This window comes from Streptomyces sp. NPDC048484 (assembly GCF_040651415.1).
Taxonomy (GTDB): Bacteria; Actinomycetota; Actinomycetes; order Streptomycetales; family Streptomycetaceae; genus Streptomyces.
Map to the genome: position 1 here is coordinate 1 of NZ_JBEZJY010000049.1, position 56,751 is coordinate 56,751.

51 protein-coding genes and 1 pseudogene (1 of these 52 only partly in view) are annotated in these 56,751 nt (G+C 69.6%); 20 read left to right on the forward strand and 32 right to left on the reverse strand.

What is annotated here, in order from left to right; genetic code table 11:
* Positions 1–184 precede the first annotated feature (184 nt).
* Positions 185–1,465 (forward strand): MFS transporter, encoded by a 1,281-nt coding sequence (locus AB0D14_RS36310; RefSeq protein ID WP_362787379.1) that lies wholly within the window; start codon positions 185–187, stop codon positions 1,463–1,465.
* A 66-nt stretch (positions 1,466–1,531) separates the two neighbouring features.
* Here the strand turns inward: AB0D14_RS36310 and AB0D14_RS36315 are convergent, their stop codons facing one another.
* Complete coding sequence (locus AB0D14_RS36315) at positions 1,532–2,701, reverse strand: hypothetical protein (protein WP_362787380.1); 1,170 nt, start codon at positions 2,699–2,701, stop codon at positions 1,532–1,534.
* Complete coding sequence (locus AB0D14_RS36320) at positions 2,698–3,639, reverse strand: 5-dehydro-4-deoxyglucarate dehydratase (RefSeq protein WP_362787381.1); 942 nt, start codon at positions 3,637–3,639, stop codon at positions 2,698–2,700. The genes AB0D14_RS36315 and AB0D14_RS36320 overlap by 4 nt, the downstream gene beginning before the upstream one ends.
* A gap of 285 nt (positions 3,640–3,924) precedes the next feature.
* Between AB0D14_RS36320 and AB0D14_RS36325 the strand changes: the two genes are divergently transcribed.
* The 8 genes from AB0D14_RS36325 (at position 3,925) to AB0D14_RS36360 (ending at position 11,750) form a co-directional block, all read left to right on the forward strand.
* Positions 3,925–4,755, forward strand: coding sequence for an NAD(P)-dependent oxidoreductase (locus AB0D14_RS36325; protein ID WP_362787382.1), 831 nt, complete (start codon positions 3,925–3,927; stop codon positions 4,753–4,755).
* Positions 4,756–5,047: 292 nt separating this feature from the next.
* Positions 5,048–5,818, forward strand: coding sequence for a DeoR/GlpR family DNA-binding transcription regulator (locus AB0D14_RS36330; protein ID WP_362787383.1), 771 nt, complete (start codon positions 5,048–5,050; stop codon positions 5,816–5,818).
* A 157-nt stretch (positions 5,819–5,975) separates the two neighbouring features.
* Positions 5,976–7,346, forward strand: coding sequence for a sugar ABC transporter substrate-binding protein (locus tag AB0D14_RS36335; protein WP_362787384.1), 1,371 nt, complete (start codon positions 5,976–5,978; stop codon positions 7,344–7,346).
* Positions 7,343–8,281 carry a sugar ABC transporter permease gene (locus tag AB0D14_RS36340; RefSeq protein WP_362787385.1) on the forward strand — a complete coding sequence of 313 codons (939 nt, stop codon included), beginning with the start codon at positions 7,343–7,345 and terminating at the stop codon, positions 8,279–8,281. The genes AB0D14_RS36335 and AB0D14_RS36340 overlap by 4 nt, the downstream gene beginning before the upstream one ends.
* Positions 8,278–9,159 (forward strand): carbohydrate ABC transporter permease, encoded by an 882-nt coding sequence (locus AB0D14_RS36345; RefSeq protein ID WP_362787386.1) that lies wholly within the window; start codon positions 8,278–8,280, stop codon positions 9,157–9,159. Before AB0D14_RS36340 ends, AB0D14_RS36345 begins: the two co-directional genes overlap by 4 nt.
* Positions 9,156–10,145, forward strand: a complete 990-nt coding sequence (locus tag AB0D14_RS36350) for a zinc-dependent alcohol dehydrogenase family protein (protein ID WP_362787387.1) — start codon at positions 9,156–9,158, stop codon at positions 10,143–10,145. Before AB0D14_RS36345 ends, AB0D14_RS36350 begins: the two co-directional genes overlap by 4 nt.
* Before the next feature lie 104 nt (positions 10,146–10,249).
* Entirely contained in the window at positions 10,250–10,471 is a 222-nt protein-coding gene (locus AB0D14_RS36355) for a hypothetical protein (protein WP_362787388.1), read from the forward strand.
* A 64-nt stretch (positions 10,472–10,535) separates the two neighbouring features.
* On the forward strand, positions 10,536–11,750 hold the full coding sequence (locus AB0D14_RS36360) for a TerD family protein (protein WP_362787431.1): 1,215 nt from the start codon (positions 10,536–10,538) through the stop codon (positions 11,748–11,750).
* Between the two features lie 77 nt (positions 11,751–11,827).
* Here AB0D14_RS36360 and AB0D14_RS36365 read toward each other — a convergent pair whose 3' ends face one another.
* The 5 genes from AB0D14_RS36365 to AB0D14_RS36385 all read right to left on the reverse strand — a co-directional run bounded on the left by AB0D14_RS36365 (position 11,828) and on the right by AB0D14_RS36385 (position 17,984).
* On the reverse strand, positions 11,828–12,700 hold the full coding sequence (locus AB0D14_RS36365) for a carbohydrate ABC transporter permease (RefSeq protein ID WP_362787389.1): 873 nt from the start codon (positions 12,698–12,700) through the stop codon (positions 11,828–11,830).
* On the reverse strand, positions 12,690–13,736 hold the full coding sequence (locus AB0D14_RS36370; protein WP_362787390.1) for a sugar ABC transporter permease: 1,047 nt from the start codon (positions 13,734–13,736) through the stop codon (positions 12,690–12,692). The genes AB0D14_RS36365 and AB0D14_RS36370 overlap by 11 nt, the downstream gene beginning before the upstream one ends.
* Position 13,737: 1 nt before the next feature.
* The gene (locus AB0D14_RS36375) at positions 13,738–15,030 is read right to left on the reverse strand and encodes an extracellular solute-binding protein (RefSeq protein WP_362787391.1); all 1,293 of its coding nucleotides are present in this window, start codon (positions 15,028–15,030) and stop codon (positions 13,738–13,740) included.
* Positions 15,031–15,401: 371 nt separating this feature from the next.
* The gene (locus AB0D14_RS36380) at positions 15,402–16,439 is read right to left on the reverse strand and encodes a LacI family DNA-binding transcriptional regulator (RefSeq protein WP_362787392.1); all 1,038 of its coding nucleotides are present in this window, start codon (positions 16,437–16,439) and stop codon (positions 15,402–15,404) included.
* Positions 16,440–16,490: 51 nt separating this feature from the next.
* Positions 16,491–17,984, reverse strand: coding sequence for an alkaline phosphatase PhoX (locus AB0D14_RS36385; RefSeq protein WP_362787393.1), 1,494 nt, complete (start codon positions 17,982–17,984; stop codon positions 16,491–16,493).
* 301 nt (positions 17,985–18,285) lie between these two features.
* On the opposite strand from AB0D14_RS36385, the gene AB0D14_RS36390 reads away from it, so the two are divergent.
* Positions 18,286–18,531, forward strand: a complete 246-nt coding sequence (locus AB0D14_RS36390; RefSeq protein ID WP_362787394.1) for a hypothetical protein — start codon at positions 18,286–18,288, stop codon at positions 18,529–18,531.
* Positions 18,532–18,656: 125 nt separating this feature from the next.
* On the opposite strand, the gene AB0D14_RS36395 is transcribed toward AB0D14_RS36390, so the two are convergent.
* From AB0D14_RS36395 to AB0D14_RS36410, 4 genes are all read right to left on the reverse strand, one after another.
* Complete coding sequence (locus AB0D14_RS36395; RefSeq protein ID WP_362787395.1) at positions 18,657–19,499, reverse strand: carbohydrate ABC transporter permease; 843 nt, start codon at positions 19,497–19,499, stop codon at positions 18,657–18,659.
* A 3-nt stretch (positions 19,500–19,502) separates the two neighbouring features.
* Positions 19,503–20,510, reverse strand: coding sequence for a sugar ABC transporter permease (locus tag AB0D14_RS36400; protein WP_362787396.1), 1,008 nt, complete (start codon positions 20,508–20,510; stop codon positions 19,503–19,505).
* A gap of 63 nt (positions 20,511–20,573) precedes the next feature.
* Entirely contained in the window at positions 20,574–21,917 is a 1,344-nt protein-coding gene (locus AB0D14_RS36405; protein ID WP_362787397.1) for a sugar ABC transporter substrate-binding protein, read from the reverse strand.
* Between the two features lie 76 nt (positions 21,918–21,993).
* Positions 21,994–23,013, reverse strand: coding sequence for a LacI family DNA-binding transcriptional regulator (locus AB0D14_RS36410; protein ID WP_362787398.1), 1,020 nt, complete (start codon positions 23,011–23,013; stop codon positions 21,994–21,996).
* Between the two features lie 181 nt (positions 23,014–23,194).
* On the opposite strand from AB0D14_RS36410, the gene AB0D14_RS36415 reads away from it, so the two are divergent.
* Complete coding sequence (locus tag AB0D14_RS36415) at positions 23,195–24,544, forward strand: mucin-1 (protein WP_362787399.1); 1,350 nt, start codon at positions 23,195–23,197, stop codon at positions 24,542–24,544.
* 207 nt (positions 24,545–24,751) lie between these two features.
* On the opposite strand, the gene AB0D14_RS36420 is transcribed toward AB0D14_RS36415, so the two are convergent.
* Complete coding sequence (locus AB0D14_RS36420; RefSeq protein ID WP_362787400.1) at positions 24,752–26,215, reverse strand: hypothetical protein; 1,464 nt, start codon at positions 26,213–26,215, stop codon at positions 24,752–24,754.
* A gap of 268 nt (positions 26,216–26,483) precedes the next feature.
* On the opposite strand from AB0D14_RS36420, the gene AB0D14_RS36425 reads away from it, so the two are divergent.
* Positions 26,484–28,316, forward strand: coding sequence for an endonuclease/exonuclease/phosphatase (locus tag AB0D14_RS36425; protein WP_362787401.1), 1,833 nt, complete (start codon positions 26,484–26,486; stop codon positions 28,314–28,316).
* A 127-nt stretch (positions 28,317–28,443) separates the two neighbouring features.
* Here AB0D14_RS36425 and AB0D14_RS36430 read toward each other — a convergent pair whose 3' ends face one another.
* The 5 genes from AB0D14_RS36430 to AB0D14_RS36450 form a co-directional block, all read right to left on the reverse strand.
* The gene (locus tag AB0D14_RS36430) at positions 28,444–29,478 is read right to left on the reverse strand and encodes an AsnC family transcriptional regulator (protein ID WP_362787402.1); all 1,035 of its coding nucleotides are present in this window, start codon (positions 29,476–29,478) and stop codon (positions 28,444–28,446) included.
* A gap of 139 nt (positions 29,479–29,617) precedes the next feature.
* Positions 29,618–31,174, reverse strand: coding sequence for a DHA2 family efflux MFS transporter permease subunit (locus AB0D14_RS36435; protein WP_362787432.1), 1,557 nt, complete (start codon positions 31,172–31,174; stop codon positions 29,618–29,620).
* Between the two features lie 321 nt (positions 31,175–31,495).
* On the reverse strand, positions 31,496–32,197 hold the full coding sequence (locus AB0D14_RS36440) for an antibiotic biosynthesis monooxygenase (protein ID WP_362787403.1): 702 nt from the start codon (positions 32,195–32,197) through the stop codon (positions 31,496–31,498).
* A gap of 77 nt (positions 32,198–32,274) precedes the next feature.
* Complete coding sequence (locus AB0D14_RS36445; RefSeq protein WP_362787404.1) at positions 32,275–32,745, reverse strand: DUF3618 domain-containing protein; 471 nt, start codon at positions 32,743–32,745, stop codon at positions 32,275–32,277.
* Positions 32,742–33,155, reverse strand: coding sequence for a phage holin family protein (locus tag AB0D14_RS36450; protein WP_362787405.1), 414 nt, complete (start codon positions 33,153–33,155; stop codon positions 32,742–32,744). Before AB0D14_RS36450 ends, AB0D14_RS36445 begins: the two co-directional genes overlap by 4 nt.
* A 192-nt stretch (positions 33,156–33,347) precedes the next feature.
* Between AB0D14_RS36450 and dapA the strand changes: the two genes are divergently transcribed.
* Positions 33,348–34,250, forward strand: coding sequence for a 4-hydroxy-tetrahydrodipicolinate synthase (dapA, locus tag AB0D14_RS36455; RefSeq protein WP_362787406.1), 903 nt, complete (start codon positions 33,348–33,350; stop codon positions 34,248–34,250).
* A 261-nt stretch (positions 34,251–34,511) separates the two neighbouring features.
* On the opposite strand, the gene tnpA is transcribed toward dapA, so the two are convergent.
* Positions 34,512–34,940 carry an IS200/IS605 family transposase gene (tnpA, locus tag AB0D14_RS36460; RefSeq protein WP_362787407.1) on the reverse strand — a complete coding sequence of 143 codons (429 nt, stop codon included), beginning with the start codon at positions 34,938–34,940 and terminating at the stop codon, positions 34,512–34,514.
* Positions 34,941–34,991: 51 nt separating this feature from the next.
* Between tnpA and AB0D14_RS36465 the strand changes: the two genes are divergently transcribed.
* Positions 34,992–36,206, forward strand: coding sequence for a transposase (locus AB0D14_RS36465; RefSeq protein ID WP_362787408.1), 1,215 nt, complete (start codon positions 34,992–34,994; stop codon positions 36,204–36,206).
* A 235-nt stretch (positions 36,207–36,441) separates the two neighbouring features.
* Here the strand turns inward: AB0D14_RS36465 and dapD are convergent, their stop codons facing one another.
* Positions 36,442–37,431 (reverse strand): 2,3,4,5-tetrahydropyridine-2,6-dicarboxylate N-succinyltransferase, encoded by a 990-nt coding sequence (gene dapD / locus AB0D14_RS36470; RefSeq protein ID WP_362787409.1) that lies wholly within the window; start codon positions 37,429–37,431, stop codon positions 36,442–36,444.
* A gap of 144 nt (positions 37,432–37,575) precedes the next feature.
* Positions 37,576–37,746, reverse strand: a pseudogene (locus AB0D14_RS36475) (TetR family transcriptional regulator C-terminal domain-containing protein); the annotation flags it as partial.
* Between the two features lie 176 nt (positions 37,747–37,922).
* Here AB0D14_RS36475 and AB0D14_RS36480 point away from each other — a divergent pair.
* Positions 37,923–39,701: a hypothetical protein gene (locus AB0D14_RS36480; RefSeq protein WP_362787410.1), complete on the forward strand. Its 1,779-nt coding sequence runs from the start codon at positions 37,923–37,925 to the stop codon at positions 39,699–39,701.
* Positions 39,702–40,091: 390 nt separating this feature from the next.
* Positions 40,092–40,955 carry an AbfB domain-containing protein gene (locus AB0D14_RS36485; RefSeq protein WP_362787411.1) on the forward strand — a complete coding sequence of 288 codons (864 nt, stop codon included), beginning with the start codon at positions 40,092–40,094 and terminating at the stop codon, positions 40,953–40,955.
* A gap of 89 nt (positions 40,956–41,044) precedes the next feature.
* Here the strand turns inward: AB0D14_RS36485 and AB0D14_RS36490 are convergent, their stop codons facing one another.
* From AB0D14_RS36490 to AB0D14_RS36525, 8 genes are read right to left on the reverse strand one after another with little or no spacing between them, the layout of a single operon-like run.
* Positions 41,045–41,377 (reverse strand): metal-sulfur cluster assembly factor, encoded by a 333-nt coding sequence (locus tag AB0D14_RS36490; RefSeq protein WP_217460312.1) that lies wholly within the window; start codon positions 41,375–41,377, stop codon positions 41,045–41,047.
* Entirely contained in the window at positions 41,374–41,841 is a 468-nt protein-coding gene (gene sufU, locus AB0D14_RS36495) for a Fe-S cluster assembly sulfur transfer protein SufU (RefSeq protein ID WP_362787412.1), read from the reverse strand. Before sufU ends, AB0D14_RS36490 begins: the two co-directional genes overlap by 4 nt.
* Positions 41,842–41,856: 15 nt before the next feature.
* Positions 41,857–43,113, reverse strand: a complete 1,257-nt coding sequence (locus AB0D14_RS36500) for a cysteine desulfurase (RefSeq protein ID WP_362787413.1) — start codon at positions 43,111–43,113, stop codon at positions 41,857–41,859.
* The gene (sufC, locus tag AB0D14_RS36505) at positions 43,110–43,901 is read right to left on the reverse strand and encodes a Fe-S cluster assembly ATPase SufC (protein ID WP_362787414.1); all 792 of its coding nucleotides are present in this window, start codon (positions 43,899–43,901) and stop codon (positions 43,110–43,112) included. The genes AB0D14_RS36500 and sufC overlap by 4 nt, the downstream gene beginning before the upstream one ends.
* Positions 43,902–43,908: 7 nt before the next feature.
* Positions 43,909–44,247 (reverse strand): bifunctional 3-phenylpropionate/cinnamic acid dioxygenase ferredoxin subunit, encoded by a 339-nt coding sequence (locus tag AB0D14_RS36510; protein ID WP_362787415.1) that lies wholly within the window; start codon positions 44,245–44,247, stop codon positions 43,909–43,911.
* Positions 44,247–45,428 carry a Fe-S cluster assembly protein SufD gene (sufD, locus tag AB0D14_RS36515; protein ID WP_362787416.1) on the reverse strand — a complete coding sequence of 394 codons (1,182 nt, stop codon included), beginning with the start codon at positions 45,426–45,428 and terminating at the stop codon, positions 44,247–44,249. Before sufD ends, AB0D14_RS36510 begins: the two co-directional genes overlap by 1 nt.
* Before the next feature lie 59 nt (positions 45,429–45,487).
* Positions 45,488–46,912 carry a Fe-S cluster assembly protein SufB gene (gene sufB, locus AB0D14_RS36520; RefSeq protein WP_362787417.1) on the reverse strand — a complete coding sequence of 475 codons (1,425 nt, stop codon included), beginning with the start codon at positions 46,910–46,912 and terminating at the stop codon, positions 45,488–45,490.
* Positions 46,909–47,697, reverse strand: coding sequence for a metalloregulator ArsR/SmtB family transcription factor (locus tag AB0D14_RS36525; protein ID WP_362787418.1), 789 nt, complete (start codon positions 47,695–47,697; stop codon positions 46,909–46,911). The genes sufB and AB0D14_RS36525 overlap by 4 nt, the downstream gene beginning before the upstream one ends.
* Before the next feature lie 191 nt (positions 47,698–47,888).
* Between AB0D14_RS36525 and AB0D14_RS36530 the strand changes: the two genes are divergently transcribed.
* The 3 genes from AB0D14_RS36530 to AB0D14_RS36540 all read left to right on the forward strand — a co-directional run bounded on the left by AB0D14_RS36530 (position 47,889) and on the right by AB0D14_RS36540 (position 50,726).
* Positions 47,889–48,812 carry an ABC transporter ATP-binding protein gene (locus AB0D14_RS36530; RefSeq protein ID WP_362787419.1) on the forward strand — a complete coding sequence of 308 codons (924 nt, stop codon included), beginning with the start codon at positions 47,889–47,891 and terminating at the stop codon, positions 48,810–48,812.
* On the forward strand, positions 48,809–49,612 hold the full coding sequence (locus AB0D14_RS36535; RefSeq protein WP_362787420.1) for an ABC transporter permease: 804 nt from the start codon (positions 48,809–48,811) through the stop codon (positions 49,610–49,612). Before AB0D14_RS36530 ends, AB0D14_RS36535 begins: the two co-directional genes overlap by 4 nt.
* Before the next feature lie 100 nt (positions 49,613–49,712).
* Positions 49,713–50,726, forward strand: coding sequence for a COX15/CtaA family protein (locus AB0D14_RS36540; protein WP_362787421.1), 1,014 nt, complete (start codon positions 49,713–49,715; stop codon positions 50,724–50,726).
* Positions 50,727–50,810: 84 nt separating this feature from the next.
* Here AB0D14_RS36540 and AB0D14_RS36545 read toward each other — a convergent pair whose 3' ends face one another.
* The 4 genes from AB0D14_RS36545 to AB0D14_RS36560 form a co-directional block, all read right to left on the reverse strand.
* Positions 50,811–51,566, reverse strand: coding sequence for a nucleotidyltransferase domain-containing protein (locus AB0D14_RS36545; RefSeq protein WP_362787422.1), 756 nt, complete (start codon positions 51,564–51,566; stop codon positions 50,811–50,813).
* An 18-nt stretch (positions 51,567–51,584) separates the two neighbouring features.
* Positions 51,585–52,691: an amidohydrolase family protein gene (locus AB0D14_RS36550; protein ID WP_362787423.1), complete on the reverse strand. Its 1,107-nt coding sequence runs from the start codon at positions 52,689–52,691 to the stop codon at positions 51,585–51,587.
* A gap of 101 nt (positions 52,692–52,792) precedes the next feature.
* Entirely contained in the window at positions 52,793–53,149 is a 357-nt protein-coding gene (locus AB0D14_RS36555) for a hypothetical protein (protein ID WP_362787424.1), read from the reverse strand.
* A gap of 236 nt (positions 53,150–53,385) precedes the next feature.
* Entirely contained in the window at positions 53,386–54,342 is a 957-nt protein-coding gene (locus tag AB0D14_RS36560; protein WP_362787425.1) for a heme o synthase, read from the reverse strand.
* Between the two features lie 355 nt (positions 54,343–54,697).
* Between AB0D14_RS36560 and tkt the strand changes: the two genes are divergently transcribed.
* Positions 54,698–56,751 carry the 5' portion of a transketolase gene (gene tkt, locus AB0D14_RS36565; RefSeq protein WP_362787426.1) on the forward strand. It continues 49 nt past the right edge of the window, so only the first 2,054 of its 2,103 coding nucleotides appear in the window; its start codon is at positions 54,698–54,700; its stop codon lies off the right edge, out of view.

The window sequence follows — 56,751 nt, forward strand, 5'->3', positions numbered from 1 at the left end:
CCACAGCAATCTCGTCCGGAGTCACACCCTCTCAACGCCACACCGGGCCCCAAGGACACGCACCACCACAACCAACCTGACCAAGCCCTACTAGGACCGCGGCAACGGGCATCCCTGCCACGTCTGCCGCCTAAGGCACCTATCCGATCCCCGCCCCCGGGCCTTAGCCGCACGATGACCTGGCATGACGGAACAAACACCGCGGACACCGCGGGCGGCTCGGACAGCGCGGACGGCCCGGCCGGTCTGGGCCGTGGTCCGCGTCCTGCGGGACCGCAACGCCGCCCTCTACCTTGGCGGAGTCGTGATCTCCGGCTTCGGTTCGTCGGCGATGTGGCTGGTGTCCGGGATCTGGGTGAAGGACCTGACCGGCTCGGACGGCCTGGCCGCCCTCTGCGTCTTCGCCCTCTGGGCGCCCACCCTGATCGGCCCCGCCCTCGGCATCCTCGCGGACCGCACCCGCCGCAGACCACTGCTGGTGTGGACGAACCTGGGCCTGGCCGTGCTCCTCCTCCCCTTCTTCGCCGTCGACTCGCGGGGCACTCTGTGGGTCCTGTTCACCGTGCTGCTCGTTTACGGGGCGGCGGGCGTCGTCCACGACGCGGCGGAGTCGGCGCTGGTGGCCACTGCCGTCGACAAGCAGCTCCTCGGTGACTTCAACGGCCTGCGCATGACGGCCAACGAGGGCATGAAACTGGTCGCGCCGCTTGCCGGCGCGGGCCTGTACGCGGCGTACGGAGGGGCCCGCGTCGCACTCCTGGACGCGCTCACCTTCACCCTGGCCGCGGGCCTCTACACCCTCCTGCACGTACACGAACCGAAGCCGCTCCCGGCAGAGTCCCATGTCGGCCTGCGCGCTCGGACTGCCGAAGGCGCCCGCTACGTGTGGAGTCACTCTGCCCTGCGCCCGCTCGTCCTCGCCGGCGGTACGACCATGCTCTTCGCGGGCGTCAACGGCGCGACGGTCTACGCGGTGGTGGAGGGCCTCGGCCACTCCCCCTCGTACGTGGGATTCCTGTACGTCGCGCAGGGCGCGGGTTCGGTGGCGATCGGCCTGGCCTCGGGCCCGCTGCTGCGCCAGCTGGGCGAACGCCGTTTCGCGGGGTACGGCATCGCGCTCACCGCCGTCGCCGTGACGGCTCGCGCGCTCCCGTACGACGTGGTCGCCCTCGCCTCTGCCGCGGCGGTCGGCGTCGGGCTCCCCTGCGTCCTGGTCGCGGCCCTCACCGCGGTGCAGCGGGAGACTCCGGACGCCCTCCTGGGCCGTACGGCGGCGACCGCGGGCACATTGCTCTTCGCGCCGAACGCGGTGGGGCTCGCGCTCGGCGCCGGTCTCGTGGAACTCGTTCCGTATCAACCGCTATTGGTGGTACTGGGGCTTACGCGACTTGTGACGGTGCTGCCCGGCTGTGGCTGGTCGCGCCCACGCGGCGGAGCCGCAGATGTCACCGCCCCGCGCCCCTGAAAAGCGGGGCTGCGCCCCGGCTTTTCACCCCTGAAGCGCGCGGAGGCCCCGGGCCCAACTCCGGCGTCAGCCCAGTCGCGCCAGCGCCCCCGCCACGAGCGACAGGTCTTCCTCGGACGCCAACCCCGCGTGATACAGCCGTACTTCGGTGGCTCCGCGCTCGACCGCGCGCGTCACGTCGTCGAAGAGCGTCGCGGGGCTGCCCCCCATCCTGGCCACCACCGGGAAGTTGGCCGCCAGCACGTTCCCCTCGGCCGCGTGCCCGGCGAAGGGCGTCAGCAGTTCCGGTCCTCCGGCGCACGGCACGACCACGCCGTCGGCGACCGTCAGGATGTGCTCGGGGTCCACTCCGGCGTTCGCGCCCACGTGGTACGAGTCGGGGTCCGCGTGCAGCAGGATCTGGAAGCCTTCCGGGGCCGCCGCGCGTACGGCGCCGACGACGTCCGCCTGGAGGGAGCGGGCGACGGAGTCACGCCAGGCACGTGTGGCCGTCGCGAGCTCGCCGCCGAGCAGCTTCTCCACGGCCTCCCAGCCCCCGGAGGGGGTCTCGCCGCGCCACACGGGCTCCAGGGCGCGCCGGACAGCCGCCGCCACCTCGTCGGGATCGAGCCCCAGTCGCGTGTATCCGTCGCGGCACGAGGGGCAGAAGCACAGCGACATCAGGTAGGTCCCGGCGTCCCCGAGCGCCACGCCCGCCGTCTTGTCGTGGGCGTGCAGATGCGGGAGCCCGTACCAGCCGAGGGACTCCAGTTCGGTACCCGCCGCCCCGGGCCGTACCGCCGCCTCGACGGCCAGGTCGGTCAGGTAGGCGCGCGTCTCGGGCTGCGCGACGCAGGGAGCCCACGGATAGCGGTCCCCGTAGGCGTTGACCACGGAGGTGTCCGGGAACTCCTCGCCCATCCGGGAGTTGTGGGCGAGGACCACCCAGGTGTGCACGTCGAGCCCCGCCCCCGCGAGTGCCGTGGCGGCCTGACCGTACGCGTCCCCCGGCGCCCAGTCCCCGGCGGCGTACGGCCGCAGCCTGCGCCCCTGCCAGCGCTCGGGGTCCGCCGGGTAGAGCACGGCCGCGTGCAGCGCGGTGACGATGCGGCGCTGGGGGTGCCGGGGGGTCAGCGCGCGCGTGGAGTGGTACGCGGACGCGAGCGTCGCCTGCCGCACACCGAGCCCGGCGATACGCGCCGCCGCCTCGGGGTCGCCGTTGACGTCCCACGGATAGACGAAGGTCGACGCCTTCACTTGCCCTCCTCCAGAAGCGCGTAGCCGCGCTCGATCAGCCTGCCGAGCTGCTTGAGGTGCTCCTCGGCCGGCTCGTGCAGCGGTGACCGCACCTCGCCCACGTCGAGCCCCTTCAGCCGTACGCCCGCCTTGACCAGCGAGACAGCGTACCCGCGGCCCAGGGCGCGCAGTTCGACGAGAGGCCGGTAGAAGCCGTCGAGCAGCCGGTTCACGGTGGCGTCGTCGCCGGAGGTCATGGCCCGGTGGAAGGCGAGCGCGATCTCGGGCGCGAAGCAGAAGACGGCCGACGAGTAGAGCGTGATGCCGATGCCGCGGTAGGCGAGGCCGGTGAGTTCGGCGGTCGGCAGCCCGTTGAAGTACAGGAAGTCCCCCGGGACCTCGGTCCGTACGGCGCTGACGATGCGCTGCATGAGGTCGAGGTCGCCGGTGCCGTCCTTGAAGCCGATGACCCCTTCGGTGCGGGCCAGCGACACCACGGTCTCCGGCGTGAACACGGCGTTGTCCCGCTGGTACACGATGATGTCGAGCGAGGTCGCGCCGGCCAGTTCCGTGTAGTGCCGCAGCAGCCCTTCCTGCCCGGCGACCACGAGGTAGGGCGGCATGGCGAGCAGTCCGTCCGCGCCGGCCTCCTCGGCGAGCCGCGCGTACCGCACCGCGAGGGCGGTCCCGTAGCCCGCGCCCGCGACGACGGGCACCCGGCCCGCGGTCTCCTCGACGGCCGCCCGGACGCAGTCCTGGAACTCCTCGGGCGTGAGCGCGTGGAACTCGCCGGTGCCGCAGCAGGCGAAGACGGCGGCTGCACCGCCCTCGACGCCCCGCCGGACGTGCTCGCGGTAGACGTCCAGGTCGACGGCGCCGTCACGGTCGTACGCCGTGACGGGGAAGAACAGCGGCCCGGTCGGGACACTGAGTCGAGCGGCAAGGGGGGCTGACGACACGGGCTCTCCCTAGAGCATGTACGCACACGCCACCCGTGCACGTTTCTGATTGGCGTCTATATCTCTGAACACGCCCACGCTAAAGCGCTCTCTTGGGGGCGGTCAAGCGGGGAAACCCGCATTCCCGGAGTAATACCGAAGTAATAAAGGTCCGGAAACTGGCGGAGCGGCAGCGGATTTCTGCGCACCGCGCGACACTTGACGCGAGCGGTGGGCGATCCTTAGCGTGTCCATGGATGTGAACGCCGTACACGAATACGGCTGTCGATTCTAGGAGACCCGAGGATGCCCGCTCCCGCTCCCCGCACCATTCTGCTCACCGGCGCAGCCGGCGGCCTCGGCACCCTGATGCGCGGGCTGCTGCCTGCCTACGGCTACGAGCTGCGCCTTCTCGACGTGCGCCCGATCGAGGGCGAGCCGGACGCGATCACCGCGGACCTCGGCGACAAGAAAGCCCTGCGCGAGGCCGTCCGGGGCGTGGACGCCGTCATCCACCTCGCGGGCATCTCCTTGGAGTCCACCTTCGAGAAGATCCTCAAGGCGAACATCGAGGGCACGTACAACCTGTACGAGGCCGCCCGCGAGGAGGGCGTCCGGCGCATCGTCTTCGCCTCCTCCAACCACGCCGTCGGCTTCACCCCGCGCCCCGAGGGCGAGGCGCCCCACGCGCCCGGCTCCCTCATCCCCATCGACACCCCGCGCCGCCCGGACACCTTCTACGGCCTGTCGAAGTCGTTCGGCGAGGACCTGGCGCAGTTCTACTGGGACAAGCACGGCCTGGAGACCGTCTCCGTCCGCATCGGCTCCTGCTTCCTGGAGCCCACCAGCGTGCGCATGCTGTCGGTGTGGATGAGCCCCGGCGACGGCGCCCGCCTCTTCCACGCGGCCCTGACCGCCGAGCGCGTCGAGCACAGTGTCGTCTACGGCTCCTCCGCGAACACCCGCCTGTGGTGGGACCTCTCGACCGCCCGCGCCCTCGGCTACGAGCCGCAGGACGACTCGGAGCAGTACGCCGAGAAGCTGGTCGCGGAACAGGGCGAGCTGGACCCCGCGAACCCGGACCACGCACGGCTCGGCGGCCACTTCGTGACCAAGCCGCCGGTGTGGCCCTACTGACGTTCCCGTCCGGCCGTACCGGACCCCGCCGACACTTCCGGCCACTCCACACGGAGCACCCCACAGGGCGGACGGGCACCGAACGGGCCCGTCCGCCCCGCCGTTCGGGCATGCCCACTGCCCGAATTACGCTCGACCGCAGGTCCGACCCGGGCGGCACTCGCGTCGAACGGGCACATACGGGCGCCATCGGGCCCGCAACAGACCTGGTCAGTGGCGCGTACCCGCTGTAGAACTTCCCCCATGGGTCGCACCGGGCCCGAACGGGCAGTACGCGAAGAAGCGGAAGCGGGTGTCGGGCATGAGCGCGGAAGAACGTCAGCGGGAGATCGTGAAGACCGCCCGGCGCACCGGCGCCGTCGACGTGAACGTGCTCGCCACCGAGTTGGGCGTCGCCAAGGAGACCGTGCGCCGCGATCTGCGCGCCCTGGAGGACCACGGCCTCGTCCGCCGCACACACGGCGGCGCCTACCCCGTGGAGAGCGCCGGCTTCGAGACGACGCTCGCTTTCCGCGCCACCAGCCACGTACCCGAGAAGCGCCGGATCGCAGCCGCGGCGGCCGAGCTGCTCGGGGACGCGGAGACGGTCTTCGTCGACGAGGGCTTCACCCCCCAGCTCATCGCCGAGTCACTGCCCCGGGACCGGCCACTGACCGTGGTCACCGCGTCCCTGGCCACCGCGGGCGCGCTCGCCGAGACCGACAACAAGACGGTGCTGCTGCTGGGTGGCCGGGTCAGGCCCGGCACGCTGGCCACCGTCGACCACTGGACGACGAAGATGCTCGCGGGCTTCGTCATCGACCTGGCGTTCATCGGCGCCAACGGCATCTCCCGCGAACACGGCCTCACCACCCCCGACCCCGCCGTCAGCGAGGTCAAGTCACAGGCTGTCCGGGCCGCGCGGCGCACCGTGTTCGCGGGCGTGCACACCAAGTTCGGCGCCGTCAGCTTCTGCCGGTTCGCGGAGATCAGCGCCCTGGAGGCGATCGTCACCAGCACGCTCCTGCCCGCCTCCGAGGCTCACCGCTACTCGATGCAGGGCCCCCAGGTCATCCGGGTCTGACGAGGAGTTCGCGAGCCACCGGGCGTCGCAGGAGTTCGCGAGACTCCGCACAGAGTTCGCAGGACCCCGCAAGAGTTCGAAAATCCAACCGGCCCACTACAGAAGCACCGCACTCCCCACGCCAACCCATATGTACTGATACATCCAGGAGTGTTCCATGCGAACCCAGAGCCGACGGAGGCCGCGCGTGATGTTCGCCGCGGTCGCCGCAGGGACGCTGCTCACCCCGTTGCTCTCCGGTTGCTGGGCCGGAGCGGGCGGAGCGGGCTCCGGTGGCAACTCCATCAACGTCCTCATGGTCAACAACCCCCAGATGGTGGAGTTGCAGAAGCTCACCGCCGCTCATTTCACCAAGGAGACCGGCATCAAGGTGAACTTCACCGTCCTGCCGGAGAACGACGTCCGCGACAAGATCAGCCAGGACTTCGCCAACCAGGCCGGCCAGTACGACGTCGCCACGCTGTCCAACTACGAGATACCGATCTACGCCAAGAACGACTGGCTGCACGAGATGAACTCGTACGTCGCGAAGGACCCGGGGTACGACGAGCGGGACGTCCTCAAGCCCATGCGCCAGTCCCTCACCGCGGAGGACGGCAAGCTCTACGGGCAGCCCTTCTACGGCGAGTCGTCCTTCCTGATGTACCGCAAGGACGTCTTCGAGGCGAAGGGCCTCACGATGCCCGACCACCCGACGTGGACGCAGGTGGCCGGCCTCGCAGCCGAGGCCGACGGCGCCGAGCAGGGCATGAAGGGCATCTGTCTGCGCGGACTGCCCGGCTGGGGCGAGATCATGGCCCCGCTCACCACGGTCGTGAACACCTTCGGCGGTACCTGGTTCGACAAGAACTGGAAAGCGCAGCTCGACTCCCCCGAGTTCGAGAAGGCGACCAAGTTCTACGTGGACCTCGTCCGCAAGCACGGTGAGTCGGGCGCGGCCCAGTCCGGCTTCGCCGAGTGCCTGAACAACCTGACCCAGGGCAAGGTCGCCATGTGGTACGACGCCACGTCCGCGGCCGGTTCCCTGGAGTCGGCGAAGTCCCCGGTCAAAGGCAAGATCGGCTACGTACCGGCGCCCGTCGAGGAGACGAAGTCCTCCGGCTGGCTCTACACCTGGGCCTGGGGCATCCAGGAGGCGTCCCGCAACCCCGACAAGGCCTGGAAGTTCGTCTCCTGGGCGTCCAGCAAGGAGTACGAGCAGCTGGTGGGCGACGAGATCGGCTGGTCCAACGTGCCGGCCGGGAAGCGCGCCTCGACGTACACGAACGCCGACTACCGCAAGGAGGCCGGCGCCTTCCAGGAGATGACCAAGCAAGCCATCGAGGGCGCCCGGCCCACCGATCCCGGCGTACAGCCGCGGCCCGCGCCCGGCATCCAGTTCGTCGGCATTCCCGAGTTCACCGATCTCGGCACCAAGGTCTCGCAGGAGATCAGCGCGGCCGTCGCCGGACGCCAGTCCGTCGAGTCGGCCCTGAAGAAATCCCAGAAGCTGGCCGAGGAGATCGCCGAGGAGTACGAGGGACGATGACCGCGACAACAACGGCCCCAGTGGCCGCACCACCCGTACGCACCGTGAAGCGCCCCTCCGGACGGATGCGCGCCTGGGCGACCCGGGCCCCGCTCCTGCCCGCCCTGATCTTCATGGTCGCCGTGACCCAGCTCCCGTTCGTGGCCACGCTGGTGATCTCCTTCTTCGACTGGAACTCCCTCTACCCGGACGCCCGCAGCTTCACGGGCTTCGGCAACTACACCGAGGTCCTCACCGACGAGGCCCTGCGCAAGTCGGTCTGGACGACGATCCTGCTGACCGCCTCCGTCGTCCTGGCCAGCCTGATCCTGGGCCTGGGCCTCGCCCTCCTCCTGGACCGGAAGTTCCGGGGCCGCGGCCTGGTCCGTACGCTCCTGATCGCACCGTTCCTCGTGGTCCCCGTGGCGGCGGCCCTGCTGTGGAAGCACGTGCTCTACAACCCCGAGTACGGCCTGCTCAACGGTCTGCTGCACTACGTCGGCGGACCGGAGCCGGACTGGATCTCCAACACCCCGCTGCTAGCCGTCGAGATGTCCCTCGTCTGGCAGTGGACGCCCTTCATGATGCTGATCCTGCTGGCGGGCCTGCAGAGCCGGGACCACCAGCAGATCGAGGCGGCCGAGGTCGACGGCGCGAGCGCCTGGCAGGTCTTCCGCTATCTGACCCTCCCCCACCTGCGCCGCTATCTCGAACTGGGCTCCCTGCTGGGCTCGATCTACATCGTGCAGAACTTCGACGCGGTCTTCACCATCACGTCCGGCGGACTGGGCACCGCGAACCTGCCCTACACCGTCTACCAGAGCTTCTACCAGGCCCACGAGAACGGCCTCGCCTCCGCGGCCGGCGTCCTGGTCGTCATCGGCTCGATCATCATCGCGACCTTCGCGCTGCGCGTGGTCTCGTCCCTGTTCCGCGAGGAGGTGGGCCGCGCATGAGTGCCACCGCGGTACGTGTACGCCCCAGCAGCACCAAGTCCGGTGAACCCGGCCCCCGCCGCCCGAAGGGAAGGGGCCTCGGCCTGGTCGCCTGGCTGGCCGGCATCATCTTCTTCCTTCCCATCGCCTGGATGACCCTGACGTCCTTCCACTCCGAGGAGGACGCGGCGACCAATCCGCCGTCCTTCGGGGCGGCCCTCACTCTCGACGGCTACCGCGAGTTCTTCGGCACGGGCGGCGGCGCGAGCCCCTGGCCCGCCCTCACCAACTCCTTGGTGGCGTCACTGGCGTCGACGCTCCTGGTCCTGGTCCTCGCCCTCCCCGCGGCCTACGCGCTCTCCATCCGCCCGGTGAAGAAGTGGACGGACGTCCTGTTCTTCTTCCTCTCCACGAAGATGCTGCCGGTCGTCGCGGGCCTCCTGCCGATCTACCTCTTCGCCAAGAACACCGGAATGCTGGACAACATCTGGCTCCTGGTCATCCTCTACACCTCGATGAACCTTCCGATCGCGGTGTGGATGATGCAGTCCTTCCTCTCCGAGGTCCCGGTGGCGATCATCGAAGCGGCCCAGATAGACGGCGCGAAACTGCCGACGATCCTCACCCGGGTCGTCGCGCCCATCGCCCTCCCGGGCATCGCCGCCACGTCTCTCATCTGCTTCATCTTCAGCTGGAACGAGCTGCTGTTCGCCCGCGTGCTGACGGGCGTGGTGGCGGAGACCGCCCCGGTCTTCCTCACCGGCTTCATCACCAGCCAGGGCCTGTTCCTGGCGAAGGTGTGCGCCGCGTCGCTCGTCGTCTCCCTGCCGGTGCTCGCCGCGGGGTTCGCCGCCCAGGACAAACTGGTCCAGGGCCTGTCTTTGGGAGCCGTGAAATGAAGGCCGCCGTCATCGAGTCCGTGGGAAGGGCCGTCGTATCCGAGGTCCCGGACCCGACACCAGGACCCCGCGAGGTCGTCGTGGAGGTCGCGGCCTGCGGGCTGTGCGGTACGGACCTGCACATCCTCCAGGGCGAGTTCGCGCCCAAGCTGCCGATCGTCCCCGGGCACGAGTTCGCGGGCGAGGTCGTCGGGGTGGGCAGGCAGGTCACGGAGCTGTCGGTCGGCGACCAGGTGGCCGTGGACCCCTCCCTCTACTGCTACGAGTGCCGGTACTGCCGTACGGGCCACAACAACCTCTGTGAGCGCTGGGCCGCCATCGGCGTGACCACGGCGGGCGGCGCCGCCCAGTACGCGGTCGCGCCGGTGGCGAACTGCGTGAAACTCCCCGAGCACGTACGCACCCAGGACGCGGCCCTGATCGAGCCCCTGTCGTGCGCCGTACGTGGCTACGACGTGCTGAACTCCCGCCTGGGCTCCCACGTGCTGATCTACGGCTCGGGGACGATGGGCCTGATGATGCTGGAGCTGGCGAAGCGGACGGGCGCGGCGAGCGTGGACGTCGTCGACATCAACGCACAGCGGCTGACAACCGCCGAGCGGCTCGGTGTCTCGGCGTCCGCCACGAGCGCCGACGAGCTGGAGCGGCCGCAGGGGTGGGACCTGGTCGTCGACGCCACGGGCAACGCGGCGGCGATCCAGGACGGCCTGGGACGGGTCGCCAAGGCCGGCACCTTCCTCCAGTTCGGGGTGGCCGACTACGCGACGCGGGTCTCCATCGACCCGTACCGCATCTACAACCAGGAGATCACCATCACCGGGTCGATGGCCGTCCTCCACAGCTTCGAGCGGGCGGCGGAACTCTTCGCGACGGGCGTCCTGGACCCGGACGTCTTCATCAGCGACCGCCTGCCCCTGGACCAGTACCCCCAGGCCCTGGAGCAGTTCGCCTCAGGCGTCGGCCGAAAGATCGTGGTGGTCCCGTAGCGATTCTCACCCCGGGGCGGAGCCTCGGAAGGATGGGACGGGCAGGGGCGGCGGGGGCGAAAAACCCTTGGTCGGCCCCTGCCCAACCCCCCTACCATCCCCCCATGCCCCGCCCACACGGCTTCGCCTACGCCCACCACCCCGACGGCACCGTGACGATCACCCACGGGACCCGCCCCGCGACAACCCTGCGCGGCCCCCGGGCGGACCGGTTCCTCACGGAGGTGGAATCCGGCGACCCCCAGCTGGTCATGGCCCGCTGGACGGGAAACTACAAGCGCGGCAACGAACGAACGGCCCGCGACCACCCCCGCAACCGCCGCTGACCCGATTGGCGGCTTGGTAAGGGAACGGCAAAGAGGGTCTGCTCGTTCACCGGGCATGACAGCTATGACCCCCGGCTCGAACATCCCTCTCCCCGTCACCCGCGTGACGGTGGACGTCGCCGCCCCGGTGCGGCTCGACGTATCGGGCCTGCTGCTCACCGCCGACGGCAAGGTGCGCTCCGACGACGATTTCATCTTCTACAACCAGCCGTCGGGCCAGGGCGTGACGTACCGCTCCGGTGGCGGCAGTACCCCGGACTCGATCACGGTCGACACGACCGCGGTGCCCCCGGGCATCGAGAAGGTCGTCGTCACGGCGAGCCCTGACGCGGCGGGCCAGACGTTCCAGGGCGTCGAACCGACGGCGACGATCCGTAACGCGGACGACGGCTCCGTCCTGGCCTCCTTCACCCCGCCGCAGCTCGGTGGGGAGACGGCCCTGGTCATCGTCGAGGTCTATCTGCGCAACGGCGCCTGGAAGGCCCGAGCGGTCGGCCAGGGCTACTCGAACGGCCTGGCGGGCATCGCCACGGACTTCGGCGTGACGGTGGAGGAGCCCGCCGCTCCGGCCCAGCCGGCCCCGGTCGCGCCGCCCGCCCCCACACTCCAGACGCCGGTGGCGCCCCCGGCCCCGCCGCTCAGCACACCGGCGGCCCCGCCCGCGCCCCCGGCGGCACCGGCCGCCCCGGCCCCGGGCGCCGGGAAGATCAACCTCGACAAGGGCCGCGTCAACCTTCAGAAGAACCAGACCGTGTCCCTGGTCAAGGGCGGCCGGCCGTTCCTCTCCCAGGTGAAGATGGGCCTGGGCTGGGAGCCGGCGTACCGGGGCAAGGACATCGACCTGGACGCCTCCGTGATCGCGTACGGCCCGCAGCGCAACCACATCGACAGCTGCTACTTCGGCAAGCTCTCGATCGTGAACGGCGCGATCAAGCACTCCGGCGACAACCTCACGGGTGAGGGCGGCGGTGACGACGAGGTGATCGTCGTGGACCTCGGCCGCCTCCCCCAGGAGGTCACGGGCCTGGTCTTCACGGTCAACTCCTTCACCGGCCAGAAGTTCACCGAGGTGGCCAAGGCCTACTGCCGCCTCCTGGATGCCGCCACGGGCGAGGAGCTGGTCCGCTTCGACCTCACGAGCGCGGAGTCCCAGACCGGCGTGATGATGGCCAAGCTCATCAAGCAGTTCTCCGGCGAGTGGGAGATGACGGCCCTCGGCAACTTCGTCAAGTCCCGCACGGTCCGCGGCATGGTGAAGCCGTCCGCCCAGGCACTGTAGACAGCCTGTAGACAGCTGTTCCGGCACGAACGCGCGGGGCGCTCCCACCGGTGGGGGCGCCCCGCGCGTCTGCCCCGTCACATCTTTGTGGCCCCCGCGGCGAGGTCCCTGAGGAAGTGGCGCGCTCCGATCAGGAACACGATGATCAGCGGTACGACGCTCATCAGCGCCCCGGCCATCACCAGGGAGTAGTCCGTGTTGTACAGGACGTTGAGGTTCGCCAGGGCAACCTGGAGGGTGACCCTGTCGGGGTCGATCATGACGACCAACGGCCAGATGTAGTCGTTCCACAGGCCGATGAACGTGAAGATGCCGAGGAAGGCGAGGGCCGGCCGGAACAGCGGCAGCGCGACCTGCCAGTACAGCCGGAAGAAGCCGGCACCGTCGATCCGGCCGGCGTCCAGCAGTTCGTCGGGCAGCGAGTTCTGGGCGTACTGGCGCATCCAGAAGATGCCGAAGGCGTTGGCCGCTCCGGGAATGATCAGCGCGTTCAGCGAACCGGCCCAGCCGAACTCGGCCATGGTGACGAACTGCGGCACCAGCGAGAGCTGCGCGGGGATCATGTACGTGACCAGCAGCATGCCGAAGAGGAACTTCTTGCCCGGGAACTCGTACTTGGCGAAGGCGAACGCGGCCAGCGAGTCGAAGAACAGCACCAGCGCGGTCCCGACCACGGCGACGACGACGGTGTTGAACAACGAGCCGAAGAAATCGATGGTGTCGAGGACCCGGCCCATGTTCTCCAGGAGATGCGTGCCCGGCACCAGCTTGGGCGGATAGCGGTAGATGTCCTGGGTGGTGCCGGAGGCCATCACCACCAGCCAGTAGAAGGGGAACAGCGAGACCAGCACACCGAACAGCAGGGCCGCCCGGACGCAGACCCGGGTGAGTCTGCTGCCGGAGCCGATGGCGAGGCCCGCGCTGTGGTTCGTCTTGTCGTCAGCGGCCATTGCGGGCCCCCTTGCGTCGCAGCAGTGACCGGATGGCGCCGGGACGGTCGTCGCGGTCCGAACCGGAGACCAGTCGCCAGTTGATGACGGTGAAGACCGCGATGATGGCGAAGAGGAGCCAGCCCATGGCGGCCCCGTAGCCGAACTGGTGGTCCTTGAAGGCCTTCTGCCACAGGTAGAGCACGACGGTCATGCCTTCCTGGCCCGGTCCGCCCGTGGTCCCGACGTCGGTCGACTGGAAGAGCACCTGGGACTCGGTGAAGATCTGCAGGCCGTTGATGGTGGACGTGACCGCGGCGAAGAGGACCACCGGCTTCAGCTGCGGCAGGATGACCCGGAAGAGGGTCTGCCAGCTGTTCGCGCCGTCGACGCGAGCGGCCTCGAAGTGCTCGGTGGGGATGGCCTGGAGGCCCGCCAGGAAGATCAGGGCGTTGTAGCCGATCCAACGCCAGATGATCATCATGGAGATGGACGACTTGATCCCCCACTCGGAGGACAGCCACCCGACCCCGTCAAGACCGATCACCCTGAACGCCGAGTTGGCGAGGCCCGCCTGCGCGAAGACCGAGCCGAAGACGACGGTCATGGCGACCATCGAGGTGATGTTGGGGATGAAGTACGCCACCCGGTAGGCGCCGCCGAAGCGGACCTGCGAGTGCAGCAGGAACGCGAGCACCAGGGCCAGGAAAAGCATCGGCACCGTGGACAGGAACCAGATCTCGAAGGTGTTGAGCACCGAGTGCCAGAACACCGAGTCCTGGAACAGCCAGCCGTACTGCTTCAGCCCGACGAAGCGCATGTCGCCGATGCCGTCCCAGTCCTGGAAGGACAGGTACAGGGAGAAGACCACCGGGAAGGCGCCGAAGACGGCGAACAGCGCGTAGAACGGGGCGATGGCGAGCAGGGGCGGGATGTGGCGGCGGCGTCCGCGGGGGGCGCCGCCGGGAGCGGCGGACGAGGAGCGGCGGAAGCCCGCACGCTTCTTGCCATCGGCGGTGGGGACACCGGCACCGGCCGGGTCGGCGACTGTGGTCACGTCAGCTCACCCCCAGCCGCGTCAGCGTGGTCTCGGCGGTGCCGACCGCGTCCCGCCAGGCCCGGTCGGGCTTCTTGCCGAGCGTTTCCACGTTGGTCAGCTCCTGGAAGAACGGGGTGTTGGCGGTTTCCTCGTACGGACTGAAGTAGACGACCGGGGCCTTCTGGGCGGCCGGGCCGAAGATGTCGATGGGCTGCTGACCGCCGAAGAAGGGGTCGGGCTCGTGCATCGCGGGGTCGGCGTAGGAGGCCGGGGTGGTGGGGAACAGGGCCAACTCCTGGTAGCTCTTGAGCTGGTTCTCGGGGCTGAGCAGCCACTTCAGGAAGGCGAAGGCTTTCTCCGGTTCCCGGCAGTAGCGGGTCAGGGTGACGAAGGACCCGCCGTAGTTGGCCGGGCCGTCCGGCATGGTGGTCAGCCGCCAGGCCCCGGAGGTCTTGGCCGCCGTGTCCTTCAGGCCGTAGATGGCCCACACCGCCGTGGTCATCGTGGCGATCCTGCCCCCGCCCATGGCCGCGTTGTAGTCGGGCGTACCGTCCGTGATCCTGGCGCTGAGCCCCTCGCGGAGAATCTGCACGGACAGGTCCCAGGCGCGCCTGATGTGCGGCTGGTCGCCGATGAAGCGGTTGTCGGCGTCCACGAACTGCTGGGGGCTCTGGAGCAGGACCTGCTGGAAGACATTGCCGATGTTGCTCACCAGGTACGGCTTGCCCGGCGCCTTCGCCCTGAGCGTCCGCCCGGCGTCTAGGTACTTCTCCCAGGTGGAGGTCGCCTCGGCGACCTCCTTGGGCCCGTCGGCCAGTCCGGCCCGCTCGAAGAGGTCCCTGCGGTAGTAGAGCGCGGTGGGGCCGGCGTCGAGAGGGAAGCCGATCATCCGGCCCGACGGGGTGAAGCAGCTCTTCCACTTCCAGTCGAGGTACTGGTCGCGGACGGACTGGGCACCCAGCGTCCGCAGGTCGAGGAACTCGTTCTCGTCGGGGAAGAACGTGGCGAGGTTGTCGGAGTTCACGACCGTCAGGTCCGGCACATAGGCACGGGCGGCGAGACTGGTGCGTACCTTCGAGTCGATGTCGCCGTCGGGAATCTGGGAGGCCTTCACCCTCAGCCCCGGCACTCCGGGTACGGCACGCCTGGCGGTGGCGAGCAGTTTGTCGCTCAGCGAGCCCTTCCAGTACCAGAGGCTCAGATGGTCGGTGCCCGCAGAGGCCGAGCCGCTGCCCGCCCCGCATCCGGACAGCCCCAGCAGGGCGGCACCCGCGCTGCCCAGCGAGGCCCCCAGCAGACGTCTGCGGGACATCGTTCGGTGTTCCATTGGCGCGCACTCACTTTCAGGGCGCGGCGCGGCCGGGGGATGGCACCACGTCGGGCCCGTTTTGCGGGGAGGGGGAAGACAACGATGTCGGCGGGGTGGGTCCCTGGCTCGGGCCGACGACGTTCTCAGCATCCGTGAGCGTTCACGTGAACGTTGCCGTCGAGTATCGGGGCGGCCGAAAACCACTGTCAAGAGACACACACGGTGGATGTGGTGACGGGGTTCGCGCCGGCAGGCACACCCTCTCAGCTCGACGAGGGGCCGACGTCGGCCGACACTCGCCGAGCCGGGCCCGACCCCCGGGACCTGTCCCAGACCTGTCCCAGGGGCGCCCGCCCGTCCTGGGCACGCCCGTCCTAGGCCGAGTCCCGTACCACCAGTTCGGGAACCACCCAGGCGTCGGCGCCCCGCAACGGCTCCTCACCCGCCCGCAGCCGGGCCACCTGCTCGACGGCCAGCCGGCCCAGCCGCCGCTTGTCGATGTGCAGCGTGGTCAGGGCGGGCTCCACCAGCTCCCCCAGCGAGAGCCCGTCGAAGCCCAGGACGGCCAGGTCGTCGGGCACCCGCCGCCCGGCGCGCCGGGCGGCGCGCATCCCACCGACGGCGATCAGGTCATTGAAACCGAAGACAGCCGTGACCTCGGGCCGAGCGTCCAGCAACCGCTCCATGCCCGCCTCACCCGCCGCGACGCTGTGCTCGGAGCACATCACGACCCAACTGTCGTCGACAGGCAGCCCGTGTCTGTGCACCTGGGCCAGAAAGGCCTCCCGGCGAGGACCAGGAACGGACCGGTCCCCGTCCAGCATGCCGATCCTGCGATGCCCCGCACGGACCAGATGGGCGATGCCCTGCTCCACCCCCACAGCGGCGTCGATCCCCACCGCCGCGAACCGGGTCTGCTGCGGCCCACGCTCCAACAGCACCAACGGCACCCCGCCGAGCTGTCGGGCCAGTACCTCGTCCTCGTTCTTGAAGTACCCCACGACCGCGTCCGCCTGATGGGACAGCACATCGAGTGCCTCCCGCTCCCTGGCGTCATCGGTACGGGAGTCCCACACCACCACCTGCCACCCGCGCTGCTCGGCGGCCTCCAGCACTCCGGCGGCCACCTCGGGGAAGAACGGGTTCATCAGATCCGGGATGACCAGCCCCGCCGTCACCGTCCCCTTGCGCACCAGCCCCCGGGCGAACCGGCTCGGCCGATAGTCCAGCAGCCGCGCCACCTCCAGCACCCGCTCCTTGGTGCCCGGATCGATCTCGCCCTTGTCATTGACGGCCCGGGACACCGTCTGCCGCGACACTCCGGCCAACTGGGCCACATCATGAATGGTGGCCCGGCGGCGAGGGCCGTCAGACTGTCCGGTACGCGACTCACGCTGATTATCGGCCCACACGCTGAGCACTGTATCCGCCCCCCGCGGAACGGAACTCCGTCCCGGGCAGCCTCAAGCAGCCGAAGAGCGCCGCTGCCTCTTCCACGGCCCCTTGACGGCGACCATGATGCCCGGCTGCTGAATGTTGGCGTAGAGGGTCTTTCCGTCGGGCGAGAAGGTGACGCCGGTGAACTCGCTGAACTCGGGCTCGTCCTCGGTTCCGATGTTCAGGTCGTTGCGGGCGATGGGATAGGTACGCCCGCTGTCCGTCGCGCCGAAGAGGTGGGAGACGCCCTCGCCGTCCTCGGCTATGACGAGACCGCCGTACGGGGAGACGGTGATGTTGTCCGGGCCGTCGAAGGCGCCGTCCGCCGACGGGTCGGGGTTCACCCCGAGGAGGACCTTCAGGGTCAGCGTGCGGCGCTTGGGGTCGTAGAACCAGACCTGGCCGTCGTGCTGGACGGGGCTCTCCGCACGGGCGTAGGAGGAGACGAGGTACGCGCCGCCGTCGCCCCACCACATGCCTTCGAGTTTGCGGGCCCGGGTGACCTCGCCGGTGTCGAACTGCTCACGCACCGGAACGGTCTTCCCGTCCCGGTCGGGCACGTCGGTCCAGTCGACCCCGTACACCGTGCCGATCCTCGTGGCGCGGGACAGGTCGTCGACGTAACGGCCGCCGGAGTCGGAGCACTTGGGCGCCTGGAGCACGCCCGCGTCGTCGGCGAGGGTACGGAACCTGCCGGGGCCGTGGGAGAAGCCGTGCGGCGGCACCCAGCGGAAGAACAGGCCGTTGGGCTCGGAGTCGTCCTCGGTGAGGTAGGCGTGGCCCCGCTTCGGGTCGATGACGACCGCTTCGTGGTCGTACCGGCCGAAGAACTTCAGGGGCTTGGGGCTGCGGTTGGCACGGCGGTCGCTCGGGTCGACCTCGAAGACGTAGCCGTGGTCCTTGGTCATGCCGTTCTCGCCGGCCCGGTCGGAGTTCTCCTCACAGGTGAGCCAGGTGCCCCAAGGGGTGCTGCCGCCCGCGCAGTTGGTGGAGGTGCCCGCGATGCCGACCCACTCGGCGACCGCACCGCCCGGACGCACCTCGACGACCGTGCAGCCGCCGGACGCGGCCGGGTCGTAGACGAGGCCCTCGGTCAGCGGTACCGGGTACTCCCAGTTGGCGCGCGGGCCCTTCAGCTCGTGGTTGTTGACGAGGAGGGTCGTGCCGCGCGGGCCGGCGAAGGTGGCCGTGCCGTCGTGGTTGGAGGGGGTGTACTCGCCCGACTCCAGCCTGGTCTTCCCGCTGTGGGTGATGACGCGGTACGAGAACCCGGCGGGCAGCGCGAGGATGCCCTTCGGGTCGGGCAGGAGCGGTCCGTAGCCGACGGCTCCGCCGTGCCGGTCGGCGTCGTCGCCCGTGGTACCCGTGGTGCCCGTGGTCTCGTCGTCCCCCGAGGTCTGGGTGTCCGTGGACGCGAGGGCGCCGGGCGCGGTGGCGAGTGCGCCGACGCTGCCGATCAGGGCGACACCGGCACCGGTGATCGCGGATTGTCTGGCGAAGTCCCTGCGGGTGAGCGACATGCTGTCTCCTGTGACGGTGGAGTGTGACCGTGGCGGATGGCGGATGGCGGATGGCGGCTGACGAGCGACGGGTGGCGGGTGACGGGTGACGGACCCGGCTGTCGGCCACACGGTCCCGCCCGTGACTGAACGCCGCTTGAACGCCGCCCGACTTTCCTGGGCCCCCTTGCGTGAACGCGGCTCGGCCGACCCGTCCGGACCGACCGCACCCCATACGGCGCAACAGCCCTCGCATCCGAACTGCTGGTCGGAATAATCTCGGTAACGAAGGCCCCGCACTACCCCTGGGAGGCGAGCCGAAGTGGACGCACGTCAGGCACGCCGTCTCCATGAGGAGCGGCTGATGGCCCTGGCCAACGTCAGCGGTGTGGGCACCGGCCGCGACGAGGACTCCGGCGAGGACGTCATCGTCGTCTTCGTCACCCGCAAGGTGCCCCGCGACGACCTCCGCCCCGAGGACACGGTCCCGGACGAACTTGAGGGCATTCCGGTACGGGTCCTGTCCATGGACGAACCCGAGACCCCCGAGAACCCCCCGAACCCCTAGACCCAGCGAGGGCGAGGATGCGCTGGGCGACGCGGACGGCGGCGCCCTCGAGGGTGCGCCGGCCGTGCTGTTCCGAGTGGAGCCTCCTGGGCGGATGCTGTGGCGGGCGCGTCGTCGGCTCGTGTTCAGCCCTTGACGGCAGAGCTGGCGACGCCTTGGACGAACCAGCGTTGGAAGAAGGCGAAGACCACCAGGACGGGCAGGACCAGAAGTACGCCGAAGGCGAGGATCTGGCCCCAGTCCGGGGGCTGTTGGCCCTGGAAGACGCTCATCTCCAGCGGCAGCGGTCGGACCGACGGGTCGGAGACCATCAGCACCGGCCACAGGAACGAGCCCCACTGGATGAGGAAGGTCAGGATCGCCACGGAGGCGAAGGCCGGCTTGCTCATCGGGACGATGATCGCGAAGAAGGTGCGCCAGGGACCTGCGCCGTCGATCCGGGCGGCTTCCTCGATGCTCGGCGGGATCGAGCGGAAGAACGTGTGGAACTGGTAGACCGAGAAGGCGTTGGCGATGAACGGGAGCGCCAGGATGTAGAGGGTGTTGCGCTGGTCGTTGAACACGTAGAAGAGCGGGACGGCCACCGACTCGAACGGGACCAGCATCAGCAGCAGGACGAGCGTGAAGACGGCGTTCCGGCCGCGCCACTTCAGCCGGGACAGCCCGTACGCGGCCATCGAGTTGACGAACAGGCCGCCCGTCACCACGACGAATGCCAGCAGCAGCGAGACGCCCATGAAGCGCCAGAAGTAACCGGTGCTGTCGGAGTTGAGGCTGTCGAGGACCGCGGAGTAGTTGTCGAAGGAGAGGTTGGTCGGGAGGAAGCCGGACAGGCCGTTCAGGACCTCGTCGGACGGCTTGAGGCTGCCCAGGAACAGGTAGATCACGGGCAGCACGAAGACGAAGGCCAGCACGCTGAGTACGGCGTAGTCCATGAAGCGGCGCAGGGGCGTAGGGGTGGTGCCCATGGGTCAGTCCTCGTTTCCGGGCCGGACGACGCGGCGCTGGATGAGCGTCAGGACGACGACGATCAGGAAGAAGACGACGGTGATCGCGGACGCCTGGCCGATGTTGTTCTGGTCGAAGGCGGTGGTGACGGCCTGGTACATCACGGTGCGGGTGGCGTCCTCGTCGAGGCCGCCGCCGCGGACGAGGACGTAGACCTGGTCGAAGACGCGGAAGGAGAGCACCGAGGTGAGCATGACGACGAAGACGAGGGTGCCGTTGATGCCGGGCAGGGTGACGTGGCGGAACTGCTGCCAGCGGGTGGCGCGGTCGAGTTCGGCGGCTTCGTAGAGCTCTCCCGGGATCTGCTGGAGGCCGGCCAGGAGGATGACCATCTGGAAGCCGACGCCCTGCCAGATGGACAGCACGATGATCGAGCCCATGGCGGTGGCGCCGTCGCCGAGCCAGTCGAAGGCGCCCCAGTTGCCGAAACTCACCGCGTCCAGCGCGGAGTTGAGCATGCCCTGGTCGCTGCGGGCCAGGATGAGGCGCCAGATCACAGCGACCAGCGCCATCGGGAAGACGACCGGCATGAAGAAGAGGGACCGGAACAGGCCGATGGCCTTGAGCTTGCGGTTGAGCAGGATCGCCAGGGCCAGCGCCAGTCCCGTCTGCACCGGTACGACGACCACGGCGAAGGTCAGGTTGTTCAGCAGGGCCCGCAGGAACGGGCCGGACAGGTCGGGGTCGGTGAACAGCCGCCGGTACTGCTCCAGGCCGAAGAAGGTGGGCTCCAGCGGGGAGCCGAGGCGGACGTTGTAGAAGGAGAGGACGACGGCGTAGCCGAACGGCACACCGACGAAGGCGATGAGTCCGACGACGGCCGGGGCGGACATGAGCAGGCCGTGCAGCCAGTCGCGGTTCTTGCGGCCCGGCCGTGCCGGTCGCCTCGACCGCGCGGGCTTCGCGGATGTCACGGACGGGGCCTGCTCCGGGCCGGGCGGCGCGGCGTGCGCGGGTTCCACGGATGTCACGGGAGGGTCCTGTTCCCGGCGGGGGCGTGCGCGGCGTGCGCTGGCCCGCCCCGCCGATGGGTCCTACGGGATCTTGTAGCCGGCGTTGTCGGAGAAGTCCTGGTCGATGGCACGGGCGGCCTTTTCCAGAGCACTCTTGGGGTCGGCGCCGCCGTAGACGGAGTTCAGGGCCTCGCTGAACTTCGAGGTGATGATGGGGTATCCGGCGGTCACCGGGCGGGTGACCGCGACGCAGGACTTGGTGATGTCGCTGTCGCCGCAGGGCTTGGCGAGCTGGTCGGCGTAGAGCTGGAGCGGGCCGCCCTGCTTGTAGAGGGTGCTCTTGGCGAGCGCGGTCCTGGTGGCGGGCACCGCCCCGTTGGCCTTCGTCATGGCAGTCACGTTGGCGTCGTCCAGGAGGGTGTCCAGGAACATGCCGGCGGCCTTGGCGTTTTTCGTGTCGGCGCCGATGCCCCACGCCCAGGAGCCCTGGCCGGTCTTGGGGCCGTTGCCGAAGTCGGGCAGCGGCAGCACGACGAGATCGTCGCCGAGGGCCTCGCTGTACGCGGGGTACATCCAGTGGCCGACCCAGCTCAGGGCGACGCGTCCCTTGGCGAAGGCGTTGCCGTCGGTGTTCGGGTCGACGTAGGTCTTCCAGGACTGGAAGGTCTTCATGGCCGAGACCACGGCCGGGGTGTCCAGGGCGCCTTCCGCCTTGCCGTCCTTGAGGAGGGAGCCTCCGGCGGACCAGACGATCGGGGCGAAGCCGTAGGTGCCCCACTCGTTGGCGTAGCCGGCGGTCTCCTGGAGGTCGAGGGGCTTGCCGTCGGAGTCCTTGGCCTTCAGTGCCTTGAGCGCGGCGGTGAACCGAGCTGCCGTCCAGTCGTCGGACAGGCCCTTGGGGTACTTCACCCCGGCCGCGTCCAGCAGCTTCTTGTTGCCGTAGACCCCCAGACCGGAGTCGAACATGCCCAGGCCGTAGTGCTTGCCGTCGATCTCGCCCTGGGCCTTGATGGCACCCGTGGCGTTGGTCATGGTCTTGCCGGAGACGTACGTGTCGATCGGGGCGAGCTTCTTGTTGTAGACGAAGTTCGCCATGGTCGGGCCGTCGAACTCCATCACGTCCGGCAGCTTGGTGGCGTCGGTGGCGGTGATGGTCTTGGTGTAGTCGGCCTCGGGGATCAGCTTCAGGTCGACCTTGACCTTGCTCTGCGAGGAGTTGAAGGACTTCACCGCTTTCTGCAGCGCACTGGTCTCGTTCTTCTGACCCTGGTGGGCCCAGACGCTGATGGTGCCCTTGCCGCTGCCGGCCTCGGCGGAGGCATCGGTACCGCCGCCTCCGCCGCAGGCAGCCAGTGCCGCCAGAGGGAGAGCGAGGGCCAGGCCCGTACAGGCGGTGCGGCGGTACTTTCTGTTGGTCGAGCTCATGGCTGTGCCTCCGTGCTGTGGCGAGGGTGCGAAGTGCTGACGTGCTTTCCGGGCGTGGGGTGTGGGGCTCAGGGCGCTACTGCGGGCCGCGCGGGCGCGGCGGGGCGGTGGTTTCGCGCAGGACGAGGCGGATGGGCATCTGCACATGGCCGGGCTGTTCGGTGTCGGGTTCGTCCAGTTGCCGCAGCAGCAGCCGGGCGGCTTCCGCGCCTTGGTCGGCGACCGGCTGGGCGACGGTGGTCAGGCCGATCACGTCGGCGAGTTCGTGGTCGTCGAAGCCGACGACGGACACATCGTCCGGCACCTTCAGCCGGTGGCGGCGCAGGGCACGCAGGGCGCCCATGGCCATCTCGTCGGACTGCGCGAACACGGCCGTCGGCGGCCGGGAAGCGGCCAGCAGCTCGGTCATGGCCCGTTCGCCGCCCTCGACGGTGTAGTCGCCGTCCGCCTCCAGGGCCGCGTCGTGCTCGATCCCCGCGTCGGCCAGGACGTCGAGATACGCCTGGCGCCGCTCGATGGGGGTGGTCCAGTGCTGCGGACCGCTGACCCCGGCGATCATGCCGATGCGGCGGTGGCCGAGGTTGACCAGGTGGCGTACGGCGCTCCCCGTTCCGGCCCGGTCGTCGATGCCGACCACGGTGAAGCCGGGCCGGGCGCCGCCGACCGTGGTGGCCAGCGGCACCCCCAGTGAGCGCAGTGCGGCCGACTCTTCCTCGTCAGGGATGAGCAGGGACAGCACGGCGTCCACCCGCTTGCGGACCGGCAGTTTGGTGAAGAAACGCTTGCGTGTCTCCGGTGAGCCCAGGTTGTACAGCAGGACGTCGTACCCGGCGGCGCTGAACTCACGCTCGGCGGCGTCCAGCACGGTGCCGAAGAACCAGCGGCCCACATACGGAACCACGACCCCGATGGTGAAGGTGCGGCCACTGGCCAGGCTCGAAGCGGAACGCGAGGCGGTGTAGCCGAGCTGGGCGGCGAGGACCGTGATCTGGGCCCGCACCTCGTCGGACACGCCCGGCCGGCCGCGCAGTGCGCGGGACACCGTGGACGCCGAGACTCCGGCGGCGCGGGCGACATCGGTGATGCTGGCCGTCACAGCGCATTCCTCCCGTTGATTTCACGTCGGTGTGATCTGTGGGTGACGTGACCGTAAACCTGCCCTCGTTGTTGCGCAAGCGTTTGCGTTCATATTTACTAGGGCCGATCCTCAAGAGACCCTTTCGTTATCAAGCGTCAGCGCACGCGTGTGGGCGCTGTGGAGCCGACAGGAACTGTGCATGCGATACGCCCCGCCCGGCCTCTGCGTGAACGACTTCGCCCTGCTGCGCGACGAGGACGGCACGTACGCGGTGCTGCACCTGCAGGGCCCCTGGACACCGGAGTTCGACCACCTGCGGATGGAGACCTCCTACGGCCGGGCCACCTCCACCGACCTGGTCCACTGGCAGTCCCGGGGCACCGCCTTCGGCAACGGGCTGCCCGGCCGTTTCGACCAGCAGGCCGTGTGGACCATGCACCCCTTCCGGCACGGCGCCCGCATGGCGATGCTCTACACGGGCGTCTGCGGTCTCACGCCGGGCGGCTGGCCGGTCCAGTCGGTCGGACTGGCTTACTCGGACCGCACGGACGGCACGGGCTGGCGCCGCCACGGGACCGGACCGGTCGTCGAGGCGGACCCGCGCTGGTACCGCACCGGTGAACGCATGGGCTGGCGCGACCCGTTCGTCGTACGCGATGACGAGTCGGACGGCTGGGTCATGGTCGTCTGCGCCAGCGACGCCTCCCTCCCGGTGGAGGTCAGCGGCTGCGTCGCCCTGGCCACCTCCGACGATCTGGAGCACTGGACCGTCCACCCGCCGCTCATCTCACCCGGCGACATCGACGAGCTGGAGTGTCCGGTCCTGGAACGCCTCGACGACGGCTCCTGGCTGCTGCTCGGCTCCATCGGCGCCACGCGCGGCTTCGAGGCATGGACCGCCCCGAGCCTGCGCGGGCCCTGGGCCCGCCGGGGTCCCCTCGGGCCGGCCGGCGCCTACGCTCCGCGCGTCATCGCCGCGCCCGACGGATCCCGCGTCGTCCTGCACACCACGCCCCGCCGAGTCGGTCTCACCGACGCCGGCGACCACTGCCGCGGCATGCTCGCCCAGCCGAAGTCGCTTGTGGTGGAGGGGGATTTGGCTCCCCGCCTGGAATGGTGGCCCGGCCTGAACGCCTGGCTCGGCGAGGAGACCGATCACCCCGCCCTGCACGCGGTCGGCGACATCGGCATGACCGGGCCCGCCGAGATCACCCTGCGCACCACCGGACCGGACGGCAACCGTCCCGCCCTCGCCGTGGGCTGCGACGGCAAGAACCTCTGGATCACCGGTCCCGACGGGACCCAGCTCGGCGAGACCGTCCTGACGGACCCCGCCGCCACCCTGCGCATCCTCACCATCGGCGAGTACGTCGAGGTCTACGCCGACGGCGTGTTCGCCCTGACCGCCTTGTGCTACTCCGGGCACCCCGCACCGTGGACAGCCGTCACCGAAGGACGCGCACACCCCATCCCGGTCCGTCCGATCCGGCTGCCCGACCCGGACCGCGACGACGCCTCGGCCATCTGGCCCGGTCCCTCAACTCCCTGACGGGCGAGAGCCCGCGTCCGCTGACCGACACACCGCACGGCCCTGGAAAGGTCCAGCCATGAACGTCACCGCCGCCGCGACGACTATGGCCTCCTTGCGCGCCCGGCCACGGCCAGCTTCTTCGTCGTCGGCGGAGTACAGGTGGGGGCGCAGCCCTCAGAAGCAACGGGAAGGGGAAGGGGAAGGGGCGGCGGGGGCGAAAACCCCCTAACCCCCTTGCTGCGACCGCGCCTTGAACGCCGCCTTACGGGCCTCCTTGGCCACCTTCTTGTCGGGATGCAGCCGCCCCATGGCCTCCAGCACATCCGGTGTGGCCGGATGATCCACCCGCCACGCCGCGGCGAAGAAACTCCCGTGCTGCGCGGCAAGCCCCTCCACCAGCGCCTGCAACTCGTCGGAGTTGCCCTCCGCGGCAAGCTGCGCGGCGATCGTGTCGACGGTCAGCCAGAAGACCATCCCCTCGGACGGCGGGGGCACGTCCGGGACACCCCGCTCGGCGAGCCAGACCCGCGCCAGCCCACCCAGTTCGGCGTCGTCGAGCACCTCGTGGAGCGCCGGCGCGGCCTCCGTGCCGACCAGGGACAGCGCCTGCTGACAGCGCAGCCGCCGCAGCGGCGCCCCCTTGTCGGAGCCCCGGGCGGCGGCGAGCAACTCGCGTGCCGCGTCGAGGGGATCACGCCGGGCGAGCCACTGCTCGGTCTCCGCCTGCGCGGACGTGGGCGGAAACACGGACGTGCCGTCGAGGAGCACATCGGCCCCCTTGTCCGCGAGGTCGCCCACCGCGGGCGCCACGAACCCGGCCTCCAGGAGCCGCGCCCTGATGCCGTACACCCCGAGCGGGGTGAGCCGCACCATCCCGTACCGGGAGACGTCCGCGTCGTCCACGGAGTCGTCCACGGAGTCGTCCAGGGGGACGTCCACGGGCGCTGCGGGCTCCTCGTCGGTGTCGGCCATGAGGGCCTCGTCGACGGGCTGGAAGTCGACGAGGCCGACCGGCTCCAGGACCCGGAACTGGTCGTCGAGACGCATCATCGCGTCCGACACCTGCTCCAGGACGTCGTTGGTGGGCTCCCCCATGTCGTCCGGCACGATCATCGACGCGGCGAGGGCGGGCAGCGGGACCGGAGCCTCGCCGGGCCCGTCCTCGCCGGCGGTCAGCAGGTAGAGGTTGCCGAGCACCCCGTCGAGGAACTCCGCCTCCGCCTCGGGGTCCCAGTCCAGAGTGGAGAAGTCGACCTCGCCGCCCTCGTCCATGGCCTCCATGAGGTCGTCGAGGTCGGGCACGCTCGCGTCGGCCAGCACCGTCTCAAGGGCGACGAGCCACAGTCCCAGCACATCCTGCGGTGCTCCGGAGAGGACGAGGTCCAGCTCGGCGCCGGCGGTGACCGTGCCCTCCTCCTCGTCCACGACCTCGACGAGCCCGGTGTCCACGGCCACCCGCCAGGCCTCACTGGCGTAGGCCGCGGCGTCCTCGCCGTCGAGCCCCAGCTCCGCGGCGGCGGTGGCCAGTTGTTCCTCGACGAGTTCGCCACCGGCCCCGACCCGGGTGGCCGGGCCGGCCCAGCGGGCGAGCCGCACGGCGCGCGAGAGGAGCGGCGTGGCGAGCGCGTCCCGTGCGAGCTCCGCTTCGGAGTGCAGACGCACCGGCGGCAGGGGGGAGCTGTCTGACATCGGCTGATTCTCCTAGGACGAACAATCGGACGTATATCTCGGCGTCCGTCACGGACTCCGCGGGCCGCCCGGGAGAACACGCTCCGGCCGCCCCGGAAATACGGTCTCAGCCTAGACGGATTTGGACCCATGCCGCCCGGTTCATGAACCTGTCAGAAGTGTCGAGCCAGGAAACCTTGACAAGTGCCGTGGCCAGACACGAGATTGACGCGCGTAGATACTCGCGGGCGGCATCGCGGCGCCCACGTACATCCCCGGAGGGATTTCGTTGCCGAGCAAGTCTTCCGCACGCATAGCCGCGCTCACCGTCGCCGCCGTCTGTTCCACGGTCTCCTCGGTGGTCCTCACCTCACCCGCCCACGCGGATGCCGTGGCCGTCCATGACATCCAGGGCTCCACCCGGACGTCCCCGCTCGCGGGTCAGCAGGTCACGGATGTGGCCGGCGTCGTCACGGGCGTACGGACCTATGGTTCGTCCCGCGGTTTCTGGATCCAGGGTCCGTCCGCGGACAACGACCCGGCCACCAGTGAGGGCGTCTTCGTCTTCACCAGCTCGACGCCGAAGGTCGCCGTCGGTGACTCCGTCACCGTCTCGGGCACGGTCACGGAGTTCGTGCCGGGCGGCGCCTCGACCGGCAACCAGACGGTCACCGAGATCACCCGGCCGACCGTGACGGTGGCGTCGAGCGGCAACGCCCTGCCCGGGGCCACGGTCATCAACAGCCGTTCCGTGCCTGCCGCTTACGCGCCCGAGGGCGACACGGCGGCGGGCGGCTCGGTCGGCGGTCTCACCCTGCGGCCGAAGAAGTACGCCCTCGACCACTACGAGTCGCTGGAGGGCATGAACGTCAAGATCGGCTCCTCGCGCGTGGTCACGGCGACCGACCCGTTCTCCGAGCTCTGGGTGACGGTCAAGCCGCACGAGAACCCGAACCGCCGAGGCGGCACCGTCTACGGCGCGTACACCTCGCAGAACACCGGCCGGCTCCAGATCCAGTCGCTGGTCCCCACCGCCACGGAGGCTTTCCCGGCGGCGAACGTCGGTGACACCCTGAAGGGCACCACCGAGGGCCCCCTCGACTACAACCAGTTCGGCGGCTACACGCTGACCGCCCGCACCCTGGGCACGGTCGAGGCCGGCGGCCTGGAACGCGAGACGACCCGCAAGCAGTCGCGCACGGAACTCGCGGTCGCCACGTACAACGTCGAGAACCTCGACCCGACGGACGGGACGTTCGCCGACCACGCGGCCGCGATCGTGGACCACCTCCAGTCGCCCGACATCGTGTCCCTGGAGGAGATCCAGGACAACAACGGCGCGACGAACGACGGTACGGTCGCCGCCGACACGACGATGCGGAAGCTGACCGACGCCATCGTCGCCGCCGGCGGCCCGGCCTACGAGTGGCGGTCCATCGACCCGGTGAACCTCGCGGACGGCGGCGAGCCGGGCGGCAACATCCGCCAGGCGTTCCTCTACAACCCGGCGCGTGTCTCCTTCGTCGACCGCGCGGGCGGCGACGCCACCACCGCCGTCGGCGTCACGAAGGTGCACGGCAAGGCGCGGCTGACGGCCTCCCCGGGCCGTATCGACCCGGCGAACGAGGCCTGGACGAACAGCCGCAAGCCGCTCGCGGGCGAGTTCGTCTTCCGCGGCGACACGGTCTTCGTGATCGCCAACCACTTCGCGTCGAAGGGCGGTGACCAGGCGCTGCACTCGCAGTTCCAGCCGCCGGCGCGCAGCTCAGAGACCCAGCGCCACCTTCAGGCGGCCGCGGTGAACAGCTTCACCAAGGACATCCTGGCGAAGCAGCGGAACGCGGACGTCGTCACGCTGGGCGACATCAACGACTTCGAGTTCTCGAAGACCACAAAGCTCCTGGAGGCCGACGGCGCGCTCTGGTCGGCCGTCAAGTCCCTGCCGGAGAGCGAGCGTTACAGCTACGACTATCAGGGCAACAGCCAGGTCCTCGACCAGATCCTGATCAGCCCGTCGATCCGCAAGGACCGCGACTTCACGTTCGACAGCGTGCACATCAACTCGGAGTTCTCCGACCAGATCAGCGACCACGACCCGCAGGTGCTGCGGTTCCGCCCGTAACTGTTCGGTTCCGTTCCATCCGGTGCTGTTCCGGTTCCGTCCGGAGTCACCTTCGGTCGTATGCCGCTGAGCCCGGCCCCGACGTCAGGGGGCCGGGCTCGGTCGTGTCCTGAAGGGGAGCCGGTGGTCAGCGGCCGGGTTCGTAGGTGAGCTGTTTGACCTGGCGCAGAGTGAGGACGGTCTCGACGGCCTGGACGCCGTCGAGAACCCCGATCCGCTCACTCAGGTACGTGTACAACGCGCTGGTGTCACGGCAGAGGACGGAGGCGATGATGTTGGCCTGGCCGGTGACGGCCGCGGCGAAGCCGACCTCGGGATGCCCCGCGAGAGCGCGCCCGACGTCGGCGAGTGCGGAGGGGGCCACGGTGAGCCAGAGCATCGCGTGGGTGGCGTGCCCCAGAGGTTCGCGGTCGTGCTGTACGTCGAAGTAGAGGACCCCGCAGGAACGCAGACGGTCCAGGCGCCGCTTGACCGCCGACTCCGTCTGCCCGGTGCTCGTCTGGAGTTCGGTGAGTGCGGTCCGGCCGTCGCGCCGGAGCACGGCGAGCAGGGCCTCGTCGTCCGCGTCCAGGGCGACCGGAGCGGTGGCCGTCTCGACGGGCGGCGGGGTCAGGGCCGCCTCCTCGTCGGGATCGAGGGCCCGCAGTTTGTTGAGCCAGCCGAGCGCGCCGCCGTAGTAGAAGTGCAGCAGGCAGTGCGCGCTGACCGAGATGACACGCGGGGTGCGCGGCAGACGGTCGAAGAGCAGTTCGTCCCGTTCCTGCTTCGAGCGCGGCTTCATCGCGCACATCACCTCGGTACCACCCGAGAACAGGCCGATGTACGAGGTGTCGGGGCGTCTGGCCAGCGCGCCCGCCAGTTGTTCCGCCACGTCCGGAGTACAGCGCAGCCGGACGATCCAGTTCTGCCTGCCGAGCCTGCTCCCGTCGGTCACGCCGAGCACGCGCAGGCCCGCTGTGGTGCGCAGCCGCCGGAAGCGCCGCGCGACGGTCTGGTCCGAGACCCCGAGCACCTCCGCGATCCGGCTGAACGGCGCACGGCCGTCCACCTGGAGCGCCTGCATCAGCTTCAGATCGAGGGGGTCGAGCGCACGGGACGCCACCGGATCGCTTCCGCTCTTCTCACTGAAGGTGGGCACGGGCTGCTGGCTGCTGAAGATCATCGTACCGAGGAGGGGCCGGATACGCGGGACCCGGACCGACCCGGACAGTGAGGCCCGGGCCCAGGAGTGTATTCCTGGGCCCGGACCTCGTACCGGCGCCCATCCCGTCCCCACGGAGGGCACCCGGTAAGACGCCGGATCACCGCCGCGGGTTCATCCCTACCGGCGGTCGAGTTCCGGCGGTCGAGCCGACGCCCGAGCCCGAGCCAGTCATCACGGTCGTCGCCTGCCGCGGGCTGCGCAGCAGGAGGGCCGCGACCGCCGCAGCGAGCAGGGTCAGGACCGCGGACACGATCAGACACAGGTGGAGGCCGTCGAGGAAGGCCTCGGACAGCGCGCCCAGGGCACGCCCCTGGGCCGGGCCCAGGTCCATCCGCGCGACCGCGCCGAGGCCGCCCTCGTCCACGGCCGAGACGACGCTGTTCCGCTGGGCGCCCGTCAGGCCCGCCTCGGCGAGGTGCCCGGACAGGGAGTCGGTGGCCCGACTGGTGAGCAGGGCGCCCAGGACGGCCGGGCCGAGGGCGCCGCCGACCTGCCGGAAGGCGTTGTTCCCGGCGGCCGCCATACCGGCCAGGTGGTGCGGTACGGAGGCGACCGCGGTGGCGGTCATGGGGGTGATGACCAGGCCCATGCCGAGGCCCAGCAGGGCCAGCCGCCAGACCAGCGAGACGTACGAGGTGTCGGCGTCGATCGTGATGAGGGACAGCAGGGCGCCCGCGCTGACGAGGAGACCGCCGGTGATCAGGGCGCGTGCCGACAGCCGGTGCATCAGGCGGCCGACCGGTGCTCCCACCAGGATGGCCATCAGGCTGACCGTCATCAGCCGGACGCCCGCCTCCAGGGTGCTGAGCTGCTGGACCATGCCGAAGTAGAGGCTGAGGGCGAAGAAGAACCCGATCAGACCCAGGAAGCTGATCATGGCGACCAAAGTGGTGGCGCTGAAGGCGGCACTGCGGAACAGCTTCAGGTCGAGCATCGGGCTGTCGCTGCGCCGCTCCACGAGGACGAAGGCGACGCCGCTGACGACGGCCGTGAACAGGGCCACCAGCACCTTCGCGTCCGAGAAGGAGCCGGCGCCGCCCTCGATGACCCCGTAGACCAGCGCGGTGATCGCCAGCGCCGCGGTGATCTGGCCGGGCCAGTCCAGCCGGCGGGCGCCGGCAGCGCGGGAGTCGGTCAGCAGCCGGGCCGCGCAGACCATGGCGACGAGCGAGACGGGGGCCGCCAGCAGGTAGATCCACCGCCAGGCGAAGTGTTCGAGGACGATCCCGGCGATGATCGGGCCGAGGGCCAGGGCCGACAACAAGGATGTCGCCCACAGGCCGATGAACTTGCCGCGTTCCCTGGGGTCGGGGACGACATGGCTGATCAGTGCCAGAGTCGTGGGCAGCAGCGCGGCCGCGCCCACCCCGGCGAAGGCCTGGCCGATCCAGAGGACCTCGATCGACTGGGCCGACAGGGCTATGACCGCGCCGGCGGCGCAGCACGCCAGGCCCGCCTGGAAGACCCTCTTACGGCCGTGGACGTCACCGACGACCCCGGCGGTGAGGATGAGGGCGGCCATGGGCAGGACGAACGCGTCGGACACCCAGGCCAGTTGGGCGGTCGAGGCGTGCATCGCCCGCTGGATGGCCGGCAGGCTCACCGAGACGGTGGTCACCGGCAGATAGGCGACGAACACGCCCACGCAGGCCATGACGAGCGTGGCCGCCCGCCGGCCCTGCGAGACGCTCGCGGCCGTCGCGGCGGTCGCGGTAGTTGTGGCGTTCACGGAATTCCCCCTTGCGGCGCGCACACGCCGCGGTCGTCTGTTTCCGCGCTCACCTTCGGCCGCACCGCCGATGCGGAGCCAGCCACGGTCGCGATATCCCGGAAATCCGACACTGGAACCCTGTTCCCGACGGATTTCCGAGACACCGACGGAGGCAACCGCAACCGCAACAGCACCCGTCAGCCGTCAGCCGTCAGCCGTCAGCCGTCAGCCGTCAGCCGTCAGCCGTCAGCCGTCAGCCGAGGATCACTCGGGGACGAGACCGAGGGCGTAGATGTAGCGGCCGACCGTGGACTGCTTCAGACCGGGGTACGTCTGCACGCGCTCCCACTGCGGCGTGCGCGACCCCACCCCGTCGCCCGGCGCGCCCATCGCCTCCATGTGTGCCTCGGCGCTCTCCCACTCGGCGTAGTTGAGGACCTTCGTGCCGTCGGTGCTCAGGTGGAAGTGGGCGGAGATTCCGCCGGGATGCGGGTTCGGCTCGCTCTCCAGGGCCTCGAACACCGCGTCCACCCAGGCCCGTTGCCGCTCGGGGTCCGCCCCTTCGAACTCGATCTCGACGATCACGACACAGCCGGGCACCCGGGCATCCGCCTCCCGGACGCCGCTACGGTAGCGCCGGTACCGGTCGATGCCCACCCGCTCGATGCCGGGCACGGCCACATCGATCTCGTCCACCCGCTCCTGCCGGTGGACCTTCACGAACGCCTCGTACTCCTGCTCGCTCCGCCACTGCGACTGGTGCAGCAGGGTCGTGCCGTCGTTCCCGGTGTAGACGTAGTACCCGAGCAGCCCCTCGGCCGGCCACGGCCGCTTCTCCCAGGTGGCGGCGATCGATTCGACCGTAGCCTGCTGCCGTTCCGGGGTTCCCACCCGCCAGGTGCTGAAGAACGGGGCTCCGACCTCGGGACGGGCCAGTTCGGGGTGGGTGTCGGTACGACGAGTCATCACAACCTCCGGTGATCGCTGCTCAACGCGTGCGACACCCACCCTCCGACCTCAACCAGGCTTCAGGTCAAACAAGCTCAGCGGTGGCCGTTGTGCCGCCGCCGCAGCAGCCCGGCCGCGACCACCGCGCCGGCTCCGGCGCCGGCGATCAGTACGGGCTTGGGGTGGCGCAGTCCTGCCTGCACGACCGCGGTCGCCGCGTTACGCACCGGCTGCGGCACATGTTCCTGAACCACATGCCCGGCCTGGACGGCCCTGCCCTGTACTACGTGCCCGGCCTCGGTGGCCCTGCCCTGCACCAGGTGTCCGGCCTGCGCCGCCTTCTCCTGGACGACGTGACCTGCCTCGGACGCCTTGCCCTTCAACTCCGCGCCCCGGGCCCGCGCACGGGCCCCCACATCGGCCTTCGCAGCCAACTCCTCTACGGTGTCACCCAGTTGACTGCGGGTCTGCTCGATCTGGCGCCGCAACTCGTCCGGCCCCTCAGCCCCTCCGGCGGGCTTGTCCGAGACCCCGCCGGCCTCTACGGCGTCGTTGCTGTCCTTCATCGGTGCGCCCTTTCCTTGATCTCTTCGACGTCGGCCCGGACGCTGCCGAGCGCCTTCTCGGGCATCGGCGGGGTGGCGCGGCCGAGTTGCGCACGGCCGGTCTTCGCCAGCACGCCTGCGATCACAAAGAGCACGGCTGTGACAATGAGCGCCGACGCCCACACCGGCAGCACCAGGGAGAGTGCGGCGGCACCAGTCGCCGCCAGGGCCATCAGCCCCACATAGGCGACGGCACCGGCCGCGCCGAGCAGGCCGCCGCCGCGCCCCGCGCGCCGCCCCTTCTCCGTCAGCTCCTCTTTCGCCAGCCGCATTTCCTGTCGTACGAGTTCGGAAAGCTGTTCGGTGGCCTGTCCGACGAGTTCACCCACCGAGTGCTGCTCGTCCGGCCGCCGTTCCGTGGTCCCGGTCATGGCATCCCGCCTCCTTTCGTCCGGGGGGAACGCCCGGGTACCCGGCTGCGCCGCCACTACCCCTTCACCACCCCATCCCGGACCCGCGCTCGCAGCCTGCAGCCCACTGCCAACGATTAAGTAGATCTGCTTACGAATAACACGTAGAAAAATTAAGTGGAGCTTCCACGTGGGTGGGCTGAAACTACCTCCATGACCCCACCCTCACGTACCCGCCCCTTCGGCCGTGCCCTCTGCGCGATGGTCACGCCCTTCACCGACGAGGGGCGGCTGGATCTGGACGGCGCCCAGCGGCTGGCCGAGCGTCTGGTGGGCGAGGGCTGTGACGGACTTGTGCTGTCCGGGACCACCGGGGAGTCCCCGACCACGACGGACGCCGAGAAGTCCGCGCTCGTACGGGCGGTGGTCGAGGCCGTCGGCGACCGGGCCGCGATCGTCGCGGGCGTCGGGACCTCCGACACCCTGCACACCGTCGAGCTGGCCCGGGAGGCCGAGAAGGCCGGCGCGGACGGCCTGCTGGTCGTCACCCCGTACTACAGCAGGCCCCCGCAGGACGCTGTCGAGGCGCACTTCCGGGAGATCGCGGACGCCTCGGCACTGCCGCTCGCCCTGTACGACATCCCGGGCCGCACCGGCACCCGCATCGAGCCGGAGACCATGCTGCGGCTCGCCGAGCACCCGCGGATCGTGGCGGTGAAGGACTGCGCGTACGACCTGCTCGGCACCCAGAAGGTGCTGGCCCGCACGGATCTCGCGTACTACACGGGCTGTGACGAGTACGCCCTGGCCCTGTACGCGGTGGGCGGCGCCGGATACATCAGCACGGTGGCCAACGTCGTGCCCGGCCTGCTCCGGGGCATCCTGGACGCGTTCGACGCGGGAGACACCGAAGGGGCGGCTCACCGCCAGCGACAGGCCAACGCCCTCATCGAGTTGGTGATGGCCTCGGGCTTGCCCGGTACGGTCACCACGAAGGCCCTGCTCAACTCCCTGGGCCTGGCCGCCGGTCCGGTGCGGGCACCGCTGCGGCCCGCCGGCCGGGAAGCGACCGACGGGCTGCTGGCCGAGTACGAGCGGCTGGTGGCCGCCGTCTGATCAGCTGCCAGCGCCCGGCGGCCTTGATCAACGCGTTCTGCGACAGGTCCTCGGCCGCGTGCCGGTCCCCGCCGCTGAGCAGCACGGCGGTCTTCAGCAGCGCCGACGACCGGTTCTCCACGAACTCCCGGAACCGCTCGTGCCCCTGGGCATCCGTCCCCTGATCTTCGCAGGGAATCCCGGCGTTTGCGCCGGGAGGGGATGCGATCCCGGGACCGGAGGCGGGCAGCGCCGGAGTTCTCTGCGTATACGGGGTGGCGGTCAGGCGGGCCGCTTCTGGTTCTCGATGTAGTCCTTGACGGCCTGGAGCGGCGCGCCGCCGCAGGATCCTGCGAAGTACGAAGGTGCCCAGAGGTGGCCGTGCGTGATCGCCCGGTTCATCGTGCCGGTGTACTCCTGGCGCAGGTACCGGGAGGAGACGCCTTTGAGGCTGTTGACGAGCTTGGACAGGGCGACCTTCGGCGGGTAGTGCACAAGCAGGTGCACGTGGTCGTCTTCGCCGTTGAACTCCCGCAGCTCTGCTTCGAAACTCTCGCAGACGTCCCGCATGATCTCTTCGCAGCGCGTCAGCATCTCGTCGTTGAAGACGCCGCGCCGGTACTTCGTGACGAAGACCAAGTGAACGTGAAGGTCGCAGATGACATGACGGCCCCTGCGAAGGTCCGGATCTGGCTCCCAGCGTGGTGACATAGACCAAGCGTAGTATGATCACGCGAGCTGACCAGGAAGGGGGTGGGCCGGATGATCCGTGCGTACAAGTTCCTCATGCGGCCCACCGTGGGCCAGACGGCTGCGCTCACTGAGATGCTGCGGGATCACTGCTCGCTCTACAACGGCGCGTTGCAGGAGCGCCGGGACGCCTACCGGCACGCCTCGAAGACGAGCGTCACGTACGGACAGCAGTCCGCGCAGCTCAAGGAGATCCGCTCGTTCGACCCTGAACGTCAGGGACGCTGGTCGTTCTCGTCACAGCAGGCGACGTTGCGCCGTCTGGACAAGGCGTTCGCCGCGTTCTTCCGCCGGGTCACGTCCGGTGAGGCGCCCGGCTATCCGCGTTTTCGCGGGGTGAACTGGTTCGACACGGTGGACTTCCCCAAGGATGGGGACGGCTGCCGCTGGGACTCCACCCCGCACGCCCCCGTGACCCGCGTCCGTTTCCAAGGTGTCGGGCACGTCAAGGTCAACCAGCACCGTGCCGTGGTCGGCAAGGTCAAGACCGTCAGCGTCAAGCGCGAGGGACGCAAATGGTTTGTCGTGCTGACCGCCGAGCAGGACCAGCCCGATCCGCTGCCGCTCACCGGCAGCGTGGTCGGCATCGACCTGGGCATCGCCAACTTCCTCGCCGACTCGGACGGTGGCTTCGTGGAGAATCCGCGCCACGGCCGCAGGGCCGCCGCGAAGCTCGAAGCAGCACAGCAGGCCCTGTCCCGGTTCCCGCGCCGCAAGGCCAAGGACCGCACCAGGAACCACCAGCGCGCTGTGGAGAAGGTCGCCGAGCTGCACGGCAAGGTCCGCCGCCAACGGCTCGACCACGCACACAAGACCGCGCTCGGCCTGGTCCGTGAGCACGACTTCATCGCGCACGAAGACCTCAAGATCCGCAACATGAGCAAGGCTCCCGCGCCGAAGCCCGATCCCAGGACGCCAGGCACCTTCCTGCCTAACGGGGCCGGCTCGAAGGCCGGTCTGAACCGCTCGATCGCTGATGCCGGATGGGGGGTGTTCCTGACGATCCTGAACGCAAAGGCTGAGAGTGCCGGGCGGGAAGTGATGGCCGTGGACCCCCGCAACACCTCACGGCGGTGCCCCGAATGCGGGCACACCGCCAAGGAGAACCGGCCCACACAGGAGAAGTTCCACTGCCAGGCGTGCGGCCACAACGCGCACGCGGACACGGTGGGCGCGATCAACGTTCTACGGGCCGGGCTGGTCCGTCGCGACGCCCAACCGGCATAGCGAGAAGCCCCCTCGATCACGAGGGGGAGGAGTCACCGTCACCGTCTCTTCCCCGCGCGAGCGTCTCCCCCGCTCCCACCCGTACTGACGTGCCTGGCGTGCCCTGGCTATGCCTGACCGGCCCGGGAATTCTCACGGCCCGCCCCCGACCCACAACGAGCGCCCTCCCGCGGTAGCGGAAGGGCGCTCGTCGCAAACAGCCGCCGCGCGGCTCAGTCGTGGCGTGTGTGGCGTGTCAGTTGTGGCTGTGAAGAACCTCGTTCAGCCCGCCCCACACCGCGTTGTTCGGCCGCGCCTCCACCTTCCCGGTCACGGAGTTGCGGCGGTAGAGGATGTTCGAGGCCCCGGACAGCTCACGGGCCTTGACGATCTGCCCGTCGGGCATCGTGACCCGGGTCCCGGCGGTGACGTACAGCCCGGCCTCGACGACACACTCGTCACCGAGGGCGATCCCGACACCCGCCTCCGCACCGATCAGGCAGCGCTCGCCGATGGTGATGCGGACGTTGCCGCCACCGGACAGCGTGCCCATGGTGGAGGCTCCGCCGCCGATGTCCGAGCCGTCCCCGACCACGACACCGGCCGAGATGCGGCCCTCGACCATCGACGTGCCGAGGGTGCCGGCGTTGAAGTTCACGAAGCCCTCGTGCATGACCGTGGTGCCCGCGGCGAGGTGCGCGCCGAGGCGGACCCGGTCGGCGTCGGCGATCCGGACACCCTTGGGGGCCACGTAGTCCGTCATGCGCGGGAACTTGTCGACGGACGTCACGGCCAGGTGGAGGCCCTCGGCGCGGGCGTTCAGCCGGACCTTCTCCACGTCGTCGACGGCCACCGGTCCGAGCGAGGTCCAGGCGACGTTGGCGAGGTGCGCGAACATGCCGTCGAGGCTCTGCCCGTGCGGCTTCACCAGGCGGTGCGAGAGCAGGTGGAGGCGCAGGTACACGTCGTGCGCGTCCAGCGGCTTCTCTTCGAGTGAGGCGATGACCGTGCGGACCGCGACCACCTCGACGCCACGGCGGGCGTCCGGGCCGATCGCCTTCACGGCGCCCTCGCCGAGCAGTTCCGCCGCGCGCTCGGCGGACAGCCGCTCGGAGCCGGAGGGGCCGGGCTCGGCGACCAGTTCCGGGGCCGGGAACCAGGTGTCGAGGACGGTGCCGTCGGCGGCGATCGTGGCGAGCCCGGCGGCCACGGCGCCGGTGGTACGAGGAGCAGTCGTGTCGGTCATGAGGGCAACCTAACTGCCCGGGGGCGGTACGGGCCAACCGGCGGCGAGGACGTCTCAGGGTGCGAGCCGGGCCCATCCCCTCAGGCCCCCATCCCTCTCCGCCCCTCCGCCCTTCTGCCCCGTTGCCCCTGTGCCCTCCGCTCCTCAGACGATCACCCGCGCCAGCACCTCCCGCACGTACTCCTCGTCGTACGGCGCCCCCGTCAGCAGTACCTGAAGGCAGATCCCGTCGATCAGCGCCACCAGCGCCCGCGCGGTCACCGGGTCAGTGCGGCGGGTGAGGAGGTCGGCGAAGTCCCGGCCCCACTCCTCGGCACCGGGATCCTGGAGGGCGGCGCGCGCGGCGACCGTCCAGGGCCGATCCGCGAGGCGCCTGTGGGAATGTGCGCAGCGGCCCGCCCCCGTTCGCTCATTTTCCTTATGGCACACGGAAGTTACCGGTAGTTACTGTGCGGTAATCCGGACCGCTGTCGCCCCCGATGGAGACAATCATGAGCACAGGAGTCCCCCCACGCCGTGCCCGCCGGCTGCGCCCGCTGGCCGCGGGAACGCTCGCCGTGGCCGCGCTGACCGCGGCGCCCTCTACCGACGGAGCACCGGTCGACGGAGCACGCTTCGACGGAGCCCTGGCCGCCGCCGAGGCCCGTACCGAGACGCCGGTGCCCTCCGCCTCCCCGGTCACGGGAGTCACCGAGACCCAGGTCTCCCTGCGGATCCCGCTGCCCGCCACCGCCGGAAGCCGCCCGGCACGCTGCGACCGGCTGTCGTACCTCCGTTACCGCTCCTCGGACGGACCGGCGAGGTCGGCCGACGCCGACCGGATCCTGGTCGCCCAGCCCGGCATCCTGGAGGGCGCGGGGGCCTTCGACAGCGTGGCCCGCAACACGGTGAGAGCGGCAGCCGACAACGGCGAGCACATCGAGTTCTGGGCCCTGGACCGGCGCTCCAACTGCCTGGAGGACAACGCCGGTATCGCAACGGGCAGCGCGAGCAAGGCAGTCGGCTACTACTACGAGGGCCAGAAGGTCGACGGCCGCGCTTTCGACGGTTTCCTGACGAGCGATCAGGTGGGCTGGCTCGGCGAGGTCGGTCTGGAGCAGACCGTCCGTGACCAGTACGACCTGCTGACCGCGGAGCTGCCCGACCAGAAGCTGCGCAAGGAGAAGGTGCTGTGCGGCGGGCACTCGCTCGGCGGGGTGCTCACCGGCGCCTTCGCCACCTGGGACTTCGACGGGAACAGCGCGACGAAGTCGGACGCGGGCTACAACCAGTGCGCGGGCTACTTCGCCCTGGACACGACGATCGCCGTCAACCTCGATGACCTGAACGGCGGTTCGGGCACCCTCAACGGCGGCCTGCTGCCCAAGGGCACGGTCCCGGAGACGGGCCTCGGGTACACCGCCGTACAGGCGGGTCTGCGCACCGGCGTCCTGCCCCGCTTCCTGGCCCTCCCCGCGGTGATCAACCCGGAGATCATGAACGTGCTCGCGATCAGTGGTCTGGCCGCGCGCGTCGCGCCCGACACGCAGTCCACGCTTCAGAACGCCCTGCCGGCGAACTCCAACATCGAGACGACGACCCGCACGATGTTCTCGAAGAACGCGGCCGTGTTCCTGAGCGGCAAACCGGCGATCCGCGATTTCCGGCTCACCAACGAGGCGGTCCTGGGCGCCTTCATGGACGACAACTCGGCCCCGTTGTCCTTCATCCAGAGCAGTGTGGGCCTCTTCGACGGCGGCCGGCTCGCCGACAAGGACTTCCCCGTCTCGAACGACGTCCAGGGCTCGCCCGCCCTGTTCGGTACGGAGCTGAAGGCGATCCCGGACGAGCCGGGCGGCCCCCTCTACACCTGGCGCGACTTCGACCGGGTGGGCGCGTCGGACGACCCGGTGCACCGCTCGGCCGACGGCACGCCGTTCACCACGGCCGCCAAGGAGGTCTCGGACATCGGGGAGCTGGCCCGGAGCCTCTCCGAGCAGCCGCTGGACTTCACCGAGGACTACTTCCCGACGAAGCTCGTCACGGACCTCTCCTTCGTGGACGACCCGCGGATCGCCCGGCACATGGCGCACCCCGAAGGACTGACCGCCAATCCGGCGATCACCTTCGTCGCGGGTGACGGCATCCTGGCGGACCACATCCCGGCGGACAAGAACCCCGTCGTTCTCCCCGGCTACCAGCACCTGGACGTCCTCACGGCGGCCCCGGTCCAGAACAACGGAAGCCGCGAACGGATCGCCGCCCTCCTGTCCGTCTTCGGAAGGCGCTAGCAGAACACCCTTTCGGCGCCCGAGCCTGCGCTCAACTTGCGTCTCAGGCGCCGGACCCCGCCCTCAGGGCCCTGATCTCGAATCCTTAAGCCTTAAACTATCTTTCTGGGCCGACCAACGCGAAGATGGGCGTCAATCGGCCGACGACCGCCGTGAGTTCGGGTAGAAACCGCTCTCAGGAATGCTTACTCGACGCGCACAAGTTCCACTAAGGTTCCCCTCGTCGCGCACACGGCTCTCCCGACCAGGGCCGCCCCGTGTGCCCGTGACCTCCGCCTCCTCTCGTTCTACTTGCTTTATTTGCTCCACTTGTTCCACTAGTTCCACTTGCTCCACGACACATGACCGCACCGCGTCCGCCCTCGACGGCGACGCCGGGGGGAACCGCGCATGCCCGAAAGAAGTACCGAATCCCATCCTGATCCGTCGGCCCACCTTGCGAAGGTGTGGGAGACCGGCGAGACCCTGGACCAGTCCCGCATACCCGGGACGCGCAGGCTCTGGCTGGCCGGAGCACTGCTGCTGGCGGTCCTCGCCTCCACCGTGACGACGGTCGCCGTGCTGGACAAGGACACCGACACCTCGTCCAAGGAACGGACGAAGAACGCCTCCGCCACGGACGAACTGCTCGTGCCCGCCCCGCCCACCGCGGCCACGGCGCCCAGCGGCAAGAGCGGTCTGGCCGCCCCCGATCCCTCCGGGACCACCGCGGAGGGCTCCACGTCACCCGCGGACCAGCAGGGCGGCGCCGGCTCCGAGCCGGTGCCGCGGCCGTCGAAGTCGAAGGCCGCGTCCTCCGGCAAGCCGCCGGCGTCCACTCCCTCGTCCTCGCGGAAGTCCATCCAGGCGGTCAACTACACCGACCGCTACTGGCGCCTCGACCGCGACTCCGTGCGGCTCGACCAGGTGAACTCGCGCAGCTCGTCCCGGACCAGGCAGGCAGCCTCTTTCAAGCTGGTCCCCGGCCTCGCCGACGCCGACTGCGTCTCGTTCTCGCTGGGCGACGGCCGCTATCTGCGCCACGCCCAGTTCCGGCTGCGCGCCGACCGCCACAACGGCTCCGAGCTCTTCAAGAAGGACGCCACGTTCTGTCCGCGCCCGTCGGCCTTCTCCGACGCGGTCATGCTGGAGTCGGTCAACTACCGCGGCCGTTTCCTGCGGCACCGCGACTTCCGGCTCCGCCTGGACTCGTACGAGAACAACGGTCTCTACCGGGCGGACTCGGCGTTCCGCCTGGTCAAGGGCCTGGGCTGAGGCACCCGCACCCGCACACGTGCGCGGCCCCCGGCACAATCGCCGGGGGCCGCGCACGTACGCACATACAGGCAGGACTCAGAGGGTGCTCAGACGTTGAAGCCCAGCGCCCGAAGCTGGTCGCGGCCGTCGTCCGTGATCTTGTCCGGGCCCCACGGCGGCATCCACACCCAGTTGATGCGGAGCTCGTTCACGATGCCGTCCGTGGCGGACTTGGCCTGGTCCTCGATGACGTCGGTGAGCGGACACGCCGCCGACGTCAGGGTCATGTCGATCGTCGCGATGTTCGCGTCGTCGACGTGGATGCCGTAGATCAGTCCGAGGTTGACGACGTCGATGCCCAGCTCGGGGTCGACGACGTCGTACAGCGCCTCGCGGACTTCTTCCTCGGAGGCCGGTTTCATCTCGATGGTCTCGCTCATGCTGTCTTCCTTTCGGCGCCGGCCTCGCCCAGGGCCTGGGCCGTCGCGTCCTTCCAGGCCATCCAGCTCAGCAACGCGCACTTCACGCGGGCCGGGTACTTCGAGACCCCGGCGAACGCGACCGCGTCCTCCAGGATCTCCTGCATCGCGTCGTCCGGCTCGATGCGGCCCTTGGACTGCATCAGCTCCAGGAAGGTCTCCTGGGTCTTCTGCGCCTCGGCCAGGTCCTTGCCCACGAGCAGCTCGTTCAGCACGGAGGCCGAAGCCTGGCTGATGGAACAGCCCTGGCCCTCGTACGAGACGTCACTGATCGTCGTGCCGTCGTACTTCACGCGCAGCGTGATCTCGTCGCCGCACGTCGGGTTGACGTGGTGCACCTCGGCGTCGCCGTCCCGCAGACCGCGCCCGTGCGGGTGCTTGTAGTGGTCCAGGATGACTTCCTGGTACATCGAATCAAGCCTCACGACTCAGCCAGCTCCTCAGCCGAAGAAGTTCCGTACGTGCTCCAGGCCGTCGACCAGTGCGTCGACCTCGGTCGCCGTGGAGTACAGATAGAACGACGCTCGCGTGGTCGCAGGAATTCCGTACCGCAGGCAGACAGGCCGTGCACAGTGGTGTCCGACCCGGACCGCGATGCCCTGTTCGTCGAGCACCTGACCCACGTCGTGCGGGTGGATGTCACCCAGCGTGAACGAGATCGTCGCGCCGCGGCCCTCGGCCGTCGTCGGGCCGATGATCCGCAGGCCCGGGACCTCGGCGAACCGCTTCACCGCGTACTCGGTGATCGCGTGCTCGTGGGCGAGGATCTTGTCCATGCCGATCGCGCTCAGATAGTCGATCGCCGCGCCGAGACCGACCGCCTGGGCGATCGGCGGGGTGCCCGCCTCGAACTTGTGCGGGGCGGGAGCGTACGTCGACGAGTGCATCGACACCGTCTCGATCATCTCCCCGCCGCCCAGGAACGGGGGCAGGTCCTCCAGCAGCTCCTGGCGGCCCCAGAGGACGCCGATACCGGTCGGGCCGCACATCTTGTGGCCGGTGAAGGCCACGAAGTCGGCCTGCAGGGCCTGTACGTCCAGCGGCATGTGCGGGGCGGCCTGGGAGGCGTCGATGCAGACCAGCGCACCGACCTCCTGCGCTCGGCGCACTATCGCCTCGACCGGGTTGACCGTGCCCAGGATGTTCGACACCAGCACGAAGGAGACGATCTTCGTCTTCTCCGTGATGACCTCGTCGATGTTGGACAGGTCGAGACGGCCGTCGTCGGTCAGGCCGAACCACTTCAGCTTCGCGCCCGTGCGCTGCGCGAGCAGCTGCCACGGGACGATGTTGGAGTGGTGCTCCATCTCCGTGATGACGATCTCGGTCTCGTGGTCGACCCGGTAGGGGTCGTCCGCCCAGCCGAGCATGTTGGCCACGAGGTTGAGCGACTCGGAGGCGTTCTTCGTGAAGATCACCTCGTTGCGGCTCGGCGCGTTGATGAAGGCGGCGACCTTGTCGCGCGCGCCCTCGTACAGCGCCGTGGCCTCCTCCGCGAGCACATGCACGCCGCGGTGGACGTTGGCGTTGTGGTTCTCGTAGTAGCCACTGAGTGCGTCCAGCACCTGGCGCGGCTTCTGCGAGGTCGCCGCGTTGTCCAGGTAGACAAGCTTCTGACCGTCGTGGACCCGGCGGTCCAGGATGGGGAAGTCCTTGCGGATCGCCTCTGTGTCGAGGAGGCCCGGCAGATGTGTCACGCGATGTCCTCCTCTGCGTTCGATCCGCCCGCGGAGCCGCTCTTCACGTACTTGTCGTAGCCCTCGGCCTCAAGCTGGTCGGCGAGCTCCGGGCCGCCGGACGCGGCGATGCGGCCGTTCGCGAACACGTGCACGTGGTCGGGCTTGATGTAGCGCAGGATCCGCGTGTAGTGCGTGATCAGCAGGGTGCCGACCTCACCGCTCTCACGGACGCGGTTGACGCCCTCGGAGACGACACGCAGGGCGTCGACGTCCAGACCGGAGTCGGTCTCGTCGAGGACCGCGATCTTCGGCTTGAGCAGCTCCAGCTGAAGGATCTCGTGGCGCTTCTTCTCACCGCCGGAGAAGCCCTCGTTCACGTTGCGCTCGGCGAAGGCCGGGTCCATGTTGAGGCGCTCCATGGCCTCCCGGACCTCCTTCACCCAGGTGCGCAGCTTGGGGGCCTCGCCGCGGATGGCGGTGGCGGAGGTGCGCAGGAAGTTGGAGACGGAGACACCGGGGATCTCGACCGGGTACTGCATCGCCAGGAACAGGCCGGCGCGGGCGCGCTCGTCGACGGACATCTCCTGGACGTCCTCGCCGTCGAGGGTGACGGTGCCGCTGGTGATCGTGTACTTCGGGTGACCCGCGAGGGAGTAGGCGAGAGTCGACTTGCCGGAGCCGTTCGGGCCCATGATGGCGTGTGTCTCGCCCTGCTTCACGGTGAGGTCGACGCCCTTGAGGATCTCCTTCGTGGCGTTGTCGGCCTCGACGGTGACGTGCAGGTCTCGGATTTCAAGCGTTGCCATGGGTACCTCAGGACTCCTGGGTGAGGGAGACGAACACGTCGTCCCCTTCGATCTTTACGGGGTATACGGGGACGGGGCGCGTCGCGGGAAGGCCGGACGGCTTGCCTGTTCTGAGGTCGAACGCGGAGCCGTGCAGCCAGCACTCGATCTGACAGTCCTCCACCTCGCCCTCTGAGAGCGAGACGTTCGCGTGCGAGCAGATGTCGTTGATCGCGAACACCTCCCCCTCGGTACGGACGACCGAGACCGGCGTGCCGTCGAGTTCCACCCGCTTCGGGGTGTCCTCCTCCAGCTCGCTCAGCCCGCAGACCCGGGTGAACCGGGCACGGTCGAAGGTGGTGGTCATCAGACCGACGCCTCCAGCTCCTCGTCGATTTTCACGAGAAGGCGCTCTTGGATGTCGTCGACGCCGATCTGCTGGACCAGCTCGGCGAAGAAGCCGCGGACCACCAGCCGGCGGGCGTCGTCGGCCGTGATGCCGCGGGCCATCAGGTAGAAGAGCTGCTCGTCGTCGAAGCGGCCGGTCGCCGAGGCGTGTCCGGCACCGACGATCTCGCCGGTCTCGATCTCCAGGTTCGGCACGGAGTCGACGCGGGCGCCGTCGGTCAGAACCAGGTTCCGGTTCATCTCGTACGTGTCCGTGCCCTCGGCCGCGGCCTCGATGAGGACGTCGCCGATCCACACCGCGTGGGCGCCCTCACCCTGGAGCGCACCCTTGTAGACCGCGTTGGACTTGCAGTGCGGGACGTTGTGGTCGACCAGGAGGCGGTGCTCCTGGTGCTGGCCGGCGTCCGTGAAGTACAGGCCGAAGAGCTCGGCCTCGCCGCCGGTGCCTGCGTAGGAGACCCGCGGGTGGAGGCGTACGAGGTCGCCGCCGAAGGTGACCACGAAGGACTTGAAGGTGGCGTCCCGGCCGATCAGCGCGTTGTGCTGGCCGACGTGGACGGCCTTGTCGTCCCAGTCCTGGACGGAGACGACGGTGAGCTTGGCACCGTCGCCGAGGACGTAGTCGACGTTGGCCGCGAGCACCGCGTCACCGGTGTGGTCGATGACGACGACGGCCTCGGCGAAGGCTCCCAGCTCGATGACCTGGTGGCCGTAGGCGACACCGCCCTCGCCGTGCACGGCGATACGGATCGGCTCGGTGAGCACCGTCTCCTTGGGGACGGTGACGACGCCGGCCTTCTCGAACGCCGAGTAGGCCTGCGCGGCGACGCGGTCCGCCGGGGTGCCCGCCCGGCCGAGCCGGTCGTCGTCGCGGCCGACGGTCTCGACGACGACGCCCTCGGGCGCGTCGATGTCGACCTTCACACCGTCGCCGGTGGCGACCGCGGTGCCGTCGTGCAGCCCGCGCAGCCGCTCCAGCGGGGTGAACCGCCATTCCTCCTCACGGCCGTGGGGGACGGGGAAGTCCGCCACGTCGAAGGACGGGGGTGCGCTCATGCGCGTGGCGACGGTCGACTCGGCGGCCACCGCCATCTGGCCTGCGGTGGTGGAGCCCACAGGGATATTTTGCGCCTCAGCCATGGCTGTCGGTCTGCTCTCTTCCTTCGTCAGAAATCTGGCGACTGCTTCGGAGGCGGGTCTTAACCGACCGCGCCTTCCATCTGCAGTTCGATCAGCCGGTTGAGCTCCAGGGCGTACTCCATGGGCAGCTCCTTCGCGATGGGCTCTACGAAGCCGCGCACGATCATGGCCATCGCCTCGAACTCGGTCATGCCCCGGCTCATCAGGTAGAAGAGCTGGTCATCGCTGACCTTGGAGACCGTCGCCTCGTGGCCCATGGACACGTCGTCCTCACGGACGTCCACGTAGGGGTACGTGTCCGAGCGGGAGATGGTGTCGACGAGCAGCGCGTCGCACAGCACGTTCGACTTCGATCCGTGGGCGCCCTCGGCGATCTCGACGAGACCGCGGTAGGACGTACGGCCGCCACCGCGTGCCACGGACTTCGACACGATGTTGGAGGACGTGTTCGGCGCCATGTGGACCATCTTGGAGCCGGCGTCCTGGTGCTGGCCCTCGCCCGCGAAGGCGATCGACAGGGTCTCGCCCTTGGCGTGCTCACCCATGAGGTAGACAGCCGGGTACTTCATGGTGACCTTGGAGCCGATGTTGCCGTCGACCCACTCCATGGTCGCGCCCTCGTACGCCACGGCGCGCTTGGTGACCAGGTTGTAGACGTTGTTCGACCAGTTCTGGATGGTCGTGTAGCGGCAGCGGGCGCCCTTCTTCACGATGATCTCGACGACCGCGGAGTGCAGGGAGTCCGACTTGTAGATCGGCGCCGTGCAGCCCTCGACGTAGTGGACGTAGGCGTCCTCGTCGACGATGATCAGCGTCCGCTCGAACTGGCCCATGTTCTCCGTGTTGATACGGAAGTAGGCCTGGAGCGGGATCTCGACGTGCACGCCCGGCGGCACGTAGATGAACGAGCCGCCGGACCACACCGCGGAGTTCAGCGACGCGAACTTGTTGTCGCCGACCGGGATGACGGTGCCGAAGTACTCCTTGAAGAGCTCCGGGTGCTCCTTCAGCGCCGTGTCGGTGTCCATGAAGATGACACCCTGCGCCTCGAGCTCCTCGTTGATCTGGTGGTAGACGACCTCGGACTCGTACTGGGCCGCGACACCGGCGACGAGGCGCTGCTTCTCCGCCTCGGGGATGCCGAGCCTGTCGTACGTGCTCTTGATGTCCTCGGGCAGGTCCTCCCAGGACTGGGCCTGCTTCTCCGTGGAGCGCACGAAGTACTTGATGTTGTCGAAGTCGATGCCCGAGAGGTCGGAACCCCAGTTCGGCATGGGCTTCTTGTCGAACAGGCGCAGGCCCTTGAGCCGGAGCTTGGTCATCCACTCCGGCTCGCTCTTCTTCGCGGAGATGTCCCGGACGACGTTCTCGTTGATACCGCGCTTGGCAGAGGCACCAGCCACGTCGGAGTCGGCCCAGCCGTATTCGTAGGTGCCCAGACCCTCAAGCTCGGGGTGGGTGGTCTCCTCGATGGGGAGCGTCATGCGGGGTTCCTCCCGGCGGTACGTGCGGATGCGTTATCAGTGGTCTTGGAAGACGGTGAAATCTTTGGAGTCTTTGAAGCCTTTGGGGCCTTGGAAATCTTGGGGATGAACGTCGTGCAGACACCGTCGCCGTGGGCGATGGTCGCCAGCCGCTGCACGTGGGTACCCAGCAGCTGGGAGAAGAACTCGGTCTCCGCCTCGCACAGCTGCGGAAACTGCTCGGCGACATGGGCGACCGGGCAGTGGTGCTGGCAGAGCTGCTCGCCGACCGGTGCGCTGCGCGCTGTAGCAGCGTACCCGTCCGCGCTCAAGGCTTTGGCCAGCGCTTCGGCCCGTTTTTCGGGAGCGGCGGACTCGACCGCCTCGCGGTACGCCCCGGCCTGAGCGGCCATCCTGGCGCGGGCGAAGGCGACGAGGGCGTCCTCCCCGCCCTCCCGCTCCGTGATCCAGCGCAGGGCGTCCGCGGCGAGCTTGTCGTAGGACTGGTCGAAGGCGTCCCGGCCGCAGTCGGTCAGGGCGAACACCTTGGCGGGCCGTCCGCGCGTACGGGCGCCGTAGATCCGCTGTTCGCGGGCCTCCACGACGTCGTCGGAGACAAGAGCGTCAAGGTGCCGGCGGACGGCCGCATGGGTCAGGCCCAGCCGTCCGGCGAGGTCGGCCACGGTCGACGGGCCGTGGTCCAGGACGGATCGCGCGACCCGGTTGCGCGTGGAGCGCTCCCCGGTCACGAGTTCCTCCTGCGGGGCCCCCGTGGGGGTCTCCCGAGCCTCGCCAACGTTTTTCACAACGCCATTGTTGCGTAATTCCTCAGAGACTGCCAAGCCGTGTCCACGCCAGGCGAGGTGCGGTGCATCACTTAGGTAAACCTAAATCTGACCTGCGGGAATGATCTTTGATCGACCGATCCGGTGCGCGCGCCCGGCGTGCGCCCACCCGCCCACCGGCACCCGCCCGGCCGTCCCTAGACTTGGCGTCCATGCGAAGTGACCCCGTCGTCCAGGTCAGCGGCCTGGTGAAGCGGTACGGCAGGAAAACCGCGGTGGACGGCCTGGATCTGGTGGCCCGGGCGGGCATCACCGCCGTCCTCGGACCCAACGGCGCGGGCAAGACGACCACCGTCGAGAGCTGCGAGGGATACCGGAGACCGGACTCCGGAACCGTCCGGGTACTGGGCCTCGACCCGGTGCGCGACAGCGCCGCCCTGCGCCCCCGTATCGGCGTGATGCTCCAGTCCGGCGGCGTCTACTCCGGCGCACGCGCCGACGAGATGCTCCGGCATGTGGCCGCGCTGCACGCGCATCCGCTGGACGTGGACGCGCTGACCGAACGCCTGGGTCTCGGCAGCTGCAGCCGGACGACGTACCGGCGGCTGTCGGGAGGCCAGCAGCAGCGCCTCGCGCTCGCCATGGCGGTCGTCGGCCGCCCCGAGCTGGTCTTCCTGGACGAGCCGACCGCGGGCCTGGACCCACAGGCCCGCCGGGCCACCTGGGAGCTCGTACGCGATCTGCGCGCCGACGGTGTCTCGGTCATCCTGACCACGCACCACATGGACGAGGCCGAGCAGCTCTCCGACGACGTGGCGATCATCGACGCGGGCCGGGTCATCGCCCAGGGTTCCCCCGAGGAGCTGTGCCGCGGGGGCGCCGAGAACACCCTGCGGTTCAGCGGCCGCCCCGGCCTGGACGTGACCGCCCTCCTCAAGGCCCTCCCCGCGGACTCCACGGCGGCCGAGCTGACGCCTGGCTCGTACCGGGTGGGCGGCAAGATCGACCCGCAGCTGCTCGCGACCGTCACCACCTGGTGCGCCCAGCACGGGGTGATGCCGGAGAAGATCTCGGTGGAGCGGCACACTCTGGAGGACGTCTTCTTGGAGCTCACCGGTAAGGAGCTGCGCGGATGAGCGCGGGAACGACGGGAACGGACGCCCGGACCACCGGCGGGGGCGCCTACGCGCCGAGGCCCGGAGCGGCCCCGCTGCCCCGCATGATCGCGGCGCAGGCGGCGCTGGAGACGAGGATGCTGCTGCGCAACGGCGAGCAGCTGCTGCTGACGGTCGTCATCCCGACGCTGCTGCTCGTGCTGTTCAGCGCGGTGGACATCGTCGACACGGGCGAGGGCGAGGCGGTCGACTTCCTGACACCGGGCATCCTCGCGCTGGCCGTGATGTCGACGGCGTTCACCGGCCAGGCGATCGCGACGGGCTTCGAGCGGCGGTACGGCGTGCTGAAGCGGCTCGCGGTCTCGCCGCTGCCCCGCTGGGGGCTGATGACGGCCAAGACCCTGTCCGTGCTGGTCACGGAGGTCCTCCAGGTGATCCTCGTGACGGTGATCGCCCTCGCCCTCGGCTGGTCGCCCGGGGGCAACCCCTTCGCCGTGCTGCTCCTGCTGGTCCTGGGCACCGCCGCGTTCTCCGGCCTCGGCCTCCTCATGGCGGGGACGCTGAAGGCGGAGGCCACGCTGGCCGCCGCGAACCTGGTCTTCCTGCTGCTGCTCGTCGGCGGTGGCGTGATCGTCCCGCTGGACAAGTTCCCGCAGGCGGCGCAGGACGTCCTCGGCCTGCTGCCGATCTCGGCCCTCTCGGACGGGCTGCGGGACGTGCTCCAGCACGGGGCCGGGATGCCCTGGGGCGACCTCGGGATCCTGGCCGTGTGGGCGATCGTGGGCCTCGCCGCCGCCGGCAGGTTCTTCCGCTGGGAGTGACGGCACGATCATGGGCGACAGCGCGACGGGGAGCGACGGCTCGATGGCACGCGGTGGCGGGGAGGGGGTTCGTGAAAGCGTGCACAAGCGGCCCCCTACGATGGAGCGCGTGCCCAACGTGACCCGAGCGGACGCCGCTCAAGCCGTGCGCAACCCACTCGCCTTCATCGCCGGGCGCTGGACCCCGTCGCCCCGGACGGTCCGGCGCGCCGCTCTCATCGCGCTCGTCATGGCCGTACTGATCGTGGTCACCGGTGGTGCGGTCCGGCTGACCGGCTCGGGCCTCGGCTGCCCGACCTGGCCCAAGTGCACCGACACCTCGCTCACCACCACGAGCGAGATGGGCGTGCACGGCGTCATCGAGTTCGGCAACCGCATGCTGACGTACGTCCTGTGCGCCGCGGTCGGCTGGGCGATCATCACCGCGCGCTCACAGAAGCCGTACCGCCGCAGTCTCACCCGGCTCGGCTGGACGCAGTTCTGGGTCGTCATGGGCAACGCGGTCCTCGGCGGCGTCGTCGTCCTGGTGGGTCTGAACCCGTACACGGTCGCCGCCCACTTCCTCCTCTCCACCGCCCTGATCGCCGTCGCCACGGTGATGTGGCAGCGCACCCGTGAGGGTGACGACGCGCCGCGTCCGCTGGTCGGCGGGCCGGTGCGGCAGATGGCGTGGATCCTGGTCGCCGTCACCGTCCTGCTGATCGCGGTGGGCACGGTCGTCACCGGCGCGGGTCCGCACGCCGGCGACTCGAGCGAGGTCGAGCGCATCCCGCTGAACTGGGAGAACGTCACCAAGCTGCATGCCGTTCTGGCCTGGATCGTGGTGACGCTGGCCTTCGCCCTGTGGTTCGTCCTGAAGGCCGTCGACGCCCCCAAGGGCCCCCTGCACCGCACCCGCGACCTCTTCCTGGTGCTCCTCGCGCAGGGCGCCATCGGCTACGTCCAGTACTTCACGGATCTGCCGGAGGTTCTGGTCGGCCTCCACATGTTCGGCTCCTGCCTGGTGTGGATCGCCACGCTCCGAGTGCTGCTGGCCCTGCGGGAGCGGCCGGAGACCGAACCCGTGGTGCCGGGCCCCACACAGACCGGATCAGCGGTCCGCGCCGGGGTCTGAAGCCCTCTCCGCGCCCTCTCTGCGCGAGGGCGTCTGGTCGTCGCTTCGTTCGGCCGGGTCGTCGGTCGATCGTCTCGTAACCGATCACTCGTACGCGGCCACGAGACGGTCGATCGCCGGTCCGAGGTAGTCCCGGGTCAGCTCCGCCCTGCGGGCCACCCACTCCAGGCCCGGCGCCGGCTCCCCCAGTTGCCGGTAGCGCCGCCTCCTGATGTCGGTGACCACCTCGACGGGCGCGCCCAGACCGGGCAGCAGGTCGAGCGCCTCCTGCTTGGTGATCAGCCGCCCGTCCTTGAGGGTGACCGCGGCACGGGCGTGGGTGGTCAGCCCGACGTCCACCCAGGCGTCCTGCGTCCAGTTGCCGACCCGGTTCACCTCGCGGCGCCAGAAGTCCCGCTGATCCCGCACGACGAACGCGGCGAGTTCCGCGTCCGTCACCGGTGGCAGCAGGCCCTGGGGCCCCGCCCCCGACAGGACCAGCCCGAAGGTGTGCAGTTCACGCCGGGTCACCGGCGTGACCGGCCGTTTGAAGAGCTGCTGGTGCGCCCAGGTGAGGTGCCACCGCTCCGCGTCGGCCGCCGTGCCGGGCGTCAGACAGCTGCAGTGCAGCTTGGCCACGAGCGGCTCGTTACGCAGGCGGGCGTGCAGCCGGGCCACCCGCCAGACGGTTCTCGCCGTGATCGGGCCGGCCAGGACCACGATCAGGTCCAGGTCGCTGCGGCCCTCCTGGTAGTCGCCCCCGCCGAGCGAGCCGTGTGCCCATACGGCCACGGGGGCGAGGTCGCGCAGTTCGGCACGGAAGCGGTCGAGGAGCAGGTCGGTGGCGCCGCTGTGCGTCATGCGCACAGTCTCCGCAACTCACTTCACTCCGTACACCCGCTGCGCGTTGCCCGCCGCGATCAGCCCCGCCACGCGCTGCGCGTCGGCCAGGGCCCAGGCGCCCTCGGCCACCCAGGTACCGAGCACCCGTGCGAGCGCCTCGCGGAAGAGACACGCTCCGACCACATGGAGTTCGGGCAGTCCATGTGCCCCGCTGGAGAAGAGAAGCTTGCCGAAGGGGGCGAGTTCCAGAATCTCCGAGAGGACGGCCGCGGCCCGCGCACCGGTGCGCACGAGCGCCGCGCCGAGGTCGGCGTACACATGCGGGAACACCCCCGAGAGATGCGCCGCGTGCCGGTGGTACGGGTAGCCGTGCAGCAGCACCAGGTCGGTGCCGAGGCCGGCCGTGGCACGGGCGAAGTCGGTGAGCAGGACGGGGTCGGTGCGGTCGATGCGCTGTCCGGGCTCGCCGAGGCCGGCGTGCAGCTGGAGCGGCCGGCCGGAGGCGACCGCGATCCACAGCAGGTGCCTGAGCAGGACCGGATCGCTCAGGGCGCCGCCCACCCGGCGGCCTGTCAGCCACCGCCCCGCCGCGCCCCGCACCTCTCCTGGTCCGGGCGGTTCGGGCGCGAGCGCCAGTCCGTGCCGTACGCCCGCCACCGAGGTGAAGGCCACGGCGTTCGCGGCCGCCCCGTGCACCGACTCGGCGAGGTTGGCGAGAAACGACTCGACGGTGCCGGAGGTGTCGGCGACCTGCTCGGCGAGCAGTTCGAGACGGACGATCTCGTGGGCGTCGGCGGCCCCCGTGGAGGCCATCTCGCCGGGTCCTGTGAGGTCGCCCGGCAGCCCGGTGTCGACCAGATACGTCGTGATGCCGCTCCCCCGCAGCAGCTTGCGCCCCGATTCCAGGACGCCGAGCTCCCGGCGTCGCGCCAGGTAGTGGGCGGGCGGACAGTGCGGTTCCAGACCCAGCAGTGGGGGGCACCAGCGGCGTACGGCGAAACCGGTCTGCGTGTCGAAGAACGTGGTGCCGGCGGCGGGCAACCCCTCGCCCCTGGCCAGGTGGGCCTCGAAGGTGCCGAGGCCCAGCTCCGCCCTCAGCACGCCGTGGCAGTACTGGTCCACCAGCGACGGCGTTTCGATCATCCGGACTCCCCACGAGTGGGCTCTGCCATGTGCAGGGCTTAACGGGTGAGGTGGGTCTCAGGTGTGGGTGTGGGTACGGGTTGCCTCTTCGGGGCCGCGGGTCAGGTGTTGCGGGGGCCGCCTACCTGGATGCCGGCCATGCGGGTCCACTCGTACGGGCCCGTCCTGACCTTGTTCGCGAACTCGGCGTCGAAGTCCTCGTGGACGGTGATGCCGGACTGCTTCACGGCCTGTTCGGCGACGGCATGGGTGGGGGCCACCAGGTCGCCCCACTCGCCGTCCTCCCCCACGAGGACGATCCGGGCGCCCTTCTGCCCGAGATACGCGATCTGTCCCTCGGCGCCACCATGGGCCTGCGCGAAGGAGGAGATCTGCTGGGCGAGCTTCGCCGTACGCCGCGCACCCTTGGCGTCCCGCTCGGGGCCCGCACCCTCGTCAACCTGCTGGATATCTGCCATGCCCAGATGCTACCGACGGGTAGATCACCAGGCGACGCCGAGGCCGAGTGGCCTTCCCCACGAACCCCGCCGGACCAAGGGCCCCATCAGGGCCGCGGGAAACGGCGCAGTCTTTGCTTCTGGGGGCGCGGGGAACGGCGCAATCTTTCAGGGGCGCGGGGAACTGCGCGACCAGCCACGACGGACCGGCACCCGGCAACGCACCCCAGCAAGCCCCGAAGCAGCGCGCCAGCGCGTCAGCGCAGGAACGGGTCCACGGCCACCGCCACGAACAGCAGCGACACATACGTGATCGACCAGTGGAACAGCCGCATCTCCTTCAGCTTGGCACCCACGGCGCCCCCCTTCGCACGGGACTGCAACCCGTGCGCCTCCCAGAGCCAGAACCCTCCGGTCACCAGGGCCACGACGGTGTAGAACCAGCCCGTGTAGCCGAGCGGCGTCAGAAGCAGGGAGACGGCGACCATGGCCCAGCTGTAGAGGACGATCTGCCGCGCGACGACCTTGTTGGAAGCGACGACCGGCAGCATCGGCACACCCACGCGCGCGTAGTCCTCCCGCACCTTCATGGAGAGCGGCCAGTAGTGCGGCGGCGTCCAGAAGAACATGACGAGGAAAAGGATGATCGGGGCCCACGACATGGAGTTGGTGACGGCGGACCAGCCGATGAGGACGGGCAGACAGCCTGCGATACCGCCCCACACGATGTTCTGCGACGTACGCCGTTTGAGGATCATCGTGTAGACGACGACGTAGAAGAGCAGGGCTCCCAGCGACAGCCAGGCGGACAGCCAGTTGACGGCCAGCCCGAACAGGAGTGTGGAGACCACGCCGAGTGTGATGCCGAAGGCGAGGCACTCGCGCGGGCTCACCATTCCGGTGACCAGCGGGCGCTGCGCCGTACGTTCCATGAGCGCGTCGATGTCGCGGTCGATGTACATGTTCAGTGCGTTGGCGCCGCCGGCGGAGAGGTAACCGCCGAGGCAGGTGAGGAGCACCAGCTTCAGGTCGGGCACACCCTGCTGTGCCAGAAACATCACCGGCACCGTGGTGATCAGCAGCAGTTCGATGATCCGCGGCTTGGTGAGAGCGACGAACGCCTTGACCCGGGCCCCGAACGGCCGGTGTTTTCTGCCCTGGCTCGTCCCTCCGAGCAGTCCCGCTGGACGGGATTCAACGGCCGTCACGCACACCCCTGACAGAGACTTCCCAGCGAGCCCCGAGTGTGAACTCCCGGTAAAGGCTCGCGCGTACCACGCCACTGTAGACGTTGCCCAGACCCCGGCCTTCGTGGGGGTCGGGTCGTGTTGGAAGGGTCCCGCGAAGGACTGATCGGCGTCGGATTGAGCAGGCGCATGAGCGGCTCCGTATTCACTTGCCGAATACGGAACCCGCCGGTCGGGAGGCGGAAGAGGGTAAGTCCCGGCAGTCTGGAATGACTCGAAAGATTGCGCGTTGTCACGGGGGTAGGCTCGACAGCGAGCCGGTGGGCGCCACGTGCACCGGCATTCGACATGTGCACCATGTGGAGAGGAGCCCTGACCCAGGGTGAGCACCAAGCCGACCACAACAGACCTCGAGTGGACCGAACTGGACCAGCGGGCCGTGGATACCGCCCGCATCCTGGCCGCCGACGCCGTACAGAAGGTCGGCAACGGCCATCCGGGTACGGCGATGAGTCTGGCACCCGCCGCGTACACCCTCTTCCAGAAGGTGATGCGGCATGACCCGGCGGACCCCGACTGGACCGGGCGCGACCGCTTCGTGCTGTCCGCGGGCCATTCGTCCCTGACTCTCTACACCCAGCTGTACCTGGCCGGCTTCGGCCTGGAGCTGGACGACCTCAAATCCTTCAGGACGTGGGGCTCGAAGACTCCGGGGCACCCCGAGTACGGGCACACCCGCGGCGTGGAGACGACGACCGGGCCGCTCGGCCAGGGTGTCGCCAACGCGGTGGGCATGGCGATGGCCGCCCGCTACGAGCGCGGCCTCTTCGACCCGGAGGCGGCCCCCGGCACCTCCCCGTTCGACCACTTCGTCTTCGCGATCGCCGGTGACGGCTGTCTCCAGGAGGGCATCTCCGGCGAGGCGTCCTCGATGGCGGGCCACCAGAAGCTCGGCAACCTGGTCCTGCTGTGGGACGACAACCACATCTCGATCGAGGGCGACACCGAGACGGCCGTCTCCGAGGACACCGCCAAGCGGTACGAGGCGTACGGCTGGCACGTGCAGCGCGTGGAGCCCCACGAGAACGGCGACCTCGACCCGGCCGCCCTGTACGCGGCGATCGAGGCCGCGAAGGCGGTCACGGACAAGCCGTCGTTCATCGCGATGCGCTCGATCATCGCCTGGCCCGCCCCGAACGCGCAGAACACCGAGGCCGCGCACGGCTCGGCGCTCGGCGACGACGAGGTCGCGGCCACCAAGCGCGTCCTCGGCTTCGACCCGGAGAAGTCCTTCGAGGTCGCCGACGAGGTGCTGGCGCACGCGCGCCAGGCGCTCGACCGCGGCCGCGAGGCCAAGGCCGAGTGGGAGAAGGGCTTCGCCGCGTGGCGGACCGCCGCCCCGGAGCGCGCCGCCGAGTTCGACCGCATCGCCGCGACCGAGCTGCCGGCCGGCTGGGAGGAGAAGCTCCCGGTCTTCGAGACCGGCAAGGGCGTCGCCACGCGTGCCGCGTCCGGCAAGGTCCTCCAGGCACTCGGCGCGGTCATCCCCGAGCTGTGGGGCGGCTCCGCCGACCTCGCAGGCTCGAACAACACGACCATCGACAAGACGAGTTCGTTCCTCCCGGCGGACAACCCGCTGCCGGAGGCGGACCCGTACGGCCGCACGATCCACTTCGGTATCCGCGAGCACTCCATGGCCGCGGAGATGAACGGCATCGCGCTGCACGGCAACACGCGCATCTACGGCGGCACCTTCCTGGTGTTCTCCGACTACATGCGCAACGCCGTCCGCCTGTCGGCGCTGATGCACCTGCCGGTGACGTACGTGTGGACGCACGACTCCGTCGGGCTCGGCGAGGACGGCCCGACCCACCAGCCGGTCGAGCACCTGGCCTCGCTGCGCGCCATCCCCGGGCTGAACGTCGTACGCCCGGCCGACGCCAACGAGACCGCGATCGTGTGGCGCGAGATCCTGCGCCGCTACAACAAGGTCTTCGGCAAGGGAAACCCGCACGGTCTCGCGCTGACCCGCCAGGGCGTTCCCACGTACGAGGCCAATGAGGACACGGCCAAGGGCGCGTACGTGCTCTTCGAGGCGGAAGGTGCCGACGGCCGGAGCGCCGAGCCCGAGGTCATCCTCATCGCCACCGGTTCCGAGGTGCACGTGGCCGTCGAGGCACGTGAGCAGCTCCAGGCGGCGGGCACCCCGACCCGGGTCGTGTCCGTGCCGTGCGTGGAGTGGTTCGACGAGCAGGACCAGGGGTACCGGGACTCGGTGCTTCCCCCGTCCGTCAGGGCGCGTGTCGCGGTCGAGGCCGGTATCGGTCTGACCTGGCACCGCTTCGTCGGGGACGCGGGGCGCATCGTCTCCCTGGAGCACTTCGGTGCTTCGGCCGACGGCAAGGTCCTCTTCCAGGAGTTCGGTTTCACTGCCGA

Bases quoted from the DNA above. Each gene is read 5' to 3' on its own strand.
- sufD (WP_362787416.1), bottom strand. From the start codon at position 45,428: ATGGCTGAGGCGCAAAATATCCCTGTGGGCTCCACCACCGCAGGCCAG.
- sufB (WP_362787417.1), bottom strand. From the start codon at position 46,912: ATGACGCTCCCCATCGAGGAGACCACCCACCCCGAGCTTGAGGGTCTG.
- AB0D14_RS36310 (WP_362787379.1), top strand. From the start codon at position 185: ATGACGGAACAAACACCGCGGACACCGCGGGCGGCTCGGACAGCGCGG.
- AB0D14_RS36335 (WP_362787384.1), top strand. From the start codon at position 5,976: ATGCGAACCCAGAGCCGACGGAGGCCGCGCGTGATGTTCGCCGCGGTC.
- AB0D14_RS36405 (WP_362787397.1), bottom strand. From the start codon at position 21,917: ATGAGCTCGACCAACAGAAAGTACCGCCGCACCGCCTGTACGGGCCTG.
- tnpA (WP_362787407.1), bottom strand. From the start codon at position 34,940: ATGTCACCACGCTGGGAGCCAGATCCGGACCTTCGCAGGGGCCGTCAT.
- AB0D14_RS36450 (WP_362787405.1), bottom strand. From the start codon at position 33,155: ATGACCGGGACCACGGAACGGCGGCCGGACGAGCAGCACTCGGTGGGT.
- AB0D14_RS36395 (WP_362787395.1), bottom strand. From the start codon at position 19,499: ATGGGCACCACCCCTACGCCCCTGCGCCGCTTCATGGACTACGCCGTA.
- AB0D14_RS36375 (WP_362787391.1), bottom strand. From the start codon at position 15,030: ATGTCCCGCAGACGTCTGCTGGGGGCCTCGCTGGGCAGCGCGGGTGCC.
- AB0D14_RS36445 (WP_362787404.1), bottom strand. From the start codon at position 32,745: ATGAAGGACAGCAACGACGCCGTAGAGGCCGGCGGGGTCTCGGACAAG.
- AB0D14_RS36530 (WP_362787419.1), top strand. From the start codon at position 47,889: ATGCGAAGTGACCCCGTCGTCCAGGTCAGCGGCCTGGTGAAGCGGTAC.
- AB0D14_RS36430 (WP_362787402.1), bottom strand. From the start codon at position 29,478: ATGATCTTCAGCAGCCAGCAGCCCGTGCCCACCTTCAGTGAGAAGAGC.
- AB0D14_RS36555 (WP_362787424.1), bottom strand. From the start codon at position 53,149: ATGGCAGATATCCAGCAGGTTGACGAGGGTGCGGGCCCCGAGCGGGAC.
- AB0D14_RS36325 (WP_362787382.1), top strand. From the start codon at position 3,925: ATGCCCGCTCCCGCTCCCCGCACCATTCTGCTCACCGGCGCAGCCGGC.
- dapD (WP_362787409.1), bottom strand. From the start codon at position 37,431: ATGACCGACACGACTGCTCCTCGTACCACCGGCGCCGTGGCCGCCGGG.
- AB0D14_RS36540 (WP_362787421.1), top strand. From the start codon at position 49,713: ATGGAGCGCGTGCCCAACGTGACCCGAGCGGACGCCGCTCAAGCCGTG.
- AB0D14_RS36340 (WP_362787385.1), top strand. From the start codon at position 7,343: ATGACCGCGACAACAACGGCCCCAGTGGCCGCACCACCCGTACGCACC.
- AB0D14_RS36545 (WP_362787422.1), bottom strand. From the start codon at position 51,566: ATGACGCACAGCGGCGCCACCGACCTGCTCCTCGACCGCTTCCGTGCC.
- AB0D14_RS36385 (WP_362787393.1), bottom strand. From the start codon at position 17,984: ATGTCGCTCACCCGCAGGGACTTCGCCAGACAATCCGCGATCACCGGT.
- AB0D14_RS36490 (WP_217460312.1), bottom strand. From the start codon at position 41,377: ATGAGCGAGACCATCGAGATGAAACCGGCCTCCGAGGAAGAAGTCCGC.
- AB0D14_RS36480 (WP_362787410.1), top strand. From the start codon at position 37,923: ATGAGCACAGGAGTCCCCCCACGCCGTGCCCGCCGGCTGCGCCCGCTG.
- AB0D14_RS36350 (WP_362787387.1), top strand. From the start codon at position 9,156: ATGAAGGCCGCCGTCATCGAGTCCGTGGGAAGGGCCGTCGTATCCGAG.
- AB0D14_RS36510 (WP_362787415.1), bottom strand. From the start codon at position 44,247: ATGACCACCACCTTCGACCGTGCCCGGTTCACCCGGGTCTGCGGGCTG.
- AB0D14_RS36485 (WP_362787411.1), top strand. From the start codon at position 40,092: ATGCCCGAAAGAAGTACCGAATCCCATCCTGATCCGTCGGCCCACCTT.
- AB0D14_RS36420 (WP_362787400.1), bottom strand. From the start codon at position 26,215: ATGTCAGACAGCTCCCCCCTGCCGCCGGTGCGTCTGCACTCCGAAGCG.
- AB0D14_RS36355 (WP_362787388.1), top strand. From the start codon at position 10,250: ATGCCCCGCCCACACGGCTTCGCCTACGCCCACCACCCCGACGGCACC.
- AB0D14_RS36465 (WP_362787408.1), top strand. From the start codon at position 34,992: ATGATCCGTGCGTACAAGTTCCTCATGCGGCCCACCGTGGGCCAGACG.
- AB0D14_RS36435 (WP_362787432.1), bottom strand. From the start codon at position 31,174: ATGGCCTGCGTGGGCGTGTTCGTCGCCTATCTGCCGGTGACCACCGTC.
- AB0D14_RS36440 (WP_362787403.1), bottom strand. From the start codon at position 32,197: ATGACTCGTCGTACCGACACCCACCCCGAACTGGCCCGTCCCGAGGTC.
- AB0D14_RS36360 (WP_362787431.1), top strand. From the start codon at position 10,536: ATGACCCCCGGCTCGAACATCCCTCTCCCCGTCACCCGCGTGACGGTG.
- AB0D14_RS36550 (WP_362787423.1), bottom strand. From the start codon at position 52,691: ATGATCGAAACGCCGTCGCTGGTGGACCAGTACTGCCACGGCGTGCTG.
- AB0D14_RS36365 (WP_362787389.1), bottom strand. From the start codon at position 12,700: ATGGCCGCTGACGACAAGACGAACCACAGCGCGGGCCTCGCCATCGGC.
- AB0D14_RS36345 (WP_362787386.1), top strand. From the start codon at position 8,278: ATGAGTGCCACCGCGGTACGTGTACGCCCCAGCAGCACCAAGTCCGGT.
- sufC (WP_362787414.1), bottom strand. From the start codon at position 43,901: ATGGCAACGCTTGAAATCCGAGACCTGCACGTCACCGTCGAGGCCGAC.
- AB0D14_RS36415 (WP_362787399.1), top strand. From the start codon at position 23,195: ATGCGATACGCCCCGCCCGGCCTCTGCGTGAACGACTTCGCCCTGCTG.
- AB0D14_RS36535 (WP_362787420.1), top strand. From the start codon at position 48,809: ATGAGCGCGGGAACGACGGGAACGGACGCCCGGACCACCGGCGGGGGC.
- dapA (WP_362787406.1), top strand. From the start codon at position 33,348: ATGACCCCACCCTCACGTACCCGCCCCTTCGGCCGTGCCCTCTGCGCG.